Source organism: Lysinibacillus phoenicis (assembly GCF_047238325.1).
GTDB classification, from domain to species: domain Bacteria; phylum Bacillota; class Bacilli; order Bacillales_A; family Planococcaceae; genus Lysinibacillus; species Lysinibacillus irui.
In genome coordinates this window covers 2071045-2128715 of record NZ_JBDFMP010000002.1, presented here as the reverse complement: position 1 = coordinate 2128715, position 57671 = coordinate 2071045, and the positions used below count along the sequence as shown (strand labels likewise).

Below are 57671 nucleotides of genomic sequence, written 5' to 3'. Positions count from 1 at the left end.
TTCTAAAATGGAATCACAAGATCAATTCCTTTCTAAAGTAGTTCGTTTTGATAAAGAAGTAGAAGGTGCAAATCGTTTATTTATCGAAGGTGAATCGAAAACAGGTGCTGTATTAGTACGCTATACAACAACAGACGAACAACAAATTTAACAACAGAAGCATTTGGGCTATCTTAAAGGCCTGAATGCTTTTTTAAATCAAACAGGATTCGACGCTAAAGGAAGTCGATTTCTGTTTTTATTTTGTGTCATTTTCTTAAAAATAATGGCAAGGAAAGAACGAAATTGAAGGAACTACCACGGATTGAAATGAAACTGTAATAAAAAAACAGAAATAGAGTGCTATAATAGTAAAAGAAATACCTCTTACATAGATGAGAGTTTTAGGTGGTTTAATCATGATAGAAATGAAAAATGTGACAAAGAAGTACCCAAATGGTGTTGTTGCGACAAATGGTATTTCCGTTAATATAAAGCAAGGCGAATTTGTGTATGTAGTTGGTCCAAGTGGGGCAGGTAAATCTACATTTATTAAATTGATGTACCGTGAAGAAAAGGCAACATCAGGGCAAATCATTGTCAATGGTATTGATTTAGCAACATTAAAGAATAAAAAGGTCCCTTTTTTGCGCCGTCAACTTGGCGTTGTTTTCCAAGATTTCAAATTGCTACCTCGTTTGAATGTTTATGAGAACGTAGCTTTTGCGCTTGAAGTAATTGAGGAAAAGCCAGATGAAATAAGACGTCGTGTTATGGAAGTATTAGAACTTGTAGGATTAAAGCATAAAGCAAGAATGTTCCCTAATGAGCTGTCAGGGGGAGAACAGCAACGAGTTTCGATAGCACGTTCGATTGTCAATGTTCCTAAAGTGGTGATTGCAGATGAACCTACTGGGAACCTTGATCCTGAAACATCATGGGAAATTATGAATTTATTTGAGGAAATTAATGCACGAGGAACAACGATTGTGATGGCAACCCACAACCGTGAAATTGTTAACACGATTCGTCGTCGTGTAATAGCAATTGAGGGCGGATTAATTGTCCGTGATGAACACGGAGGTGAATACGGCTATGAAATTTAATACAGTTCAACGTCACTTCCGTGAAAGTGTCAAATCACTTGGCCGAAATAGCTGGATGACCATTGCATCTGTTAGTGCCGTAACAGTTACACTCATACTAGTAGGCGTTTTTGCGCTTATTATGATGAATTTAAATAAAGTAGCAACCGATTTAGAAAACGATGTCGAAATTAAAGTTTTAATTGATGAGACGGCGGATGAAGCTGCTGAAAAAGCACTCATTGAAAAAGTCAAAAAATTGCCTGGTGTCTCTGAGATGAACTATTCCACAAAAGAAGATGAGTTAACCAAGCTAGTCAAAGATTTTGGTGATGATTTTAAGCTATTTGAACAAAGTAACCCATTACGTAATGTAATTTATGTAAAGGCTGCTGACCCGCAGCAAACAGCAAAAGTTGCTAAAGCAATCGATAAATATGAGTATACATATGACGTTATGTATGGCGAAGGAAAAGTTGAAAAACTATTTAACTTCTTAAATATTAGTCGTAATGTAGGAATCGTGCTTATTTTAGGGTTATTATTTACAGCAATTTTCTTAATTTCGAATACGATTCGTATTACGATTATTGCACGTCGAGATGAAATTGAAATTATGAAACTTGTAGGGGCTACAAATTCATTTGTACGTATCCCATTCCTATTGGAAGGTATGTGGCTCGGGATTTTAGGTTCCATCATTCCGATTGCGGTTGTCACAACCCTTTACCACAATGTATATAAAATTATTGCACCACGTTTACAAGGTGAGCTTATTCAAGTACTTGATTTTTCTCCACTTGTGTATCAGGTGAGCGGTCTTCTGTTACTCATAGGGGTACTTATCGGTATTTGGGGAAGCTTTATGTCAGTACGCAAGTTCTTAAAAATTTAGTCACAACGGATATTTGTGAGGTAGAACAAGAATAGTCGAAGGGGAGTTCAATCGGTGAAAAGTAAGGCGAAAAACACATTGAAAACACTTGCAGCAGCATCTGCTCTAATTCTTTTTATCCAAACTCCATCAGCATATGCAACAAGTTTGTCGGATTTAAAAGAAGAAAAGAAACAAGTTGAAACAAAGAAAAATGAATTAAACTCTTCGATTAGTAATAAGTCAAATGCCATTACTGCTAATCAAGAAAAGCAACAAAAAATCTTAGATCAAATTCAAGCATTGAACGCTGAAATCGACAAAACCAATAGTAATATTAAAAATGTACAAGCTGATATTCATGCCACAAATGAAGAAATTAAAAAATTAGAAGCGTCTATTAAGGAACTTCTGCATAAAATCGAAGAGCGTGATTTATTGTTACAAGAGCGTGCTCGTGCCATTCAAGCGGGTGGATCAGTAAGCTATTTAGACGTATTGCTTGGTTCTAATAGTTTTGTAGACTTCATCGATCGTTTCTCTGCAGTCAATGCATTATTAGAAGCAGATCGTCAAATTATTCAAGATCAAAAAGAAGATAAACAAAAATTAGAAGAGCAAAAGCAAGCAGTTGAAGAAAAGCGAAAAAAATTGGAAGGTAAAAAAGCTGAGCTTGAACGATTAAAAGCATCATTAGATGGTCAAAAAGCTGAGAAAAACAAATTAGTCGACCAATTAGAAAAAGAGCAAGAAAAGCTAAAATCAGAGAAAGTATTACTTGAAAAAGAATACTCTGAAGCATTAGAAGTAAGCCAAGAATTACAAGATCAAATTATTGCTGAACAAAAGCGTTTAGCTGAAATTGCTCGTCAACAAGAAGCAAAACGTAAAGCAGCCGCGGCAGCTGCGGCGGCAGCTGCTAACAAAGGTGGTGGCGGTTCATCTGGTGGAACAGTCAATGCGCCTCAATCAAATGGTACATGGATTAAACCAACGAATGGTCGCTTAACGTCACCATATGGCTGGAGAAATCTTGGGGCAGGCCCTGAATTCCATTACGGTGTCGACCTTGCGAATGCAACGGGTACACCAATTTGGGCAGCATCGGATGGCGTAGTTTCTTATGCAGCACCACTTAGTTCATATGGTAATGTTGTCATCCTCACACACTCCATTGATGGACAAATTTATACAACTGTCTATGCGCATTTAAGTGCATTCAATGTTAGTGTAGGACAGGAAGTAACACAAGGTCAGCAAATTGCAGCGATGGGCAGTACTGGTCGCTCCACTGGTCCACATTTACACTTTGAAGTGCATAATGGCCCTTGGAGAGGACAAGCAGTCGGCAGTGTAAACCCACTAAAATATATTCCATTGTAAAAAATAAGCTATACATTAGAGTTTTCTAGTGTATAGCTTTTTGTATGTCTACTATTGTTTCCCTCAAAGCCTTCGTTCCATACTTTTTGTAAAATATGTTATGATGAACATATACATAGTGGGGTATTTTTACGACCCTGATTTCTTAAGAATTTCTGAAAACGTAGGAAATATTCTTATTTTAAAAAGGTTCTATGCTATGCTGTATGTATCTTTTGGAGGAGGGTTTGTTGGAGTGATTAATACGGAGTGGTACTCCATTCGAGCATTAACTTTACCAGCAACTGCTATCGCTTTACTTGCTACATTTTTTATTGTGTGGCTTATATTGCGTATACAATTTTCAAAAAAGTGGTCGGATGTATATAGTGACGCCGTTTTCACATTTATCATTGTGTGGAAATTAAGCCTGTTAGTAACTGATTTCAAGTCCGTTGTATCTTATCCAATTTCTTTGCTTTATTTTAATGGCGGAACCATTGGTGTTTATGTTGGCGTCATTGTAACATCTTTGCAAATATGGAGAAAGCGTTACAAACAGGGGTTTGATAAACGGGATATGATACCTTGTAGCTGGGCAATTATTTTAACGCAATCAATTTATCAAATGCTTGTCGTACTGCTCAATGACAACACCACACCGAGTGAAGTTATTACATTAGTTGTGCTAAGTCTATTAACACTCCTCATATTATGGAAACTAGCAGCAATGAAACAAGCTTTATTACTCTATACAGTTGGCTATATACTTGTTGCCTTCTTTCAGCCACTAGGTGTATCGCAAACGGCTGTGGGAGTCTGTCTAGTATTACTTTGTATGGGAATAGTCATTCAACGTGAGCGAAACATTGTGGGAGGTAAGGAATGAAAAAAAATATTGGACTACTGATTGTCGTGCTTTTAGTAGTTGCGATGATTGGTACATATGTAAAGCAGCAAATTGACGAAGAACGTGCAATTGAAAAATCGGCCCTCGGTAAGGATATGGAGGAGCGTGAAGTAGGCTTAGGAAATGGGGATACACCACCTGATTTCACGTTAACAAGCTTAGATGGGGAAGACATTACGCTAAGTGATCTTCGAGGAAAAAAGGTTGTTTTGAATTTCTGGGCAACATGGTGTCCACCATGTAAGGCGGAAATGCCACATATGCAAAGCTTCTATGATGAGTATGCAAAAGAGAAAAATGTTGAAATCTTAGCTGTTAATTTAACAACGGCAGAGCGTGATGTGACAGATGACGCGAAAGTGGACACAGTCATGACCTTTAGAGATAGCTTCGAGCTAACATTCCCAATTCTATTGGACCAAGATAATTCGGTAGGATTGGATTATCAAATTATTCCCATTCCAACAACTTATTTTATTGATTCCAACGGCTATATTCAACGTGCCATTAAAGGACCTATGGACGTGGACATGTTAAAGGAATATGTAGATGCATTAGATTAATTCATAAAAAATCTGTTCGTTTTCTATAGTAGAAACGAGCAGATTTTTTTATTTATAAACAAGAGTGAAATGAAATACTCGCGGGGCAAGGGTGAATACCCGCGGGCAAGGTGAATACCCGCGGAGCGAGGAGGAATACCCGCGGAACGAGAGCGAACACCCGCGGAACGAGAGTGAATACCCGCGGAACGAGAGTGAATACCCGCGGAACGAGAGTGAATACCCGCGGAACGAGAGTGAATACCCGCGGAACGAGAGTGAATACCCGCGGAACGAGAGTGAATACCCGCGGAGCAAGGCGAAATACCCGCGGAACGAGAGCGAACACCCGCGGAGCAAGGCGAAATACCCGCGGAACGAGAGTGAATACCCGCGGAGCAAGGTGAAACCCTTAGGGAAAGTGAAATATTCTCCCTTCATAAATTTGAAAGGTAATCTTGTATGTTTGAAAAAATAGAGTCATACAGTAAAAGAGACGGAGGAGGGAAGATTTGCGCAAATTAACGGCTGGTGTCGGAGTCCTACTTAGTAGTTTAGTGGTAGGTAGTGGTATTTACTTTGATTGGTTCAATATTGGCGATAAAAAGGAGCCTGTTACGGAGGTTGATACAATTGGTGAAGCCATGACACTCATCGAAGAGAAATCTGTATACAGTACGAAAAAGGATGCCTTGGTGGAGGGGGCTCTTCGTGGTATGGCTGATGCCATTAAGGACCCTTACAGTACGTATTATTCCAAGGAAGAGGCAGAGCAACATCGGCAAATGCTGGCCGAGGAAAGAGTGGGCATAGGGATTGAACTAACAGAAAATAAAGGGAAATTTATTGTTGTGTCTCCAGTCCGTTCATCACCAGCAGAGAAGGCAGGTATGCGCTCGCTCGATGAAATTGTACAAGTTGATGGGGTTCGGGTTGATGGGAAAACGATGAGTGAGTTAATGCATTTAATTCAAGGTGAGAAAGGAACGAAGGTAACCATTGTTGTTTATCGTCCTAGTGAGGATAAACATATTAAGATGACAATGGAACGCGCTGCCATCTCTAATAAAACCGTATCAAGTGAAGTTGTAATGGTTGAAGATACAGCCATTGGTTATGTGGTTATTTCATTATTTGGTGAAAAGACAGCGAATGAATGGGTTGCTGAAACGAGTAAATTGCTTCGTAAAGATGTTGAAGGAATCGTAATTGATGTACGTGATAATCCAGGTGGTTATTTACATAGCGTCGCAGCGCTACTGAGCACGGTATTAGACAATGGCAAAGTATTTGCATATATGCAAAATGCGGAAGGGGCTATGGAACCATTAAAAACACAAACAAAGGGCTTTGATGAAAAATATTTAGAAACGATGAACAAAATTCCAATCGTTGTTTTACAAAATCAAGGTAGTGCTTCTGCTAGTGAGGTGTTGAGCGGTGCTTTAAAAGGATGGGGGCGTGCTTCACTTGTGGGTGTTAAAAGCTTTGGGAAAGGAACTGTGCAGGAATCTTGGGAGCTTTCAAATGGTGGCGAGTTAAAATTATCAACCAATAAATGGCTAACACCAAAACGCGAATGGATTCATGGGCAGGGTATTGAAGCAAGTTTAGTAATTGAGCAAAATGAATTATTTGCTTTTCAACTCCATCCTCTAACAGGTAAGTTTAAAGTGGGTGATATGAGTGAGGAAATTTCGTATTCACAAAATGCCTTACAGAAACTAGGCTATCAAATTGATCGTTTAGATGGCTATATGGACGAGACAACGGCAGAGGCGGTTAATCTTTATCGTAAACAGAAAAAATTAAAACTTGCAGAAGATGAATTTTACATGGATACAACGTTCTTTAATAGTTTAAATGAGACGTTAAAGGATTTTAAAGCCGATCGTCAAAATGATCAGCAATTCCAAATGGCCACTAGCTTTTTACTACATGCAATTGAACAATAACATCTGCTAAAAGAATAAAATGACCATTATACAAAGCTTTCTATGAGTTTGTACTACGCAAGAGTGTAGTCGTTTGATACAATAAATTCATAGTATTCATGATAGAAATGGCGGGTGTTCGTATGGTTAGTGAGATATTAATAGAAATTGTAACAGCGATTGGCCGCTTTTTACTCAACCCATTACTGTATATAGTCATAATATTTGCTATTTTATTAGGTTATCGTCGTGTAAAACAGGAGCGAAAATATTTTAATAGACGCATTATTTGGGGCTGGACGGAGCTAATCGGACAATGGAAAGATGGGTGGCTTTATGCATTACTCATTTCTCTTATCAGTATGATAGCAGGGCTTACTGTACCGAAAGAATTTTTAATTATTTTAATAGCAGTTTCTATAGTAGCACTTATCTTGTATTTCATTAATGCATTGTCACCCATTTTCACAATGGGTATTGCAACATTAGCGATATGGGCTATGTCCTATTACCATTGGTCTTTCTCTTGGTGGAAAATTTCCTTTGAGGATGTCAATTTAGATGATGGAGCAGTCGTTACGATTACCATTCTTGCGGGTCTTTGTGTCATTGCGGAAGGACTATTGATTCGACGTGCAGCAATGAAGGTTACTACGCCTAGTATTGAAAAAACGAAGCGGGGTATGCAGGCTATTGTGTATCGTTCAAGGAATGTTTGGGTGCTTCCGATTTTCTTTGTTATGCCTGGTGATGCTATTTCTGCCGTGTTGCCGTATTGGCCATTGTTTACGATAGGAGATAGTCAATTTGCATTTGTATTGATTCCGATTGTTATAGGCTTTGCCAAGCTGCTAAGAAAGGAATTACCAGCATTAAAGCTGCCTAAAATAGGGCGATCTGTTTTATTACTAGGACAGCTTATTTTAATAGGCGGTTTAGCTGCTTATTTTGAGCCAATGATCGGTTTCCTGACGCTTGGTATTGGAGCGCTAATCCGTATCATTATGTCTATTTACTTTGCTCAACAAGATAAAACAGATCATTATGCGGTAGCACCAAGTACAAAGGGTGCGATTATTGCAGCCGTACTTCCTGATTCACCAGCTGAAAAAATGGGCTTACTGGCAGGGGAATGTATTCGCAAGGTAAATGGTGTGACTATTTTTACTGAAAATGAACTGTACGAAGCGCTACAATTAAATGCAGCCCATTGTCGTCTAGAAGTGTTAGATCGAAATAATGAAATTCGTCTCACACAGCATGTTATATATAGTAATGATCATTACCGCATCGGATTACTGCTTGCTGAGCCGAGGGATGTATAATGGACGTTTTTGGAAAAATGATGTTAGCATTATTTATACCTGCTTTATTGGTGTTATTGTTTACAAGAATTACGTATAATCGCTATGTTGCATTAGTATTAGCGATTGCACTTATTGCTGCCTCTGTCTATGCAGGTTATACATCTCCATCAATTATTTTTGTCATTGATGCCTTTTCATTAACAGTCGGTTTTTGGCTAGCAAGTAAACTGAAGAAATAAAAGAAGGTCAGTCCTAGCGAAGGGACTGACCTTTTTACATGAAAAATCGTACAGCTGCCATAATGATAACACCAGCAATAACTGTAATGGACAAACTTTTTGTAATAAGTGCAATAATTAGTGTTGGCACAAATGTAACAAAAACGGGCCAATCCAATGTCACCAATTTGCCACTGTCAGTATCTAATAAGTTTTCGATGACAAGAGCACTTAAAATACAAACAGGAATAAAACTGAGCCATTTAAGCACCACATCGGGGAGTGTTACACTACGTACGAACATAAAGGGAATAACACGCGGTAGCCATGTAACAAGGGCACAGCCGATAATGAGCCAGACCATATATGTAGTTGTCGTCACTTATCCGTCACCACCCCAATTGTTGCGACAATGATTGTTGCTAGCAGCACAGCCACATGCGAAGGTACTATATAAGAAAGACCATACATAATGACCACCATATAGCCGATTAATTTAATATAATGCATGATTTTACTTTTGCCAACGCTGCTCAATTGTAGAACTAATAGCGCAACAAACATGGCAATTAACGCAAAATCTAAGCCCCATTTTTCAGGATTGGCGACCCACTGCCCTAAAAAGGCACCAGTAACACAGGAAAGAATCCAGAAAGAGTAGGCAGTAATGTTTAGTCCATCCATCCATTTGCCGTATAATTTGCCTGTTTGCATTTGCTTTGTTACGGCTACGCCAAATGTTTCATCTGTTAATAATGTACCGAAGCCAACATTTCTTAGCATGGAATAGCGCGTAAAATGAGGTGCTAATGTTAAACTCATTAATAAATGGCGTAGATTAACGACAAAAATGGTTACAATAATAGCAGAAGCAGGACTACTTGTTAAGAGAAGCGCACAAAAAATAAATTGTGCAGATCCAGCATAAACAAGGATCGTTAAAAGTGCGATTTCAAGGACAGATAAACCAGAAGCGGAACCTACAACACCGAATGCAAGTCCTATACTAATATAACCGAGTAATGTTGGTACACAATCTTTCACACCTTGTAAAAAGCTATCGTTGGAAGAGCTTGTTGTATTCCGATGAAGCTCTGTTGTACTTGTCATAAATAGGTCATCCTTTCTTGATAATTTCCATGTATACTATTGATGGAATTGTTTGATAGTTCTTGATGTTTATTAAAGTATACATATGTCTGATAAAATAAACAATAGAAAATGGTGAGTAAAAGTGGAACAAATGAGCCGGAATTTAGCATTTCAATTAAAAAAAATTAGACAGCAGCGTCATTTAAGCCTAGATGATGTAGCAAAAGAAACAGGCGTTAGTAAAGCGCAGCTTGCCCAAATTGAAAAAGGAGAGGCCAACCCAACTGTGTCGACGATTTGGAAAATTGCTGCAGGGATGCGTATTTCATTTTCTTCTTTATTGCAGCCACCAACAGCCCATTTCACACGTTATAGCAGTAAAGATGTGCCACATGTCGATGAGGACGAGGGGCGCTATCGAGTGTATTCTATCATTCCGTATAACCCGGAGCGGGGGTGGGAATTCTATAAGGTTGAAATGGAGCCAGGAGCCGTTAGCAGGAGTGAAGCTCATACAGAAGGGGTAGAAGAAACTATAATGGTCATCAAGGGACAAGCAGTTATTTCTGCTGGAGATATGCATGAATTACTGGAAGAAGGGGATACACTAGTATTCTCAGGGCATCAGCCCCATGAATATCGAAATACGTCAGATGAGCTAACAATTTTTCATTTAATTTTACAGTATAAATAGAGGTGTCGATGTTGAGTGAATGGTTTACTGTAGAAAATATTGAACAGATTGCGGCACAGTATCGAACACTTGGTCCAATCATTGGTTTACTGTTACCATTTTTAGAAGCGTTTTTACCATTTCTTCCTTTAGTCGTGTTCGTTGTTGCCAATGCAAGTGCATTTGGCTTATGGTTAGGGTTTTTATTATCTTGGTTAGGCTCCGTAGCTGGCTCCTATGCAGTATTTTTGCTTGTCCGCCATTTTGGTAAGCATCCAAAGCTACAATTTTTAACAGGCAGTAAAAAAGTTCAGAAGCTAATAAAATGGGTGGATATGAATGGTATTAGTCCTCTATTTGTCCTCCTATGCTTTCCCTTTACACCATCTGTTATAGTGAATATTGTAGCGGGGTTATCCCATATTCATAAAAAGTTTTACTTAGTTGTTTTACTGGCTGGAAAGTTTGTCATGATTTTAGGGATGAGTGTACTAGGCTATGATCTTCAATCCTTATTGACAAGCCCCATAAGATTAGTGATTGCTGCAGTTGCAATTGTTATTTTATGGTGGGTAGGCAAGCTAATTGAGAAGCGATTGAACGCTCGTGTAGAAAGAGATTTAAAGCAAGCGCGAAATTTGACGAAAAACCGTGATCACCATGCCAGTTAACTATTTACTATAGCCTCTTTCTTTATCTGAAGAGGCTGTTTTTTTATGTAAACATATCCTTCTTTTTTATTGTCAGGTGAAGGTTGATAAATAGTATTTACTAGTTTTTTTCGATAGAATTTAAGGTAGACTAGTAAAGTTGATTTTAAATGTAGAAGGGTTCACCCAAAGAGAAAAGGAACCCGTTAATAATAGATGATTCCACAGCTAAAGCACGCTCTCGATTTGGTGAGGTGTTTACTAGAAGAAAAGAAAACCATCTAAAGAGGGGGAAAGGATATGACATTACGTATTGTTTCAGGACGATCGGGAACAGGGAAATCGGCATTTATTCATCAGGAAATTGTTGAACAACTTAAGACGGACCCATTAGGGCATCCAATTTTCATCATTGTTCCTGACCAGATGTCCTATTCTACCGAATATGAATTGACGAATAAGCATGGTTTACAAGGTTTGATTCGAGCACAGGTGATGACATTTAAGCGTTTAGCGTGGTTAGTCTTACAGGAGACAGGTGGTATCGCACGTAAAGAAGTAAATGGCTATGGTTACCGAATGCTCATTCGTAAACTTTTAGAGGAACAGAAAAGCGAGTTTTCTTTATTTCGACAAGCAGCAGGAAAACGAGGATTTACAGAGGAAATAGAAACCCTTCTAAAAGAATTTAGTCGCTATAGCGTCAATAGTTCAGTCTTGGCAGAAGTAACGGAATCTTTGAAGGCACTTGATGCTCCCAACACCTTACAAGCAAAAACGAATGATTTACATGTCGTTTTGCAGGCATTGGAGGAACGACTTGGTACAACATATGTCGACAGTGAGGGCTATTATCCAATTTTAACAGAACAATTAAAGTACGCTGAAACGATGAAGCAAGCGACAATCTATATTGATGGTTTTACGGCCTTCACTGTACGAGAATTGGAATTGGTTCGAGAGTTATTAAAGGTAACGAAGCAAGTAACCGTTGTTCTTCCATTTGACCATATAGATGAGGCTTTTGATGAGCAGGCACTATTTCATGAAGCAGCTTTAACAAATCAACGACTCCATGATATCGCCAATGAAGAGGGCATTGATGTTGATTTTCCATTACATTTTTATCATGCTAGAAGATTTCATTCTGAAGATTTACAGCATGTGGAGGCTAATTTTGCAAATTTAATGCCTAAAACGAAAGAAACCTCAGGAGATGTCATGGTACTTGAAGCATCAAATCGTCGAGCGGAGGTACATGCGATTGCCCGGGAAATAACTAAATTGACAAAAGAAGACGGATATCGCTATCAGGATATTGTACTTTTATATAGACAAGCAGATCTCTATGATCCACTTATCGCAAGTATTTTCCAACAATATGATATTCCTATTTTCACAAATACTAAAAAAACGATGCTACACCATCCATTAATAGAGTTAAGTCGGTCTGCATTAGAGATCATGACGTCTAATTGGAAATATGAACCTGTCTTTCGCAGTGTGAAAACCGATTTGTTTTTCCCGCTCCAAGCTGAACTAACAATTTGGCGAGAACGAGCGGATCGATTGGAAAACTATTGTTTGGCACAGGGGATCTATGGCGAACGTTGGTTTGAGGAGGCTCGTTGGTTTTATAAAAAGTATCGAGGACTAGAATTCCATTCGCGTGTACAAACAGATGAAGAGCGTGCAATGCAGGCAGAAATCGAGGCTATTCGAGATGAAATTCGCCAACCATTAAAAAATTTACAGGACAAGCTTGAAGCTGCACAAACTGGTAGGGAAATTGCCACTGCCTTATTTGAACTTGTGGAGGCATTACAGGTTTATGACAAGCTTCAGATGATGAAAGACCGTGAGCTTGATCGAGGCGACGCTTTAGCAGCGAGTGAGCACGACCAAGCTTGGAATGAATGGATTGCAGTCCTCGATCAATTCGTCTATATGTTTGGTGAGCAGGAGATGACTGTGGAGGAAGCAGCCAAAATACTTGATGAAGGTTTTGATACATTAGAATTTTCTCGAATCCCACCAACCCTAGATGAGGTCATGGTTGCGACTGTTGATTTGGCTCGTCTTTCTAATATAAAGGTTGCCTTTGTTGTAGGGATGAATGATGGAATTTATCCAACACGAATGGAATATGAGGGCTTATTGTCAGATTCAGAGCGTGAATGGTTTAGTCAAATTGGCTATGAGCTTGCACCAACCTCTACCAATCGTTTATTACAGGAAAATTTCTTAATCTATCGTGCAGTTACGACACCTTCTAATAAGCTTTATGTGACATATCCAACAGCAGATGAAGAGGGCAAGGCACTGCTACCTTCTTTATATATCAAGAAAATAGTTGGTAATGACAAGGCGCCAGGTCTATTAAGTGATGTTGCTATAGAGCGAGTAGTTATTGATCCGATTGAATTACTGGATGGAGATGTTTTACCTTATTTACGCCATCCACGTACCGCATTAGCCCACCTTATGATACAGCTACGTCAAGCAGAGCATAGTCGTGAATTAGCACCTGAATGGCTAGCATTACAAAAATTTTATAAACAAGATCCTTATTGGACACTTATTTTTGAGCGTGTACGCTATCCGATTACACATAAAAATGAGGCTGAGCCACTTGAAACCTATATCACACAGGAGTTATACGGACAAAAGCTTACATCAAGTGTGTCACGAATAGAGAAATATTTTAGATGTCCATTTTCTCATTTCACTACGTATGGTCTACGTTTAGAAGAGCGTGCAGAGTATCGCTTGGAAACTTTTGCAATGGGTGATTTATTCCATGAGGCGTTAAAGTGGATTACAGAGGAAACACATAGACAACAGCTTTCATGGATACGTTTGACGAAGCAGCAAATTAAACAATTAGCACGGCAAGCAGTCGAGCAAATTGTACCTGTTTTTTCACATCAAATCTTATTATCTAGTGCCCGCTATCGCTATATTCAGCGGAAGCTTATTCGTATTGTTGAACGCACGATGACGGCATTGACACAGCATGCTAATGTATCTCATTTTAAACCTATTGCCATTGAGGCATCGTTTGGCCCAGGGCAACATGAACAGCTACCACCACTTGAAATTGATTTGACTGGTGGGAAGAAAATGTTTATGCGAGGACGTATCGATAGAGTGGATAGTGCAACGATAGATGATCGCTCTTATTTGCGGATTGTTGATTATAAATCTTCAGCCCGTGATTTAGATTTAAACGAGGTTTATTATGGATTATCTTTACAGGTCCTTACTTATTTAGATGTGGCGATGGAAAATAGCTCTTATTGGTTACCAGGTCAAACAGAGCCAGCAGGGGTACTGTATGTGCATGTGCATAATCCAATGCTAAAACTAGATAAGGATTTAACGGATAGTGAAATAGAAGAAGATCGTTTAAAGCAATACAAAATGAAGGGCCTACTTTCAGAAAATGCTGAGGCCATTTTATCGATGGACGAGCAACTAGAAGAAAGTAGCGGCCACTCTAAAATCATTCCTGTTTATATGAAAAAAGATGGGACACCATCTGAATCACAATCACGTATTGTCCCAGTAAATGATATGAAAAAGCTACAGCATTTCGTTCGTCGTAAACATCAGGAGGCAGGCAATGGTATTTTGTCTGGTGATACAGCTATCAGCCCCTATAAATTAAAGGCAAAAACAGCATGTGATTATTGTCAATTTGCTGCAGTTTGTCAATTTGATCCGTCTGATGGTAAACAAAGCTATCGTCAATTGATGCAAGCGAAACCGAATGACATTGTTGATAAAATTCGGAAGGAGGTAGAATAGCATGGTACAAACAATTCCAGCAAAGCCGGCAGATGTCACATGGACAGATGATCAGTGGAAGGCGATTTATGCAAGTGGTCAAGATACGCTTGTATCTGCTGCAGCAGGTTCTGGGAAAACGGCCGTACTAATTAATCGTATGATTGAAAAGGTCATTGCTACTGAAAATCCCATCAATGTAGATGAACTATTGGTAGTGACCTTTACGAATGCTTCAGCTGCTGAAATGCGCCATCGTATGTCAGAGGCATTAGAAAAGGCTATAGCAGAAAACCCGACATCCAATCATTTAAGACGGCAGCTCAGTCTGGTCAATAAAGCGCAAATCTCCACACTGCATTCCTTCTGTTTAGCCATTGTGAAGCAATACGCCTACTTGCTTGATATTGATCCAGGCTTCCGTATCGCCAATGAAGCGGAAATTGCTTTATTAAGAGATGATATTTTAGCGGATGTTTTAGAGGATGCTTACGATTCAGAGGACGAAGCTCAAGTGCAGGCAATCTATCGTCTTGTCGATAGCTTTACGTCGGATCGTGATGATCAAGCCATCGAAACGTTGATTAGTAAACTTTATGATACTTCTCGTGTACATGCGGAGCCTTTAAAGTGGTTGCTAAGTCTACCGAAAGCCTATGATTTAGCAGATGATGTGACCATTGATGATTTAGAGTTATCTCATTATGTCAAATTAACCGTTCGACATAGCTTGGAAGAAGCTTTTGTTTTAATTTCAGAAATGCGAGCGATAACCTTACAGCCGGATGGACCTGCCCCCTATGCTGAAACGGCAGAAATTGATTTTGCTATGATTCAAGAGGGGATACGTATTAGTCAAGAAGGGACATGGCAGGAGCTGTTTGATTATTTTGCAACGGTCAAATGGTCCACATTGAAACGAGTATCTAAGGATGCTTTAGTAGATGTAGATTTACAAGAGCTTGCCAAGAAAAAACGTGAAGCAGCCAAAAAAATAATGAATAGAATGAAAGAAACATATTTTGTTCGTACACCTGCACGCTTGCTTGAGGAAATAAGATTAATGGCACCAACAATTACCACATTAGTGGAGCTGACTGCTGCGTTTAGTGAACAATTCCGACAAGCTAAGTTAGAACGGGGTATCATTGATTTTTCAGATTTAGAGCATTATGCCCTGCAAATTTTAACGGTCGAAGTAGAAGGCGAGCTTCAGCCATCTCCAGTTGCGCTAGATATGAAAAAACGTTTTAAAGAAGTTCTTGTGGATGAATATCAAGATACAAATATGCTACAGGAAACAATTTTACAGCTTGTCAAAACAGGTGAGGAGCAGAATGGCAACTTATTTATGGTTGGTGACGTGAAACAAAGTATTTATCGCTTCCGTTTAGCTGAACCAAAACTCTTCATGCGAAAATATAGTGATTTTTTAGAGACGCCTGAAATGACAGGAATGCGAATTGATTTAAATGCTAACTTCCGAAGTCGTAAAGAAGTGTTGACTGCTACGAACTATATATTTGCACAAATAATGGGCGAGCGTGTGGGTGAGATTCTTTATGATGACAATGCATCATTAAAGCCAGCTGCTCCTTATGATGAGAAAGAAATGCCCGTAGAACTTGTCGTGATGCATCCGCCACAGGAAGAGGAAACAACAGAAGAGCTAGAGGAAATGAGCAATGAAGCCACAGAGCTAGAGGAATTGAAAAAATCACAATATGAGGCGCGCTTTATTATTGATCGTATTCGACAGATGATGGAGGATGGCACAACTGTTTATGATACGAAAACAAAGACAGAACGGCCCCTACAATATCGTGATATTGTAATTCTAATGCGCTCTATGACATGGTCAACAGATTTAGTGGAGGAATTTAAGTTAGCAGGGATTCCATTATATGCAGAATCCTCTAAAGGGTATTTTGATGCTCTTGAAGTGATGATAATGTTAAATGTCTTGAAGGTTGTTGATAATCCCTATCAGGATATTCCATTAGCTTCTGTACTACGTGCACCATTTGTTGGTTTAACGGAAAATGAGCTGGCGAAAATACGGTTAGCCGATCAAAAGGTACCTTTCTATGACGCTTTACGCCAATTTATTCGTAGTGAAGGACATGGAGTGCAAACCACTACGTTTGAGAAGCTGCAACGCTTTATGCTAGCCTTTGAAAATTGGCGAGATTTAGCACGTCGTGGATCATTGTCAGATTTAATTTGGAAGATTTATTTAGATACACACTATTATGAAATGGTTGGGGCAATGCCAAATGGTAAGCAGCGTCAGGCCAATCTACGTATCTTACATGATCGTGCACTAATGTATGAGCAGACTGCGTTTCGTGGATTATTCCGCTTTTTACGCTTTATTGATCGGATGCGAACGCGTGGGGATGATTTAGGCACTGCCAAATCCATTGGTGAAAAGGATGATGTGGTACGCCTTGTGACGATTCACTCTTCAAAAGGATTGGAATATCCTGTAGTCTTTGTCGCAGGTATGGGACGTCCGTTTAACAAAATGGATTTCCATCAACCTTATTTATTCGACCAAGACTTTGGCCTTGCGGTAAAGGCCATTGACCCGGAAAATCGTATCACGTACACATCGTTACCGTTTTTAGCATTGAAGGAAAAAAAGGAGCTGGAAATGCGTGCAGAGGAAATGCGAGTTTTATATGTAGCTATGACGCGTGCAAAGGAGCGACTGATTTTAGTGGGCTCTGTAAAGAGTTGGGAGAAAACGCTTGATTACTGGCAGGATGCGCAAAATTTACCGACAGATGCACCGCTTCAGGAATATTTACGTGCCAGAGCTAATAGTTATTTGGACTGGATAGGCCCAGCGGTAGCAAGGCATGCAGATTTTGCGGCTGTTGCAACTACTTCGTATAAAGAAATGGATGACCCTTCTCGTTGGTCGGTACAAGCTATCAATACGAGCCATTATTCGTATGAAATACAAGCATTGGCTGATGAGGTACAACAGGCACTTGAGATGCCTGAGGATGAGGCATTGTTGGCAGAAATAACGGAACGTTTCCAAGCACAGTATGCCTATCAAAAATCCACAAGAAAACGCTCCAAAACATCGGTAAGTGAAATTAAGCGTTTAGAAAATCTACAGCGCCAGGAGGAACCGGAATATTACTTTGCGACTCCAGCCAAGCAAACAGGCTCTACTATTGCGCCTCGACCAGCTTTTTTACAGGAGCAACAGCTAACGAGTGCTGAAGTTGGAACAGCTGTACACACAGTGATGCAGCATGTCCCACAGTTTGGCTTTCATGATATGAACGAAGTAAAGGTGTTTGTAAAAGATTTAGTAGCAAGACAGCTTTTAACAGAGGCGGAAGGAAAAGTGGTTCCACTAGCGAAAATTTATCATTTCTTTACTACAGAAATCGGACAACGCTTCAAAAAAGCAAAGCAGATACGTAGGGAAATGCCCTTTACCATTAGTCGAGTAGATGACGATGGCGATGCACAAATTGTGCAGGGGATTATCGACTGTTTATTTGAGGATGAGTATGGTAATTGGGTATTGCTAGATTATAAAACAGATCGTATTCTGCCGCATTTTGCACAGGAGCCGGCTTTGTCAAAGGAAATACTAGGTCGTTATGCGGTTCAGCTTCGTGTTTATAGTGAGGCAATTGAATCCATTCTACACATTAAAGTAAGCGATAAAGTGTTATATTTATTCGATAATGAACAGACCATTCATGCTTAAAGAATTAGTTATGGTCAAAGCAGAGCAAAGAAAATTTTAGCTTGCTCTGCTCCCACCATAACTGCTATTCAAGAGGAGGCTATTTTGTGGAGCTAAAACCAACAATGTTGCAAGAACGAATCGCAACATTAGATATTTTACGAGGGATTAGTTTAGTGGGCATTTTACTCGTAAATATGTATACATTTTATTTGCCAATGCCACATATTGATTTGGCATCATGGTTTACAACGCCATCCGATATTGTTTGGCAGCAAAATATTGATATTTATGTACAAGGAAGCTTTTACCCACTATTTGCAATGCTATTTGGTTATGGCCTTGCCATACAGTGGCAAAAGGCTCAAAGCCGTGAACAAAATTTTTATACGCTAGGACTTCGTAGACTTTCTGTATTGTTTGTTTTCGGTTTTATTCATGCCGTGCTGATTTGGTGGGGCGATATACTCATGATGTATGCATTTTGTGGCATATTTTTACTGCTTTTACTACGTTTAAGTCCCTTGTGGTTATTAGTCAGTGCTGTAATCATTAACGGTTTAATGCAGGTTTTTATGTTATTTTTAGTAGGCATTATTAATTTTAATACGAAGGTTGATGATTATTTAGATATTGTTTCGGTAGAGAAGGCAATTACTGCTTATGGTACAGGAAACTGGGTCGATGCCTTTATGCAACGCTTAACAGATCTCTCTACACAGGCAGGGATAGGGATGTGGTTTGCAGCTTTATTCACTATTTTACCGTATATGCTAATTGGTGCAGCGGCTTCTAAATGGCATTTAGTGGAGCGAGCTAAAGAATTAAAGTGGCTCTGGCTGACATTGGCGATAGCTGGATTGGTCATTGGGATTGCTATTAAAAGTTTACCTATTATGTTTACGAGAACATATTTATTAGATTATTTAAAGACATACATAGGCGGTCCAGTCTTATCAGTAGGCTATATTGGCATCATTGTATTGCTTTTTTTATTGCCAATTGCACCAAAACTGCTCAGTCCATTTGCAAAATTAGGCCGAATGACATTAACGATGTACATTATGCAATCCATTATTGGAACTTGTCTATTCTATCAATTTGGCTTTGGCTGGTACGGTAAAGTAAGTGTTGAGACAGGGGTATTAATTGCCATTGGAATCATTGTAGTGCAAATGATCATTGCAGAAATTTGGCTATCTAAATGGAGACAAGGACCGTTAGAGGCATTATGGCGTAAAATAACTTATAAGAAAAAAGTGGGAACACGATAATATTTTCCTCTTGAAATGCATATTCTATGAAGATCTAGTAACTTATAAAATTATTGTCGCAAAAGTAAGGCAATTTCTATCATATTGTTGTATTATGTAGAAAAAAGAAGGAGCTCTTAAAATCATGAAAATTTTATCATTCAAATTAGGTGGACATGTTAGCTTTGGACCAAAAGTAAAAAAAGAAGAAGCGGTATGGGATGTACTCGCTATTCAAAATGAACTTCAAGTTCTCCCTTCTTTTTCAAGTTCAATCGTGGATGGCATAGCTTTAGGCTTTGATTTTGTTGAACAGATTCGTAAATTAGTAGAAGCAGCAGAAAAATCAGATCGTGCTGATAGCTTTAAACGTGAATTTACAGAGATCGAGTGGCTTTCACCAATTCCCCGTACACCCAAAAATATTATGTGTATTGGTAAAAACTATGATGAACATGCCAAAGAAATGGGTGCCGAGGCAGCACCTACAGATTTAATGGTCTTTACAAAATCTCCAACTGCTATTGCTGCGGATGGACAAACGATTTCCATTCATGCGGATCTTTCTTCAAAAATGGACTATGAAGGCGAGCTAGCTGTCGTTATTGGAAAACGTGGTAAAAATATTCCTAAAAACCTAGCATATGATTATGTATTTGGCTATACAATTGCTAATGATCTAACAGCTCGTGATTTACAAGATAAACATAAACAATTCTTCTTAGGTAAAAGCTTAGATGGTACTTGCCCTCTTGGACCATACCTAGTAACAAAGGATGAAATTCCTAACCCACAAGATTTAACAGTTGTAACAAAGGTCAATGATGAAGTACGCCAAAACGGTTCTACGAAGGATATGATGTTCTCTGTAGAAACTTTAGTATCTATCCTATCTCAGCATGTTACTTTAGAGCCGGGAGATGTTATTTTAACAGGTACGCCAGCAGGAGTTGGTAAAGGCATGAACCCGCCGCAATACTTAAAGGCTGGAGATACAGTCAAAGTTTCTATTCAAGGCATCGGTACTTTAGTCAACCATTTTGAATAATATTGATTGTCATCCGCGAGAGTTACTACTCGCGGATTTTTTAGCTTCTTCAGCATTGGATTTACGTTCAATTGATGTAAATTATGTGAACACTATTGTAATATTTGAAACCCTTTCCATCGCATGGTAGGATAGAGTTTGATAGAAAAAGAATGAGGTGGGACAAACATGAGTTTTTTAACTAGCCAAACGCATTTGCATATTACTACGTGGGTAGTTGCTATTGTTATCTTTTTAATTGCGGCACTAATGGGCAAGCAATCCAAAGGTTTACATATGGCATTACGTCTTTTCTACGTACTAATTATCATCACAGGTGGAGCATTATTCTTTAAATATCAGGCTGGTGATCCAATGATGTACGGTCTGAAATTCTTATTTGGTATTTTAGTAATCGGTATGATGGAAATGGTATTGGTACGCCAAAAGAAAAATAAACCAACTGGAATGTTTTGGATTTTATTTGCTGTATTCTTATTCATTACGATGTTCATAGGCTTTAAGCTTCCAATGGGTATACCCCTTTTCTAGCTTAAAATTTGGTAAAAGTCGTGAAGTGTTTGCTTCACGGCTTTTATTTTGTCAAAAAAGCAAATAGGAGGGAACTGACACCTTTTTGCCGTAATTCATTTCGCATTTTCGTAAAATCTTTTGAAAAGATAGCGACGTGACAGTGTTATTTGGTAAAATGACGATGGATTGGTTTGAAAGAGAGGGAATTACAGTGAAATTTAAGAAGTGGATAAGTGCGACGGCTGCATCACTTTTATTAGCAACTTCCTTCGTCAGTACTACACCAGTAGCACATGCGGACGAAGCTGCGTCAACATCAATTGCAGAAGAGAGCATCTATGATTTACTCGTTGACCGTTTCTTTAATGGCTCAGGTACAAACGATTTTGATACAAACACGCAAGATCCTTCTAAATTTGCAGGAGGCGATTTTACAGGTCTGCAAGATAAATTAAAATTTATCGGTGAGATGGGCTATACAATTGTTTCCATTGGACCTATTTTTTCAACAGAGAAATATGATGGCTCAATGCTAACAAGCTACACGACAATCGAACGTCACTTTGGAACTACAGAAGAATTTCAAAGTGTTGTAGAGGCCTATAAAGCTAAAAATATGTCCATTATGGTGGATTTCCCACTCAACAATGTAAGTCCAAATCATGAATGGGTAAAGGATACATCAAAAGCAGACTGGATTGCTTCAACAAATAATGGACAAGTACAGTGGGATTTATCGAACAAAGCTGTGCAAGAGGCACTTATTCAGTCAGCAACTGATTTTGTTTCTACATATGATGTCGGAGGTATTCGTTTAACTAATATTGCAGAGGCAGATACAGAGTTTGTTAATTCGATGATCGCAGCATTAAAAGAAACAAAAGAATCTCTATACGTGATTGCTAATGAAGAAAGTGATGCTAATTTTGATGCGACGTTTTCACCAGCAACAGCTGATATCTATCGTAATATATTTAAAAACGTTGATATGGATTCATCTAAATTAATGGAGCCTTTTACAGGCGAGAAGCCAACACAAATAATGGTGGATTCGCTGGAAACTCATCGTTTTACATTCGACTCTGCTAATGAAAATATGTTTCCACCTACACGCTTAAAAATGGCAATGGGTGCTTTATTTATGCTACCTGGAATTCCTGTTGTACAGTATGGTACAGAAATTGCTATGAATGGGGAAGCAAAACCAGATACACACCAGCTTTACAACTTTAAAACAGACGAAGAATTGATTGATTATATTAAAAATGTTCAATCTTTACGTAATAAATCAGCTACTTTACGTAATGGTGATTTTGAAGTCATTACAAATGAAAACGGCCTACTCGTCTTTACACGTTCTTCAGACGAAGAAAAGTGGGTAATCATGGTCAATAATACAGGAAAAACACAACGTGTGGACTTAACACCTGAACAACTTGGTGAAGGGAAAATGCTGAACGGTATTTTACATGAGGAAAAAGTTCGCATAAACGAAAAAGAAGTTTATCCTGTTATTTTAGACCGAGAAATGGTAGAAATTTATCAAGTTCGAAATGATGAAGGCTTAAACATGCCGTATATGATTGCACTAGGCTTAGTGTGGGTCATCTTTATTGGCTTTGTTGTCATCATCATTAAACGAGGAAAAGTTCGACGTCAAGAACAAGACGTACAACAATAATAGAACAATAAAAATAGCATGCTAGGAGTTATCCTAACATGCTATTTTTTGTTGAAGCGATTATATCGAGGGTATTGCTTAGCCTTGATAGCTTTTATTCGTAAAGAAAATAGCAATCGTACCAGGTCCAACGTGTGAACCGATTGCTGAGCCAATCATGGTGATTTGAACAGCTTGCGGTGAAAAACGCTCCTGTATAGATGCTTTTACTTCATTTGCAAATGCCGCATCATCACTATGACTAATACCAACGATTTTATTTGTAAAAGTTCCACCACGTTCTTGCATTAAATCTAACATACGATTAAGTGCTTTTTTTCGACCACGTGATTTTTCAATTGGCACAAGCTTGCCATCTTCTACATTTAAAATAGGTTTAATGCTTAGCAGCCCACCTAAAAATGCACTTGCTTTGGATACACGTCCACCTTTGGCAAGATAATCTAAATCTTCTACTGTAAACAAATGCTCCATTTGAGGTGCGATGGAGCCAATTTTATTGGCCATATCTTCTAAGGATACACCCATATTTCGGAGTCGAACTGCTTCCTCTACGACAAGACCATGTCCTAATGAGGCACATTTAGAGTCGATAATGACTAATTTTAAAGATGGATATTGTTCTAATACTTGATTGCGAATCATCTGAGCAGTACTATATGTGCCCGATAATTCTGATGAGAAGGCGATGTAAATACCTTCTTCGTCATTTTTAGCTAGTTCCTCAAAGTGCTTTAAAAACAGCTCAGGTGACACTTGAGATGTTTTTGGCTGAGCCCCTTGGCGTATAGCATCGTATATTTCTTTGGAATCAATTGAAATCACATCTTCATATTCTTTGTTGTTCAATTGCACTCGTAAAGGGAGTAGCACGACATCATGTTCTTCGTAATAAGACTTCGGTAGATCACATCCACTATCCGTAAAAATCTTCATTCTCTTGTCCCCCTAATTTCAACTTACTGTTTAACTTTATTCAGTTAATACTCACTAACTTTAAAGGGGTACCACTGAATAAAGTTAAACTGGTAAAAATGGAATGTTAACTTGAACTTACTACTTAACTATGATAATTTCAAGCGTTCGATGAGTATTTTTGCGATTCCATCCTCATTATTTGTTGATGTAATTTCATTGGCAATGTTTTTAAGACTTGGAATACCATTCCCCATTGCTACACCAAGTCCGGCATATTCAATCATTTCTAAATCATTGTCTTCATCACCAAATGCGATGATGCGCTCACGTGGGATACCTAAATCTTTAGCCACATGCGCAATACCTACCGCTTTATTTAAGCCGCGGCGCACAATTTCAATAATATGAAGAGGTGCACCCCATCGACGATGCTCAATAACTTCTGCGTGCACCGCTTGTAAATGGTCACGTATAATAACCGAATTCGCTTCGTTGGCTTGTATCAATAAACTTGTAGGATTTTCTAAGAGGTGTGTATATAAATCCCCAAGTGTAATTTTGGGATTGCCCATATTAAAGATATTTAAGATACGATCGTCCTCTGTATGAACATAAACCTCATCTTTTACCTCAGCAATAATATTTTCGTATTCGTAACCTTTGATGGAATCAACGACATCATGTACGACACTTAAATCAATCGGAGTATGCATATGTTGCCAAGAGGCATTTTTAGGGTGATGCACATAAGCTCCATTAAAATTGACAATGGGTGTAGTCAGTCCTAGTTCCTGATAATAAATTGTACTTGCTCGGTAAGGACGTCCTGTCGCAATCATGACTTGATGACCTTGTTCCTTAGCCTGCAATAATGTTTTTTTCGTTTTTGCTGAAATTTGTTGTTGGTCTGTTAATAAAGTACCGTCTAAGTCTAATACGATTAAATGCGGTTTCATAGCTCGTTGCCCCTTTCCTATAGTTTGAATAGTATCTCTTTGTCTTTCATTCGTCAAAATTTTGTCACAGTGAAAAAAGTTTGCTAACATAAAGATGAGACAAGAGTTGGGAGTGACAAAAATGTTTGTAGAAAAAGAAGTGTGGGGAAATATTCCTTTATTACATATACATTCAGACAATATGAATGAAGAAACCCCGGTAGTGATTTTTTTACACGGCTTTATGAGTGCAAAAGAACATAACTTACACTATGCATATCAATTGGTGCATAAAGGGGTGCGTGTCCTATTACCAGATGCAAAATTCCATGGTGATCGTAGTGAAGGCCTATCAGAGATGCAAATGAACTTAAAATTTTGGGACATTGTCTTAAATTCTATTCATGAAGTGCAACAAATATATGATGAGTTAAACAATAAAAATTTATTAGCTAATCATAATATTGGCATAGCAGGCACTTCTATGGGCGGCATTGTCACATCAGGCTGTCTTAAACTGTATGATTGGATACAAACAGCTGCAATATGTATGGGTGCGCCTAATTTTGTTAAATTGGGTGAGTATCAGTTACAGCAATTCGCAAAAAATGGTGTGAATTTACCGATGTCAGAGGAAGAAGTAGAAAAAATAAATGAGCACCTAGCAAAATACGATGTCAGTCTAACACCAGAAAAGTTCGCAGGTCGCCCTGTCTTCTTTTGGCATGGAGAATTAGATAAAACGGTACCTTTCCGCGAAACGTATAAATTTTATGAGACATTACGGGAATACTATCAAGCAAACCCTGAACATTTAAAGTTCATGGTAAATAAAAAGGCTGGACATGCTGTACCACGTGACGGTATGCTAGCAGCAACTGACTGGCTTGCACAGCATTTGGCATAATATGATGCATCTGCTATGATAAGGTTAACACTATGATGGAAGGAGAAATACGAATGGATCAGGATATGAAAGACAGCATGTTAGGTGCATTAGAAAACGTAATTGACCCTGAGCTTGGAATTGATATTGTCAACTTAGGTTTAGTATATGATGTAGATTTAGATGATGAAGGGGTAGCGACTGTAACAATGACGTTAACATCTATGGGTTGCCCACTTGGACCGGTCATTGTGGACCAAGTAAACACAGCATTAGGGGAGCTTCCAGAAGTGAAAAGTACAAATGTTAACATTGTATGGAACCCACCTTGGTCAAAAGATAAAATGTCTCGCTATGCAAAAATGGCACTAGGCGTACGTTAATCTGAAACAGAAGAAAATCCCTGCTTATTTTAATAGGCAGGGATTTTGCATGTAACGAAATTAATCGATACGGCATATTTGTAATGGACAATTTTCACAAGCAATTTCATTTTTTAAAAACTGTAAATCATGAATTGTAATAAAACCTTTATCGAAAGTGACAATGTCGTGTTTTTTTAGATCATTTAACATCCGATTAATCATCTCACGACTGGTCGCACACAAATTCGCTATTTCAGTATTTGTTAGCTGGAAATCAATATAAATAGAGCCATTTTCTAATGATTTACCATACGTATTAGAAAGTCGAATGAGCGTTGAAAATAAAGCACCTTTTTTACCATTTAACACTAAATCACGCAAACGGCTTTGATGCTTCAAGTTTTCTGTTTGTAACCACTTCATATATTCCACCATGACAGTAGGCTGTTCTTCTAATAAATGCTCCAAAGATTTGCGACTTAAAACATACAGCGTAGAAGGTTCTAAAACTTTTGCAGTCATGGAATTATAGACGAGATTACAAAACAACGATCCCTCTCCAATTATACTGTCAGGACCACAAATACGGATGGTTAACTCCTTGCCAGTCTCCGTTTCTTGGCTAATCGAAATTACACCTGATTTGATGTAATAAATTTCTTTTGCCCGTTCACCCTCTAGAAAAATTTTATTCCCTTTATTCACCTTGATAAAGACACCGTGCTTTTGAAAAAGATCCTTAATTTTTTCAGACATATTATCCAATAAAACCATATCTCCAACACATCGCTTTCTTTTTGTAATAAATGTCGATTATTACAAAAGGATAGTGGATTTTTCGATACTAAAACATAGAAACATACCTACTATTATAACGTAAATTTCCATTTTTAAGTGATAAATTTTAGAGCTATTTCTTTGCTTAGAATTGTCGAGTGATGTAAAATAAAGTTAGTCAAAAAAGGTCAAACTTTTCGAAAGAACAAGAATGGGTATAGAAATTATGCGAAACATTAAGGTAAAGGAGTGCTAGCTATGCAATTTCAACAAACTGATAATAAAAAACCATTAGAGCAATTTGGACGAAATTTAATTGAAGAAGTAAAAAATGGCAAAATGGATCCCGTTATTGGACGTGATGAGGAAATTAGAAATGTCATTCGTATTTTAACACGCAAAACGAAAAATAATCCTGTATTAATTGGTGAGCCCGGTGTTGGTAAAACAGCTATAGTCGAGGGTTTAGCACAGCGTATAGTGAAAGGCGATGTGCCAGAGGGCTTGAAAGAATGTGTCCTATATGAGCTAGATATGAGTGCTTTAATCGCGGGTGCAAGTTACCGTGGTCAATTTGAAGAACGCTTAAAAGGTGTCTTAAAAGAGGTAAAAGATTCGGAAGGGCAAATTATTTTATTTATTGATGAAATCCATACCATTGTTGGTGCCGGTAAAACAGACGGCGCTATGGATGCAGGAAATATGTTAAAGCCTATGCTGGCGCGTGGTGAATTACACTGTATAGGGGCTACGACATTAGACGAATATCGTATGTATATTGAAAAAGATCCTGCATTAGAACGTCGATTCCAGCAAGTACTCGTGCGTGAGCCTTCTATTGAAGATACAGTGTCTATTTTACGTGGCTTAAAAGAACGTTTTGAGTTACATCATGCTGTACGTATTCATGACAGAGCCATTGTTGCGGCAGCAGAACTATCTAATCGGTATATTACAGAGCGATTTTTACCAGATAAGGCGATCGATTTGATTGATGAGGCGTGTGCAATGATTCGTACGGAAATCGATTCCATGCCACAGGAATTAGATGCTGTGACCCGTCGTATCATGCAGCTAGAAATTGAGGAACAGGCATTACGTAAGGAAAAGGACGAAGCAAGTAAAAAACGCCTTGAGCAATTGACTGAGGAATTAACAAAGTTAAAAGAATCCTCTGAAGGAATGCGAAAACAATGGGAAGCTGAGAAGGAAATGCTGCATGACATTCAGAAAAAACGAGAAACATTAGATAAATACCGTCGAGATTTAGATGAAGCGGAAAGTAAATATGATTTAAATAAAGCTGCTGAATTACGTCATGGCAAAATTCCAACTCTTGAAAAAGACATTCAGGCATTAGAAAAACAATTAGAAAATGGCGCAGAGTCTCGTATTTTACGAGAAGAAGTGACGGCTGATGAAATTGCTTCAATTGTTTCACGTTGGACTGGCATCCCTGTGACAAAATTAGTGGAGGGTGAGCGTGAAAAACTTTTACGTTTAAAGGATACATTGCATGAACGTGTAGTTGGGCAAGATACGGCGGTTCAACTAGTGACAGAAGCTGTGTGGCGTGCACGTGCAGGCATTAAAGATCCACATCGCCCGATTGGAAGCTTTTTATTTTTAGGTCCAACAGGTGTTGGTAAAACAGAGCTTGCCAAAGCCCTTGCTGCTCAATTATTTGATTCTGAGGAACATTTTATCCGAATTGATATGAGTGAATATATGGAGAAGCATAGTGTATCTCGTCTAGTTGGTGCCCCTCCAGGCTATGTCGGATATGAGGAAGGGGGACAATTAACCGAAGCCGTTCGCCGCAACCCTTATTCTGTCGTCCTACTTGACGAAATTGAAAAAGCTCACCCAGATGTGGCTAATATTTTATTGCAAATTTTAGATGATGGGCGTATCACTGATAGTCAAGGTCGTATGGTTAATTTTACAAATACAGTAGTTATTTTAACATCGAATATTGGGTCTAATTATTTAATGGAGGCAAAAGAAGACGATGCCTCTGTTGAGGACTTAGTTATGACTGCGCTTAGACAACATTTTAAACCAGAGCTGTTAAATCGAATGGATGATATTATTTTCTTCCATGCACTATCGACTAAGCATTTTACAGCAATCGCTTGGAAGTACGTTGAGCAACTGATTAAACGTGTGGCAGAGCAAGAAATTACATTATCTGTTGAGCAAGAAGTGATTAATTGGGTAGTACAGCAAGGTGCCGATGCTCAATTTGGCGCAAGACCACTAAAACGCTTTGTCCAACGACATATTGAAACAGCAGTGGCAAGAGAACTCCTACGTGGTGAGGTTTTACCGGGGGAAACATTGCATGTAAAAATGTGTGATGGTCAATGTGTGGTGGAAAAATAACAGAAAAAACCTGTTCGGCATGATGCTGAACAGGTTTTTTCTAGCTGAATTAATGATGGTCTGCAGCTTCTGGTGTAGGATTGTTTGGAATGATTGCTCCAATAATAAAGATAAGAATAGAGAATACAACTGAAACGATTGCCCCTGTTTTAAAATCAAATGGTACACCAAGTACAGAGCTGACTACATAGTTTAACATAGAAACTAGTAGGAATGACCATATGAACGTTACGATATATTGCATTAATTTCACCTCAACCGAACTTTTTTCATCATAAGATTTTACTCATATTCATTATCATATCATAACATAAATCGAAAAAAAATGAATCATTTATGTGAAACATGGCGAATTTGTCACAACAACTACGAGGTTTTGTATTTTAGTTTTTGATGTTTTTATGAGGCCTAAGAATTGGTAATAGATTTAGGAGACTCGCTCCAAAGCTAGCTGAACCCGCTCCAAAATGGTGTGGAAGCGCTCCAAAATAGGATGAGTCCGCTCGAAAAAGGTGTGGAAGCGCTCCAAAGTAGGTTGAGCCCGCTCGAAAATGGTGGAGAAGTGCTCCAAAGCAGGTTGCCCCGCTTGAAAAAGGTGGAGAAGTCTCCAAAGTAGGGTGTCCCCACTCGAAAATGGTGGAGAAGCGCTCCAAAGTAGGGTGTCCCCGCTCGAAAATGGGTGAGAAGTGCTCCGAAGTAGGGTGTCCCCGCTCGAAAAAGGTGTGGAAGCGCTCCAAAGTAGGATGTCCCCGCTCCAAAATCGTGTGGAAGCGCTCCAAAATAGGATGAGTCCGCTCGAAAAAGGTGTGGAAGCGCTCCAAAATAGGTTGAGCCCGCTCGAAAATGGAGGAGAAGCGCTCCAAAATAGGTTGAGCCCGCTCGAAAATGGTGAAAGCGCTCCAAAATAGGTTGAGCCCGCTCGAAAATGGGTGAGAAGTGCTCCAAAGTAGGGTGTCTCCACTCGAAAATGGTGGAAAGGCGCTCCAAAGTAGGCAGAACCCGCTCGAAAATGGTGGAGAAGCGCTCCAAAATAGACAGGACCCGCTCCAAAAAGGTGTGGAAGCGCTCCAAAGTAGGATATCCCCGCTCGAAAATGGTGGAAAGGCGCTCCAAAGCAGGTTGCCCCGCTCGAAAATGGTGGAGAAGTCTCCAAAGTAGGGTGTCTCCACTCGAAAATGGTGGAGAAGCGCTCCAAAGTAGGGTGTCCCCGCTCGAAAATGGGTGAGAAGTGCTCCAAAGTAGGGTGTCCCCGCTCGAAAAAGGTGTGGAAGCGCTCCAAAGTAGGATGTCCCCGCTCCAAAATCGTGTGGAAGCGCTCCAAAATAGGATGAGTCCGCTCGAAAAAGGTGTGGAAGCGCTCCAAAATAGGTTGAGCCCGCTCGAAAATGGAGGAGAAGCGCTCCAAAATAGGTTGAGCCCGCTCGAAAATGGAGGAGAAGTGCTCCAAAGTAGGGTGTTCCCGCTCGAAAATGGGTGAGAAGTGCTCCAAAATAGGGTGTCTCCACTCGAAAATGGTGGAGAAGCGCTCCAAAGTAGGGTGTCCCCGCTCGAAAATGGTGGAGAAGTGCTCCAAAATAGACAGAACCCGCTCCAAAAAGGTGTGGAAGTGCTCAAAAGCATGACCAACCCGCTCGAAAACAGGTGAAAACCGCTCCAAACCCCGACAACCCTGTCGAATTGAACAAACAAAAGCCTCTCTAAAACACATTAATTTTAATTCATCTTGCGTCCTTCCTTTTGTATGCGTTATAATTATGACCAGTTACTAATAATTGATAGTAAGAAAGCTGAGGGGTTGCTATATGAACGCAGGTATTATAGGAATAGGCAAATATGTTCCTGAGAAGGTCGTTACAAATTTTGATTTGGAAAAAATAATGGATACTTCGGATGAATGGATTCGTACTCGAACAGGCATTGAAGAACGTCATTTTGCGGCAGATGATCAGGAAACTTCAGATTTAGCAGTAGCTGCTGCAAAAGAAGCTATTGCAAAAGCGGGTATTACGCCTGATGAAATTGGTTTAATACTTGTAGCAACTGTAACACAGGATCAAACTTTTCCAAGTGTAGCATGTATGGTTCAGGAACAACTCGGAGCAGTGAACGCTGCGGCGATGGATCAAGCTGCAGCATGTGCAGGATTTATATATAGCTTAGTGACAGCGAAGCACTTTGTAGAGGCAAATGCTTATAAATATGTCTTAGTAGTAGGTGTTGAAAAGCTGTCGAAAGTCATTGACTGGAACGATCGCAATACGGCTGTATTATTCGGTGATGGTGCGAGTGCAGCTATTGTTGGACCAGTATCTGAAGGCAGAGGTATTTTATCATTTGAACTTGGTGCTGATGGTACAGGCGGCAAGAATCTTTATTTAACAAAGCAAGACACGATTGCGATGAACGGTCGTGAAGTGTTTAAATTTGCTGTTCGTCAAATGGGTGAATCAGCGGTTAATGTGTTAGATAAAGCAGGATTAACAAAAGAAGACGTTGATTTTTTAGTGCCGCATCAGGCAAATATACGTATTATGGAATCTGCTCGTGAGCGATTAGAGCTACCACCAGAAAAAATGTCAAAAACGATTCATAAATACGGAAATACTTCCGCAGCTTCTATTGGTATTTCCTTGGTAGATGAGCTCGAAGCAGGTAAGATAAAAGAGGATGATTTATTAGTCCTTGTTGGTTTTGGTGGCGGCTTAACTTGGGGTGCCGTAGCCATGAGATGGGGAAAATAAGAAGGAAAAATGCTTGAGGGGAGTAAGACAATGAGTAAACGACGAGTAGTAATTACAGGAATTGGCGCAGTTACACCATTAGGAAATAGCATTGAAGAAACATGGGCAAACATTAAAGCTGGTAAATCTGGTATTGGTGAGCTAACACGTTTAAATAAAGATCTTTTTGCAGCAAAAATTGCAGCAGAAGTGAAAGATTTTGATATTGAAAAATATATTGATCGTAAAGAAGCTCGTAAAATGGATCGTTTTACGCACTACGCGTTAGCGGCTTCAATTATGGCAATGGAAGATGCACAGCTAACAATTGATGAAGAGCTAGCTCCTCGTGCAGGTGTATGGATTGGCTCTGGAATCGGTGGTATGGAAACTTATGAACAGCAGTTTTTAACGTTCCAAGAGCGTGGCGCTAGACGTGTTAGTCCATTCTTCATTCCAATGATGATTCCTGATATGGCTTCAGGTCAAGTATCCATCCACTTTGGTGCGAAAGGTATTAACTCTTGTTCTGTAACGGCATGTGCTTCAGGAACAAACTCAATTGGTGATGCTTTCAAAGTAATCGAACGTGGAGATGCAGATGTTATGATTTCAGGTGGTGCTGAATCACCAATCGTAACAATGGCAGTAGCAGGCTTCTGTGCCAATACTGCTTTATCATTAAATCAAGATCCACAGGCTGCATGCCGTCCATTTGATAAAAACCGTGATGGTTTTATTATTGGAGAAGGTGCCGGTATTGTCATTTTAGAAGAATATGAACATGCAAAAGCTCGTGGTGCTAAAATCTATGCTGAAGTTTTAGGTTATGGTGCAACAGGAGATGCTCACCATATTACAGCTCCTGCTCCAGAGGGCGAGGGCGCAGCACGTGCGATGATGCAAGCATTGGAAGATGGTGGAGTAGAGCCATCACAAGTTGATTATATTAATGCGCATGGCACAAGTACGCCATACAATGACTTATTTGAAACGCAAGCCGTTAAAACTGCTTTTGGTGAGCATGCTTATAAGCTAGCGATGAGCTCAACAAAATCTATGACAGGTCACTTATTAGGTGCAGCTGGTGGTGTGGAAGCTATTTTCACAGCATTAGCCCTTAAAGAAGGTATCTTACCGCCAACAATCAATTTAACGGATCCAGATCCTGAATGTGATTTAGATTATGTTCCAAATGAAGCGAGAGAAGCAACGATTCAATATGCAATGAGTAATTCTCTTGGTTTTGGTGGTCACAATGCAAGTCTTCTATTCAAAAAATATGAAGCATAATATCTAAACTAGAAAAAACGTCAGCCAAATTTAAACGGCTGACGTCTTTTTTTATAGTTTTGTGAATACATGATAAGTAAGAAGAAATAGAAAGGATGCCTCTACTTATGTTTCGTCTCTTTTTATTTTTAGTAAGCTATGGCTTAATGATCCTCTCTGTAGGGAATCTCATATTGTATTTAAATTACCGTACGCTAGGTTATTCCTGGAAGGTTGTTTTTAAATTTATTTTTCAAACAACGGAATTTTATATGGCGATAGGGGCCTGCATCATCATATGCGCTGTCGTTCTTGATTTAGGCTTTGATCGTTCCACTGATAAGCTTTAAATTGTTAGCGACGCGCACGGCCTAAGCCCATTGCTTCTTCCATACGTTTTAAAGTGGCACTTGCAATGGCATTTGCTTTTGCTGCACCTTCATCTAGAATGGCATCTAATTCAGATGACTCTACTAAATGATAGAACTTTTCTTGAATAGGAGTTAGGTGTTCAATAACCGCTGTTGCAACACCTTGCTTGAATCCACCATAACCAATGCCTTCATATTTTTTCACTAAGTCATCAATAGATACACCTGAAATAGCTGATTCGATTGTCAATAAATTTGAAACACCTGGTTTATTTTCCACATCAAATGCTACAACACCGTCTGAATCCGTAACAGCTGATTTGATTTTTTTCTCAATTTCTTTCGCTGTATCAAGTAAGCGGATTGTTGCCTTTGTATTTGGATCCGATTTACTCATCTTTTTTGTTGGCTCTTGTAGTGATTTAATACGAGCACCTGCTTTTGGTAATTGAATTTCTGGAATCGTTAGGACATCCCCGTAACGTTTGTTAAAGCGTTCTGCTAGGTCACGTGTTAATTCAATATGTTGTTTCTGGTCATCGCCGACAGGAACAATGTTTGTATTATAAAGTAGAATGTCTGCAGCCATTAACGGTGGGTATGTTAAAAGAGCGGCAGAGACGCTTTCCTTACCGTGTGACTTATCTTTAAATTGTGTCATACGTTCAAGCTCCCCAATTGAAGCCACACATTGTAACATCCATCCTGCCTGAGCGTGTGCAGGTACCTCTGATTGAATGAATAATGTAGATTTTTTAGGATCAATGCCAGTAGCGATATAGGTAGCTGCTAGCTTGCGAATGCTTTCGCGTAATTCCTTTGGATCTTGTGCCACAGTAATTGCATGCTGGTCAACGATGCAATAAATAGCGTTTCCTTCATCTTGTAATGCAGGGAATTGCTTAAATGCCCCTAAATAGTTCCCTAATGTTACGATTCCTGTAGGCTGTACGCCAGAAAAAATAGTTGTCATGAAAATTTCCTCCTCGAATTCAAGTTCCGCGGCTTTTAGCCAGCGGCGTAACTTTCATCATTAAACCGATTGATGAAAATAAAAAAACATCATGCGTCCTCATTAGATTTTTTCTAAAGAAGGGACGAATGATGTTTGAATCCGCGGTACCACCCAGCTTGCCTAAAAAGGCCACTCTGCTTCGTAACGTGAAGTGACGAGCTTTGCTAGTTGCTCAAGTAGCGTTCACAAAGCTAACTCGGAAGTCCATTCCACATGCCTCCACGATCTGTTTGCAGCGACCACAGACTCTCTAAACGTGAAATATGCATATGTACTACTCTTCGTCAGCGTTTTTCTCAATTCAAATTGTTTAAATTGATTTTATTGCAATGAATTATATTATAAAGATTCCATTGTGTAAAGTCAGACTTTTGACTGTGTTTTTTTTCATAAAAAAATTATATGCTTTTTCTGTTGTGTAATAATGTTATAAATTTATACTTTTTTATTAAAAATATGTTTCGCTGTACACACCAAATTGACAATTTTCTCGTTTAATTTTTATAAATGAGAACAACTAAGATCCAAGCCTAGATGTTTAAAATGCATTGAAAGTGGGAATGTTAATAGTAGCACATAAGATAGTAGAAAATACGCTACATTAAAAGATGTATAAAAAGAAAGAATATTTAGTTGTGGGTTCAGTCTTTTTTTATTGGAACTATATTCAAATACAGCGGAGTACTGTATAATGGTACTGTGTATTTTACTTTACATTAATTCTAATTTAACACTCTGGTTCTGGTTTTAGATAATAATTTCGAAATGAAAGGATGTGTCAGAATGATCGTAACCCTATTTACATCACCAAGTTGTACCTCTTGTCGTAAAGCGAAAGCTTGGTTAGAGGAGCACGAAATTCCATATACAGAACGTAATATATTTTCTGAGCCACTAAGTATTAGTGAAATTAAAAAAATTTTACGTATGACTGAAGACGGGACAGATGAAATTATTTCTACTCGTTCAAAAATATTCCAAAAATTAAATGTAGATGTTGAAAGTTTACCACTACAACGTTTATATGAATTAATTCAGGAGTATCCTGGTTTATTACGCCGACCAATCATTTTGGATGAAAAACGTCTCCAAGTTGGCTATAATGAAGATGAAATTCGTCGCTTCCTACCTCGTAAAGTTCGAGCATATCAGCTTCAAGAAGCGCAGCGAATGGTGAATTAAAATTACCCATTTTGAATAATATATGTAGTAGATGTTACAAATGTGGAATGCATGTTGTGACATCTATTTTTTTATGTTTTACTTATGTAAAACCTTCTATATGAAGTATAATAATTAATAGGAAAAGTCATATATTTCCGTTAAAGTATGTTAAACTTGATTTAAGTTAAATAGTTTACTACAATTTCAATAATTCAAATATCTTCTGTGAAACGGTGTATATCCTTTTCATTTTATGACAGAACAGCATACAATAGAGTTAGAGACAACTGTGAACAAAATAATCGATGTTTACGGTGTACTCGATGGTTTAACTGTAGTGTGGTCAAAGGTTGAAAAACAAATGCGGTATGAAGGTTAAAAACAAAGAATAAAAGCATACTAATGAAACAAAACTGTTTTTCGACATATGACAGTGAAGGGAGATGAGGTCTAGTGGACATCGAACGTGTAAATGAAAATACACTCAAGCTCTTTATTACGTACAATGATATAGAGGATCGCGGCTATAGTCGTGAAGAGATTTGGTACAATCGAGCAAAGGGTGAACAACTTTTTTGGGATATGATTGATGAAGTAAACACGGAGGATTATTTTGATGTAGAGGGTCCGATTTGGATTCATATCAATGCATCTGAAGTTGGCTTAGAAATCATTGTCACACGTGCACATATTTTAAAAGACGGTGAAACATTAGATGGTCATTCGAATTTTGATGAACACAAAGATATGTTTGCACCATTCGATGAAGTTGGGGAAGATCTTCTTAGCCAGCTAACTCAATTTGGTGACATGGATGAGTCAGAATTATTTATGGATACAGACATTTATGTTTATAAATTTAAAGATATTGATGAGTTAATCCCTGTCGCAAAACGAATGACAGACGAATTAGTGGATTCCTCATTATTCAAATATGAAGATTGGTTCTATTTAGTTGTTGATTTTGGTAACGCAGATGAGGAGTTAAATCGTCATGATAGAAATGCGGTCATCAAAGAATTTTTAACACCATCCAATTTCACAATTCATCGTCTAGAGGAGTACGGTGAAAAGATAATGGAATTTAATTGCTTTGAAACAATCCGAAAATATTTTGTTTAAGCATTGGATTACCTGATTTGTTAGACTGCAGTGAAACTCGTTCATGATCGAGTTTCACTGCAGTCCTTTTTTTATCCTTATAAATTTTTAGACCGCATTTCTTTAATTTCAAGAAAAACAGCTTATTTCTTTGTGATAGCCATTCCTCTCTACTATAGTTGGCTAAAAAGGAGCTGATTTGATGCTTATTGCTTATAACAATCAACAGCAGCTATTTCTCCCATATCAATATACGAGGAAAGCTTTACAGCGATATAGGCGACAGATGAAATTTTTTTGTCCACAGTGTCTTGAACCTGTTCAATTGAAAATAGGTCACTCTAAAATTCCACATTTTGCCCACCTCTCAAATAATAAATGTTCACAATTATTTTCAGAAGGGGAATCTAAGTTACATCTACAAGGTAAAATTCAAATATATGAATGGTTAAAAAAGCTTAAATATAAAGTGAAACTGGAGCCATTTTTAAATAAGCTTTCTCAGCGTCCAGATATACTTGTTACAATGGATGACAAGCATTTTGCTTTTGAATATCAATGTAGTACAATCCCCCACGAAATATGGGACCGACGAACAGAGGGTTATGAAAAAAATGGCATACAAGCAATTTGGCTTTTTCAAACTCCTCAAAGCAAAGATACTTTAAGTGGTATATGCAAAATTAAAATTCCTCCTTTGCTGCAAAAAGCGTTTATCTTGGACGCAGAAGAATTACCTTATTTAATAACCTATAACGCTAAGACAGCACATTTTATTTATTGGACGAATCTTCTTCCTATTCATGGGCATACTTTCATAGGCAAAGTACAAGTAATTCCAATCGATCAACAGCTCTTCCCTTTTTATCTACCCAAGCGTATTACCCAAGCAGAATTTCAACAATATTGGCAGTTGTATAAACATGCTTGTAGACAGTTTGCATACGGACGCCTTTTACATAGCAAAAAGGGTACGCAAGATTCGTTTTTACGGACCTGCTATGAGTTAAAGCTTTCTTTAACTGCTATGCCTTCTTACATTGGAATACCAGTAAAAGAAGGAGCAGCAATCTCTTTGTTTACAAGTGAATGGCAGACGATGCTGTTGCACTTTAGTAAACGACTAGGCATGCAGTCATATGAATTAGATAGGGACCTTATTCAGCAATTTTTAAGGGAGCACCAAATAGAAAGGACGGAACAGGCAATTAACGCTGTTCAGCATTACGGCCACTTCCTAAAAAACATAAAGCAAGGAAATCATTCGCAAGATATTTATAAGCAAGTGTATGCACATTTATTTGCAATTGTCGCAATATATTGAGAAAATATGAGAGTAAAAGGAAAAAAGCACATATTAAGGGGGCTGGCATACTTGGCTAGTAATAGTAATAAAGTTTTGGTAAGAAATGAAGTACCAGAAGAATTAACTTGGCGTTTAGAGGACATCTTTGCAACTGATGCAGCTTGGGAAGAGGAGTTTAAGGAGGTTGCAGAGCTTGCTAAACAAGCATCTAGCTATGCAGGTACTTTAAACAATGGAGCAGAGGCATTATTAGCGGCTTTACAGTATCACGATCATCTTTATGGACGTGCCATGAAGCTCTACACATATGCTCACATGCGTTACGATCAGGATACGGCAAATGGCTTTTATCAAGATATGAATAGCCGTATTCAAACATTGGCAACTAGTATCTCAGCTGGCCTAGCGTTTTTAACACCAGAGATTCTGTCTTTAAGTGAAGAAACAATTGAAAGCTACCTAGCAGAAAATCAAGATTTACAATTATATAAGCAATCTTTAAAAGAAATTACCATGGCACGTCCACATGTACTACCAGCTGAACAAGAGGCATTGCTAGCTCAAATGTCTGAGGTTACTGGTACAGCTTCCAATGCATTCGGCATGTTAAATAATGCCGATATGGTTTTCCCTCATGTGAAAAATGAAGAGGGCGAAGAGGTACAGCTTACACATGGTAACTATATCAAGTTTTTGGAGAGCAAGGATCGCTCTGTACGTGAGGGTGCGTTTAAAGCCATGTACGAAACTTATGGTAAATTTAAAAATACGTTTTCAGCCACATTAACTGGTAATGTAAAGAAGCATAATGTAAACGCTCGTATTCGTCATTATGATTCTGCTCGCCATGCAGCGATGTCTAATAATTTCATTCCACAAAATGTTTATGATCAGTTAATTGAAACGATTCATAAGCATTTACCAGCAATGCAACGTTATATTTCATTGCGTAAGAAGTTATTAGGTGTGGATGAATTGCATATGTGGGATTTATTTGCTCCTCTTGTTAAAGAAGTGGAAATGAAGGTTACTTATGATGAGGCGAAAGATATTTTAGTGAAAGCATTAGCACCATTAGGTGAGGAATATCAAAGCATCGTCCAAAACGGCTTGGATAATCGTTGGGTAGATGTTTTAGAGAATAAAGGTAAACGAAGTGGAGCCTATTCATCAGGTGCATATGGTACGAATCCGTATATTTTAATGAATTGGCAAGACAATGTAAATAATCTATTTACATTAGCACATGAATTTGGCCATAGTGTTCATAGTTATTATTCACGAAACAATCAGCCATTTGTATATGGAGACTATTCAATCTTTGTGGCAGAGGTTGCTTCTACATGTAATGAGGAGCTATTGAATGACTATTTACTGAAAACAATTGATGATCCTCAACAAAAGATATACTTACTAAATCATTGGTTAGATGGTTTTAGAAGTACGGTATTCAGACAAACAATGTTTGCGGAGTTCGAACATCTTATTCACCAAATGGATAAAAATGGTGAGTCATTAACGGCAGATCGTTTAACTGAAGTTTATTATGAATTAAACAAAAAGTACTTTGGTGATGATATTGTTGTGGATGAGGAAATTGGTTTAGAGTGGGCACGTATTCCACACTTCTACTATAATTACTATGTATATCAATATGCGACGGGTAAATCAGCCGCTACAGCGTTAAGTAAACAAATTTTAGAGGAGGGTCAACCAGCTGTAGAACGTTATATTAATAACTTCTTAAAAGCAGGATGCTCTGATTTCCCAATTGAAGTACTAAAGGCTGCAGGTGTAGATATGAACGTTGCTAAGCCAATTGACGATGCATGTAAGGTTTTTGAAGAGCGTTTAACTGAATTGGAAAAATTATTGTTAAATAATTAATTAAAAGGACTGTAGGAATATTCCTATAGTCCTTTTTTAGTTATTGTCATTGTAATTTGAAATAAAAGAATAATGATTTTTTTTGATTTATAAACAGTTTAAAATTGTGCATGTTGGATAAATACTGTTTGTAATCGCTTTCTATTTGACAAATTTGTGAATCTACTATTAGTTTCATTGCTAAATATATTATTCCATGATAGAGTAATTCTTGTGAAATAAATCACAAAACAAACATACACCCCTTTGTTTGAACGTGAACATTTCTCCCATCCCCTTTGTGAAAAAGAAGCGTCTCTATCGGTCGAGGATAGAGGCGCTTCTTTGTTTTTTGAGTAATTAAAAGCAACAGGGACCCCATTATAAATTAGTGGAGTCCCTTCCTTGTTGCTTATTGTATTATTTAAGACGCCATAACGTAGCGTGAGTTGTCTGAATTCGTTCAAGTTTTTGTTGTAGCATGCGTTTCTTTAGTTCACGCTCTGCTGCTTGCTCTGTTAATGAATAGATAAAAGCTATTTCATTTGTAGAAAGAGTATGGAATTTAGAAAATAAGTCCTCTATTGATGGTAATGGCTGGCGTACAAGTTGTTCGCTCAGCATTTCTTGTAAAATATGTTCATAAACTTCATAGGAATAGCTGCCACTAACTTTAAGCCCCTCATCTTCAATACATTCATTGAAAAATACGATGCTTGGCACTTCGTCAACTTCCATTTCACGTTTAATATATAAATCGCATTGGAAGGCTCGTGCTGCTTCCTTTGAGCCAAAGTCTACAGTGAACTCATTCATATCAAGCTGAACATCCTCTGCAATTTTTAAAAGAGTAGCATAGGAGTTTACATCTTGATGGCTTAATAAAACATATTCTTGTAGTTTCGATAAATAGCGTGCACCTGCACGTTTTCCCTGTAATTCAGCTGCTTTAATCGCAATAGAAGGTAACACAGGGTGATTAATATCAAGTTCGATTCCTGAAATACAACCTTTGACACGCTTACTTAAGCAGTTTAATGAAGTAAGCTCTGTGCTTAAAACATAGCGCCATGTAAAATAATGGTTGTATTCAAGCTGTAATTTACGAAGAGTCGCTTGCATACTGAAAGCTTCAGGGCAAAGTGGATCTACGAAAATATACAATTCAATTGGCTTATTAGCAGTAGAAATCGTTGGCGTCGGATCTTGTAGCATTTGAATATTATTCACGTAACAATTCCCCCTCATCGTCATTAGGCGTATTAACCATGTGATGAGCTGTTAATACTAAACGTTGATAATAAGTTTCACGGAACTTCCCTTCCAAACCTACCTCATCCATTGCTTCTGACATACACTCTAGCCAAGCTTGAGCGCGGTCAGGTGTTATCGGAAAATTCATGTGACGTGCACGCATCATTGGATGTCCATGTTCTTCAGTAAAAAGATTGGGTCCACCTAAATACTGTGTTTGAAATTGAATTTGCTTACGGGCTGTCTCTGTCAAATCCTTTGGAAAGATTGGAATAAGATCAGGATGCTGAGCAACTCTTTTATAGAACGCATGAATAAGTTCTTCCAGTTTTTCAGCTCCCAGCTCCTCATAAGGAACAGTGTATTTTCGACTCATAAGTTATATGCTCCTTTAATTCTTTATATCGTAAAGTATCATTTTTTCTGATCCAACAAATGTTTTTGTACCTAATGCGAAGCGTCAGGCACAGAAGACTATGAATGCTTGTTTTATCAGCGAGGCAAATTGATATACTTCGTCATCAGTAAAATGTGAATTTCTTGTGACTACCTTCATTCTATCAACGTCTTTTCGTTAACACAAACAAAGAGCTCTTTCGAATTGTTGTTCGCTAAAAAAGCACAAATTTCACCACAGAGGGTGAAATTTGTTGGAAAAGGCATAGAGAACAGGGAATATGCGGTTTACACCGTAAAGTAATTCATCACTTTTTTGACATAATTCTGTGTTTCCTTGAAAGGAGGGATACCTCCATATTTTGTAACACGTGATGCGCCAGCATTGTAGGCAGCTAATGCAAGTGTAGGATCATTATTAAATTTATCTAGCATTTGACGCAAATATTTCGCTCCAGCCATAATATTTTGTTCTGGGTCAAAAGCGTTTGTCACGCCTAAATATTGAGCAGTTGTAGGCATTAATTGCATTAAGCCTTGTGCTCCCGCATGGCTTACTACGGTTGGATTAAAATTAGATTCTTGTTTTATAACAGCTGCAATAAGCTTTGCAGGTACTTGATAAGTAGCAGCTGCTTTTTCAATAATAGCGGCATACTGATTAGCTCCTGCTAGTGAATTGGCATAAGCGGTAGAGCCTATTACATCATCCGAAACATAGGAATCAAGCTTTTTACTAGTAGATGTGTTAGCTAATGCATGTTTGACAGATTCAGGGATAAAAACAGCATTAGAGCCTTGGTAAAGCAATGATTCCAATGGACTTGATTCGGACGTATTTGCTAGCATTGCCAGCTGATTGACGAAATCTGAATTATTAGCTGTCCCTGTTGCAAGCAAGCTAGATAATTTGGCATTGCTTGCAGTCGAGGCATCTCCTAATAACTCATTGATCATGTCAGAAAAAATAGAATTATTGTCAGTCAGGTTGTTTGGTGATGAATTTTCAGCAGCGCCAAGTGTTTGCAATGCTTGAATTTCTAGTAAAGATTTTAGTGATTGAATATCCAAGGAGTTAGTCACCTTCCGTTATATTTATACTATTATGAATTTTGTGCTTGTAGGGCCTTCATAAAGCGCGCTATTTTTTTATCTGTAGCTTGTTTTTTAATTCCGTATTGTTGTAAAAATTCGTCGAAAATTGTATTTCCTTTTATTGCATCTTTTGCTTCATATTCTACCTCATAATCATCACACTGCAAATAGTAAGAATGGTCAAAAACGAGAAGTCCCTCTTTATAAGGAATTTCGACACGATCCGTAGTGAGAGAACCAAAAATCTGCAATTGTTCCAAAGGAATTTGATAGAAGTCCAATCTTTTAGCTACCTCTATGGCATAAAACCCTTTACCATCTAGCATTTGCTGTGCTTGTGCTGCTGTAAGTTCATCCGTCGTTTCAAGATGAGCGTGCTCGGCATTTTTCTCTTTGAGGGTACATTCATAATAATCACCAATTTGTCTAATACGCAGTCCACTCTGTAGTTTGCGAATAGCCTGAGTAGGTGTGTCAAAATAATGATTTGTTTGTCGATGAATAGCATTTTGACTTATGTGGAAGTCTTCTAATAACTGCTCATATTGTTGTTTTGTTAATAGATTTTTAAATTCAATTTCAATCTCTTGTGTCATTTATATTCACCTATTTATTTTTTTATTTTTCATTCGTTGTTTCGCTTGAATTAATATTTACACACTGCAACTATTTACCCTGTGTGATAAAATAAGAGGAAGAGTACAACGAAAAGGGGAACCGCAGTGCGTAAAATTTATACAATAGAAACATCGAATTTTGAACAAGATCAACTTCATTTTAGTTTAAACGACAATGAAGTAAATTTACAGTTAAAACCTGCTGGACAACTCATTGCAGATTCAGATGACTTTGCATTTATTTATTTACTTGATGCAGGTGAAGACTATCATTACTTGCGTTTTCCGCCGAGTAGTTGGGAGAATCTTGTACATATTTTACAAAAAAAGAAAAATCCAATACTACGAATAGGGAAAGAAACGATTGAACTGACAAATTTTTACGAAGAATTGGAAATGCTCGTGTATAATATTGAAGGAAATTTCAATTACGGGGCAGAATTTGTCCAAGCGGTGGAACAACACTTCAAGACAATTCTCGCTGAATAGAAAGACAAAACGAACAGACGGTGATGTTCGACCGAATGTCGGGAGGTTTTTACAATGGGACAATGGGAAATATTTTTAAGTCCTTATAAACAAGCAGTAGACGAATTAAAAGTAAAATTAAAGGGCATGCGTTCTCAATTTGGAATTGTGAATGCCAATTCTCCAATTGAATTTGTAACTGGACGTGTAAAGCCCTTAGCAAGTATATATGATAAAACGTTAGAAAAAGGATTAGCTTTTGAACCTTCTAAACAACTTGGTGATGAACTTGGCGATATTGCTGGCCTTCGTATTATGTGTCAATTCGTTGATGATATTGCAACGGTAACAGAGCTTATTCGTCAGAGGAAAGATATGCGTGTAGTAGAAGAACGTGATTATATTACACATAATAAACCAAGTGGGTATCGCTCTTATCATATGATTGTTGAATACCCGGTTGAAACGATTCAAGGGAAAAAAGTAGTATTAGCTGAAATTCAAATACGAACATTGGCCATGAATTTCTGGGCATCTATTGAGCATTCTTTAAATTATAAATATAAGGGCATGTTCCCAGAGGAAATTAAAAACCGCCTGCAAAGTGCAGCAGAGGCAGCATTTCGATTGGATGAGGAAATGTCATCAATTCGTAGTGAAATTCAAGAGGCACAGGCTTACTTTAGTGAATACAAAGAGGCATCGAATCCTAATTTACTATCGGAGAAGGAGCGTGACGCACAATGAAGTTTTCGATACAATCACGTAGAGATGCACAATCCAATGAGTTAATGGAGCTAGCTAAAACCTATTTACAGGACTTTGGCTTAACATATGATGAGGAAACACCAGAAATCGTAGTTTCTATTGGAGGAGACGGTACGCTGTTGCATGCCTTTCATCGATATTCTCATTTATTAGATCAGGTAGCCTTTGTAGGTATTCATACGGGTCATTTAGGGTTTTATGCGGATTGGAAGCCATCAGAGTTAGAAAAGTTAGTTTTGTCCATTGCTAAAAAAGACTTTAATGTTGTAGAGTATCCACTGCTAGAAGTAAAGGTAGAGCATCATAATGCTGAATCCAACACGTATCTTGCTTTAAATGAAGCAACAGTCAAATCGCCAGATGTAACACTTGTTATGGATGTCGAACTCAACGGTAATCAGTTTGAGCGTTTCCGTGGAGATGGTCTTTGTGTGTCAACTCCTTCTGGTAGTACAGCTTATAATAAAGCGCTCGGTGGGGCGATTATCCATCCTACGTTAGCGGCACTGCAGATCACAGAAATTGCGTCGATTAATAATCGTGTATTTCGGACTGTTGGTTCACCATTAATTTTACCAGCGCATCATCATTGTGTCTTACGTCCAGTAAATGATCAGAATTTTAATATGACCGTTGATCATTTACAAATTACACAAGGTGATGTGAAGGCCATTGTATTTAATGTAGCAAATGAAAGAGTACGCTTTGCTCGTTTCCGCCCCTTCCCATTTTGGGAACGTGTGCATGAGTCCTTCGTCGCGAATGAGTAAGATGGATACAAGATTTAAACTACGCTTTATTGCTAACAAAAAGGGCCAATTATTACGAGAAGCTCTTCAGGAATGGCGTATTTCTAAGCGAGCTTTAACCGCCATTAAATTTGATGGCGGCTTGTTGACTGTGAATGGTGTTGAACGTAATGTAAGACATGTTCTTGATATTGGTGATTGTGTGGAAGTGACCTTTCCCCCTGAGGAAAGAAGTGACGGGCTTGCTATTGAAAATGGTGATTTGACCATCGTATATGAGGATGACGCAATCCTCGTCCTTGATAAACCAGCTCATCAAAGTACGATACCCTCACGAGAGCATCCAACCAATAGCATTGCAAATGTAGTTTGTGGTTATTTTCAGCAACAAGGATTAGCTTCCACAGCTCATATTGTCACAAGGTTAGACCGAGATACATCAGGCTTACTCTGTATTGCCAAGCATGCACATATTCATCATTTAACGGGACTTGCTCAACGTCATGGTCAAATTTCAAGACAATATGAAGCCATTGTGCATGGACATGTTGTACAAGATGTCCAATCAATTGTGGCCCCTATTGGACGCAAAGAAACCAGTATTATTGAGCGAGAGGTACGTCAAGATGGGCAATATGCACATACTGATGTAACGGTGTTAAAAAGGTTTTATTTTAATAATGAACCAATGACACATATAAAGCTTCGACTCCATACAGGACGTACGCATCAAATTCGTGTTCATATGTCTTATTTAGGATATCCACTTATTGGAGATGAACTTTATGGAGGAAATCGCCAATATATTGGCCGCCAAGCATTGCATTGTGTGTCTTTAGATATGGAGCATCCTTTAACAAATCAAACATTAAAGTTCTCAAGTTTGCTCACTGAAGATATGCAAAGATTGCTAAATGAATCTTCCGCTTAAATTAATGACATAAGGAGATGTTCGCACAACGGGCATCTCCTTCATTTTTGCTATAGAATTAGGATGGAGAGATTTTCTTTACATCTTTTTCATAAATAAATGACAAATATAAGGTATAGTAATATAGAAATCTTCACTTTTTTAGGGGCAATATCCAATTTCAAGGAAGTTCATGAAAATACGCATTGAAAAGATATAAAAAAGGGTTTGCAGAAAGGGTATAATACCCTCTATTATATAGAAGGTAGATTTACGGCATTGCCCGTAAAATGATTGAAAGCTCGGAAGGAGGGGACAAGCATGATAGAGGAAAGAAATGAAAAGGATGATGTGCAATTTGATGAGGCACATCTACGAGAAATGCTCGAAGCACATAATATTGACGCATTCCGTGATGAGTTTTTAGAACTTCATCCATATGATCAGGCAACGTTTTACGAAAAGGTGGAACCTGATATAAGGAAGATTATCTATTCGTTCTTGTCTCCGACGGAAATGGCTGATATTTTTGAGGCAATCGATATCGAAGATGATGAGTATAAAGCATATCTTGCTGAAATGGATCCTTCATATGGTGCAGAAATGCTTTCTCATATGTATGCTGATGATGCGGCTGATGTCTTGAATGAACTGGATATGGCCCAACGCGAAAGTTATTTAGAAATGATGGATGAGGAAACGGCTGAAGAAATTAATGAGCTACTAAGCTATGATGAATATACAGCTGGTTCTATCATGACCACTGAATATGTCGCTATACCAGAAAATTCAACCGTACGTTCAGCGATGGCCATTTTACGTAAAGAGGCACCAGATGCAGAAACTGTTTATTATATTTTTGTAGTAGATGAAGAACACCGTTTGACAGGTGTTATCTCATTACGTGATTTAATCATTGCTGATGAGGATACACTTATTCGTTCCATTATGAACGAACGTGTTGTCATGGTACATGTAGGTGATGACCAAGAAGAGGTTGCACAAATTATGAAGGATTATAATTTCTTAGCAACACCGGTTATTGACGATAAAGGTGAACTTCTTGGTATTATCACAGTTGATGATATTATTGATGTTATTGATGAAGAAGCGTCGGAGGATTACTCAAAATTAGCCGGTATTTCGGATATGGATAAGTTTGATGTAACTCCATTCCAAGCAGCTAGAAAACGTCTGCCTTGGTTAGTGGTACTACTGTTTTTAGGTATGCTTACGGCCAATTTAATGGGCCAATTTGAGGATACTTTAGATAAAGTAGCTTTATTAGCTGTCTTTATTCCGCTAATTTCAGGGACTTCCGGAAATAGTGGAACACAAGCATTAGCTGTAGCGATCCGAGGTATTGCCACAGGAGACGTGGAGGAACATAGTAAATTTAAGTTACTACTTCGTGAAGCGGGTACAGGCTTAATGTCTGGTATTGTTTGTGGATTAATTGTTATTGGTATCGTTTATTTTTGGAAACATGAACTCGTTCTAGGAATGCTAGTAGGAGCAGCCCTTTGTGGATCCATTTTAGTAGCGACATTAGCAGGCTCATTTATACCGTTGTTAATGCATCGTTTGAAAATAGATCCAGCGGTAGCATCAGGGCCGTTTATTACAACTTTAAATGATATTACAAGTATTTTGATTTACTTAGGGCTAGCGACAGTTTTCTTAAGTCAAATAGGCTAAGAACCAATTTGCTTACTTCCGCATATTGTATGGAAAAAGGGAAGTGAGTAAAGTGGATCGAGAACCACGATTGTTTATAAAATCACCATCATATTTTTTAAATATTTCTAAGGTGTTACATGAACTTGATTTGGATGAAAGTACATCTGTATATGTAAAGGATCACATTTTCGAAGAGGAAACAGTTGAAGAAAAAGTAGATGTAGTAGAAGATGTACAAATTGATCCGTATTTACTGAAACAACTCCAATTTTTAGAAAAGCCATTTCGTCAGAGAGCCTACCAGCCATTATTAGTTTGTTTAAAGGATGGTAGAAAATTAACTGGTACTGCTTCAGATGTACAGAGTGATTCTTTAATGCTGACGTCATTAGAATTAAAATCACAGGAAATCATTTATTTTGAAGATATACAACAAATACTTTGGCGTGGAAGAAAGTTGCCAACATTATAAAAAAAGTGTACAGCAGAGGATGCTGTACACTTTTTTTATGTGTGTGTGTCAAAGGTGAAAGAATTAGTCACAAATCCCTAAGTCAACATCAGCGATACATTGTACAGCGCAGAAGCAAGATAAATCTACAGTAATACAGCTATCTGTTGAGTTCCAGTCATCTACTTTACAGATTTTCTTCATGTTTACGCAACAGCCGTCACGACTTAATAAGTCTACTGTACTTTCACTAGAGTCAAATGTACATAATGGCTCTAAAACACGTAAAGTCGCACAGCACTCATCAAACATATCTTCTACGCGGAAGAATACGGATGTACAGATACAAGGATCTGCTGTTGGTGAATTAAAGAATGCTTTGAAAGGAGTACCATCTTTTGTAATTAACATGAATACACGTGTATCTGCTTGTGAGCGTGCAGGACTAACAATCCCGCCTAGTGGTTCTAAGAAACAGTTAGCTGTACATGGAGAACACTCATCTCGCACCGCTTGATTTTGAATATCTAAAATAGCGCGAACTACGTCACAAACGCAGCCTGCTGAATGGATTGGTCCAATAGGATTTGTTGGCTTACCACAACCCATATTGTCACCTCCTTTCCTCGTTACTACTTCTACAATATGTACTTTTGAAAATTGGACTCGGGCTTTCGTATATATCTTCGTATGAATAGTTTTTTTATGTGTGGAGAAACTGTAAAGAAAAGGAGGGTAAAACTTGAGGCTACTAAGAATGTCGTTACCTCTTTTAGTCGTTTTATCACTATTAAATGGTTGTGCTGAAAAAGAAAAATTTATGGTCTATGGATTGCTACAAAATGAAAGTGAAGTCGAAGCCCTTATTAAAGAGGAAGACTATGTCGATCGTTCAACAGTTATCCAATATGACGATAGTATGCTTGTAGCAGTACAAATTAAACCATGGGAAAAGTGGAAAAAGACTAAGTTAGAGAAAAAGCTACAAAAGAAGTTTGATGAGAAATATCCAAACAAAGAGGTGTTTGTCTCAGCTGATTATAAAATTTTTTATGAAGCCAATAAAATAAAAAAGGATCAGATTGAAGATAATAAATTGAGCGATAAAATTACAGAACTTAAGGAGCTTGCAAAGGAGGAGACCTAAATGGAAAAAGAGCAATATCAACAGTTAGAGCAAAATGTTACGCCAAAGCCTCCCTATTTAAAGAATGTTGCAAAGGCATTCTTTGTTGGTGGTTTTATATGTGTAATTGGTCAAGCTGTGTCCCTTTTTTATATTATTTTCTTCAATTTTACAGAAGCGACAGCAGGAAATCCAACTGTTGCAACAATGGTGTTTTTTGCCATGATTTTAACAGGTCTTGGCCTTTATAAAAAAATTGGTCAATTTGCTGGGGCTGGAACGGCTGTACCTGTCACGGGCTTTGGTAATGCCGTTATCTCGGCAGCTATCGAACATCGATCAGAAGGGCTCGTCCTAGGAGTAGGCGGAAATTTATTTAAATTAGCAGGGTCAGTCGTATTATTTGGGGTAGTATCTGCTTTTTTCGTAGCCCTCATTAAATATATCCTTGTGACGATAGGAGTGGTTTCATGGTAATCGTTTTTCAATCGAAGCCATCTCTATTAGCTGGTGGTGTTGTAGCTGGTCCTTTAGAGAACCGGAGTATTTTTAGTCAGTATTTCGACTCCGTCTATGATGATGAACGCTGGGATATGAAAACTAATGAACAAGGTCATCGCAAAATGATCGAAGAGGCCTGTGAATTTGCTATGAAGAAGATTGGTGTACAAAAAGGAGAAATCGATTATTTCATGGGTGGAGATTTGGTCAATCAAATGACGCCAACCAATTTTGCAGCAAGAGATTTAGAAATCCCTTTTATTGGATTGTTTTCTGCCTGTGCCACATCCGTATCTTCAGTGATTATTGCGTGTCTGTTAACAGAGATGGGAGCTGCTAATTTTTCACTAGCGGGTGCCTCTAGTCAGCATAATTCAATTGAACGTCAATTCCGCTATCCTATCAATTATGGTGCACAAAAGCCAAAAACTGCTCAATGGACTGTAACAGCTGCTGGCTATGCGCTAATCGGTAAGCATCGTGAGGAGTATCCTACAATAGAAGCAGCAACGATTGGAAAATCAGTAGACTATGGTATGGATGATCCTTTTCATATGGGCGCAGCAATGGCACCAGCTGCCTTCCAAACTATTCAATCTCACCTACAGCAAAGAAACCAAAAAATTTATCATTATGATTTAATTTTAACCGGTGATTTGGGTCAGCTTGGTTTAAAACTATTGAAGGGAATGCTTGTTGAAAACGGTGTGAAGAATGAAGAGCTAACGTTATTACGTGATGCAGGTGCCGAATTTTATGGACAAGATGAGGCATTCCAATCTGGTGCAAGTGGGGCAGGCTGTTCAGCAGCTGTTTTTTTTAGTTATGTTATTCAACAACTGCGTGCAGGCAGCTATAAGCGAGTATTACTTGTCGCAACAGGAGCATTATTATCTCCATTATCGTATCAGCAAGGTGAAACCATCCCCTGTACAGCACATGCGATAGAAATTACGATGAAATGAGGCAAAAACTATGGTAATGACATTTGTATTTGCATTTATTGTTGGAGGCATTATTTGCGTCATTGGCCAATTATTAATGGATGTTGGCAAATTAACCCCAGGGCATACACTCAGCACATTAGTTGTTGTTGGGGCCATATTAGATGGTATGGGCCTATATGAGCCATTGATCAATTTTGCTGGTGCAGGTGCGACAGTGCCTATTACTTCCTTTGGTAATTCTTTAACACATGGGGCATTAGCTGAGGCAGAAAAACATGGACTGGTGGGTGTATTAACAGGAATGTTTGAAGTAACAAGCTCGGGAATCAGCGCAGCTATTGTTTTTGGCTTTATTGGTGCATTAATTTTTAAACCAAAAGGAAATATTGACTAGACGAATACCCCTCCCATTTTTACAACCGAAACATATTATAGGTTGTAGAAGGGAGGGGTGCTTTTATGGGATATCAAGGCTGGTGCTCACAACCGTATGGAAATAATGTTGGTGGCTGGAATAATAGCTATTGTGGGGGTTACTCTGGAGGCGGAGGCAACAACTATGGCTATGGTTCTACATTCGTTCTAATTGTTGTCCTATTTATTCTATTAATTATTGTTGGCGCTACTTATATCTAATTTGATAAACATATAGTTAAGGCTTTAACTTTTATTTAGTGGGAGCTTAAAACTAAATAAAGTTAAGGCCTCCACCATTTGTGAAATGTTTCGTGCAAGATGCAAGGTCAATTTGAGTTTAATGATAGGAGGGAAAACATGCATCGCTCGTTTTTTAATTCGATTGAGCAAAAAACAGGTGTATCGATGGATGAAATCTTCGCATTAGCCAATGCCATTCAACATGCGGATTTTACCAATGAAAAGCAAGTAAGAAAAATTGTACGACGTGTTGCTAAAATATCTAATAGATCCATTACTCAAGAGTTAGAAGATAAATTAGTGCAATCTATTATTCAAGATGGTGGATCACTAGATTTCGATAAAATCACTAGAATGATGAAGTAGCGCATGGCATATCTACTTGGCAAAGCAGCTTGTTACGATAGAGTAGATAAATGGTGGCAAGCGAATTCGTCTCTTTATAAAAAATGGTGTTACGATAAATGCAAAAGTGCATATCGTAACACCATTTCAACTTGCTAGGTACTAAAAAAAGCAGGATGGCACCTCTGGCCGATTGTAACCGAGAGATTGATTAAATTAATTTCTCCATTGCACGATGTGGAATGCCTGCATCCATAAATTCAGGAGAGGTTACCGTATAGCCAAGCTTTTCGTAGAAGGGAATCGCATAGCTTTGGGCATGAAGCTTTAAAGTTTTTTTATTAATGGAAATGGCATGTTTCTCCATTTCATTCATAATTAATGCTCCTAATTTTTTGCCGCGCTGAGATTGTAAAATACAAACACGTTCAATTTTAGCTGTAGTATTGTCAATACTACGTAAACGTGCTGCTCCGACTGGTTCATCATGATTATACATAATGAAATGTGTTGCTGTTGCATCCTCTGCATCACATTCTAGATGAAGCGGAACACCCTGCTCCTCAACAAAAACTTTTTTACGAATAGCGAAGGCATCATCGTATTCGTGCTTTGTTTCAACAATTTTAACGTTATACAATCATCACTCAGCTCCAGACAAACGGAATGTTTCGTATGTTGTCCATGAACCATCTTCTAATTGGTATAAAAGATGAATGCGATCAATTGTATCCTTTTCATCAACGCCAGTCATGCGTAATTGTCCGAAGATGTCGTCATGCTCGGAGTCTGACATTTTTTGAGCGATTGTAATATGAGGAACAAATACATGTTTCGTTTCCCCATAAGGGATTTTCTCTTGCAGAGCATGTTGGAATGCTGCTAATTGTTCAGTTGGTTCAATGCGGAAGTAAATTGCATTGGTTGTAGGGAAAAACGAACTTATGCGAGATGCATGAATGTTTAATGGTGCATATTTAGCAGCAAGTTCATCTAATTGCTTGACGATGGTTTGAATCTCTTCTTCAGACGCATCGAAGCTATCCTTTAACGTTATATGCGGTGTAATCTTCGCATAGTGTGGATCATATCGTTTGCGATAAGTGTTCGCTAAATCTTGCAATTTTTTTGATGGAAATGCCACAATACCGTACTTCATAGTCCATTACCTCCCGAAAATAAACAATTTTTCTATTTAAGTATAACAGAAATTTCAGTTTTCGTAATTTTAATCACCCAATATTAATTGAAATTTTCAATTAATGCACGGCGAAGGTCTGGTTTCCAGTATTTCCATGTATGATTGCCATCGAACTCATCATAAAATGTAGTAAACCCTTTCCGAATCATTAGCTCATGCAATTGACGATTAGGTGTTAAAAAGTCTTTGATCGTTTTATCCATTGTTACAACCTGATCTTCACCTTTACCTACGATATGGTAGATAGAAATAGAGCCTGGATCTTTAAAATTTTCTACAGCCTTTAATACATCTTCGTCCACATATGGTGATTGTAGTATGACTTTGCCGAAGATACTTGGGTATTTTAGGGCAGCCATTAAGGAAGCCGTAGCGGCCATAGAATCACCAATTACACCACGACTCATACCCATCTGGTAAGTAGCATATTCACTGTCTAAATAGGGTACTAGCTCATGCGCTAAAAAGCGTAGATAGGCTTCGTGTTGCACACCGCTTGGAATATATTTATGACGTCGATCTTTAATATCTTTGTAAGGAACAAAAGCTATAATTAAATTTTCGATTTCATAGTCATCAATCAGTTCATCAGCTAGCTTTGTAATGCCGCCAAGTTGGAAATAATCTTTACCATCTGATGCGATTAAAATATTGTATTTATAAAGTGGAGAATAATTTGCAGGAACATAAATATAGAGCTGTAATTCTTCCTGTAATGCTTCACTATAAAATGTTAAATCCTGTACTGTTCCCTTATCCAATGATGACACTCCTTCTTATGTTTGTAACAAAATTGTACCATATTACGAAAGTAAAGGTATAATAGGTTGGGCTAGCGTTATACTAGCAATAAAATCGAAATGAGGGTTAATTATGCATAATAAAAGTATACGTGTGCACTCTGACGAAGTAGCGAAGGCAGCTCAAGCCGCGTTAATTCGTAGAGGTGTAGCGATAGAGGATATCGCACAAATTGTTTACGAAATGCAAAAAACCTATAATGAAGGTTTAACATTGGAGCATTGTGTTCATTCTGTTGAGCGTGTATTACGTAAACGAGAAGTGCAACATGCTTTACTAGTAGGAATTGAATTAGATGAACTAGCAGAAAAGAAATTATTATCTTCACCACTACAACAAATTATAGAATCAGATGAAGGGTTATTTGGTGTAGACGAAACAATTGCCCTAGGATCCGTTTTTACATATGGCAGCATTGCAGTTACCACTTTCGGCCATTTAGACAAGCAAAAAGTAGGGATTATCAAAAAACTCGATACAGAACCTGGGCATCACGTTAATACATTTTTAGATGATTTAGTTGGCAGTATAGCAGCATCAGCGGCTTCTCGAATTGCGCACCGTATGCGTGACTTAGAAGAAGAGGGCGAAACATTTGCTGATATCGAGCCGGAAGAGCTAGGTCCAAAACCAAAATCACATAACGAAATATAAAAGAGTTTCTTCTATAATAAAAGGAGCCTTCTCACATTTTGAGAAGGCTCCTTTAGTATGTGATATTGACTTACTTTTTATCGTTATACGCTTTTACAAATTCTTTTACTTTTTCACTATCCGCTTCAAGTTTCAAGCCAGTATCAATTAATGGAGAAACTGTAGATACAGCTGGTTTTTTATTGCCTTGGTAATAGCTAATGAATTCATCTTGGTTAATGGAGTATAGAATCGCTTTACGTAAATCTGCTGAATCAGAAACTGCACGTCCAGAAGTATTCATTTGTAAGTAAGCTACTGCATTACTATCTGCTGTATTTAATGTTAATTTAGCGTCTGATTTAACAATATCCAGTTTTGTTTCTGGTACTGTTTGAAGAACATGAATTTCACCATTGCGTAATGCAGATAGAGCACTATCAACATCAGAAATAAAACGGACATTGATTTTAGCAATTTTTGGCTCATATTCACTGCCAGCACGGTAAGCAGGGTTTTTCACAAATTGTGCTTCATAATCGTTTTTCTTTACTAAAATATATGGTCCACTTGCATATAGCTGGTTGTTGAATGTTGCTGAACCTTCCGTGACAGTAGCTTGATCACCATAGGCAATGTCTTTGTCAGGGTCGTAGCTAGCCACATCGTACGTATTAATACTTGTTACTTGTTTTTCAGATACAATACCACCAGATTGGTGTGCTAAATAATTTAACACTTGAGGGAATGGTGTTGGTGTTGTAATTTTGACAACTTGATATGCACCTGCCGCATTATTTACAGCCCCTTTATCCTTTGCTAACTGGGCAACAGAAGCAGGTAAGTTTTGAGATAATGCTTCTAAAACGGATTGCTCAGAGCCTGCTACCTTTTTATTTTGTAATTCAGTTAAATCAGAAACGATTTCAACTGTTTCAATGTTTTCGTGAATGCTATAAGTACGATGATCTGGTACTGAGTTTGCATCTTTTGCACGGTTTAATGAGAAGACCACATCTTCAGCCGACACTAATTCGCCCGTATCAACTGCTGCACCTTCCTTGACAGCTGCAAAATTAATATCATCGCGTAAAATAAAGTAATATTCTTGATTACCTTCAGCCATTACATGGTTATACGATAATGAACCATCTGAAACAACTTCATCAGTGTCTGTTAAGTTAACTAAACGAACATACATATTTGTATTTAATGTGTTGATGGAACCATCATTCCCTTTAATTGGATCAAGTGAAGTTAGAGAATTAATTGTTTGGTGTAAAATTAAAGGTTCTGTCGCATTTTTAGATGTATCATTAAATTCGATTTGTTCCCATACTTGTGCACGAGATTTTGGTAAATGAACCGTTTTAGGATTTACTAGTTCAGAGTAAATACCTTGATACTTATTGGAAATATATAAAGGTGCAATATAAGCTTGATCGAAAACTAATAATTGCTCTAAATCTTTATATTTAGCTGCTGCTTCCTCGCCTGTTAAAGTGCTCGCTTCATCGATTAAAGCATCTAATTTGGAGTCGGCTACAACACTGTAATCCCCACCAGTTTTAAATAAACCACGAACAGCATAGTCAGGGTTCCCAGTAACTGTCGTCCAGCTTGAGAGTGCCAGATCATAGTTCCCAGCTTCTTTTTGAGCTGAGAATGAGCCGTAGTCTGGTTGAATATTTAGTTTCACATCAAAGCCATTTTTAACTAATTGGTCGCGGACAATATTCATATCTTCTTCAGAGGCTGCCATTCCTAATACTTCAATAGCAACCTTGCCATTGCTCTTGTCACTATCTTTTGAATCTTTACTGCCTTCTACGTCAGTTTTTGTTTGTACGCAGCCAGCTAAAGCTAGTACTGCAACGAATAAAAATACAAGTAATTTCTTCATAGTTACCTCCAATTAATTTGTTTTTGGATCTAAAGCATCTCGTAAACCGTCTCCTAAGAAGTTAAAGGAGAGAACAAGAAGCATAATACAAAGACCTGGGAAAATTGCGACATATGAATGTGTCTCCAGGTACGTACTACCAACTTTTAAAATGTTGCCCCATTCAGGAATATGTGGCTCAATACCAAGTCCTAAGAAACTTAAGCTACTTGTTGAAATAACAGCTCCACCGATTGTTAATGTTGCTTTTACAATCATCGGGGCTAATGAATTGGGAACGATGTGCTTGAAAATAATCGCAGCATCAGATGCCCCTAAAGCTCTAGCGGATTCCACAAATTCAAAATTAGCGAGCTGCATCACATTGGCCCGCATTGTACGAGCATAGGTTGGAATGGCTCCAACACTAAGTGCGATAATAAGATTTACCGTATTAGCACCAAATGCAGCGATAATAGCAATAGCTAATAAAATACCAGGAATGGCATATAAAATATCAAGACTTCGCATGATGATATTGTCAGTTGATTTACCGTAATAGCCAGAAAATGCTCCTAATGCGCCTCCAACAATTGCTGGTATAATTGTTGAGAAAAATCCGACGATTAATGATATTTGGGCCCCAAATACAATACGTGAAAATAAATCTCGTCCGTAATTATCTGTGCCTAGCGGATAATCTAAAGATGGAGTTTGCAGTAATGCACCATAGTTATTTTCTGTTGCGAAGTCATAATCAAAAGTCCAAGAGCTTGTAATGGACAATGAAAACATAAAAATAATGAAGAATAAACCGAATACCGCCATCGTATTACGTAAGATTTTTTCCCAGATTTTTTGCCACTTTTCTATAGAAGATGGGTTTGCCTTTCGAGCCTTTTGAATAAGACTATAGCCTAGTAATGTTGCAAATAGATTGCCAGTAAAAGTAGCTAATAGCAGAATAATACCTGGGATGAGCATCCATTTTGGTGCCTCAGTCGGCGTGACATATTTTGTACATACAAGAGCCATCACGATATAAAAAAGTGCAAGTACTAAGAAAAGACCCATAGCAAGTAAAAAGGTATCTGTTACATAGGGTTTAAATAAATTCAACGCTGCAATACCAATGATGAATAATTGTGTAATAAAGGCATAGGCAGCAAAAGTATATTCTGCAGTCTTTCTTTTCGACACAAGCATAAATGCAAAAGATGTCGAAAAAATATTGCCTGACAGAATAGTTACTAACAGTGGATAGCCAAGTAGACGGGTGCTTTTTTGAATGTCTCCATGCTTTGCCAAATCCTTTTTAATTCGTAAATTGACGATGGCAACATATGCCGTTGTAATAGCGTAAATAATAAAAAAGAGCAGAACTACCTGTCGCCAGCTATTGGTTGAAAAATTATAGCTATAAGCTAGAAACAATAAAGAAAACAGTAAGGAAAAGACAAAAGTAAAATGAGAATTGACAT

General features: G+C 38.1%; 60 protein-coding genes and 1 other annotated feature (2 of these 61 only partly in view). Of the genes, 43 read left to right on the top strand and 17 right to left on the bottom strand.

Features of this window, described 5'->3' with window-relative positions:
• The 9 genes from ABC382_RS12220 to ABC382_RS12180 all read left to right on the top strand — a co-directional run.
• On the top strand, positions 1-151 hold the end of the coding sequence (locus ABC382_RS12220; RefSeq protein WP_412926847.1) for a DUF4097 family beta strand repeat-containing protein. It extends 1037 nt beyond the left edge of the window; only the last 151 of its 1188 coding nucleotides appear in the window; the start codon falls outside the window, past its left edge; its stop codon occupies positions 149-151.
• Between the two features lie 247 nt (positions 152-398).
• Positions 399-1085, top strand: a complete 687-nt coding sequence (gene ftsE, locus ABC382_RS12215) for a cell division ATP-binding protein FtsE (RefSeq protein ID WP_016991524.1) — start codon at positions 399-401, stop codon at positions 1083-1085.
• Entirely contained in the window at positions 1075-1959 is an 885-nt protein-coding gene (gene ftsX / locus ABC382_RS12210; RefSeq protein WP_274795665.1) for a permease-like cell division protein FtsX, read from the top strand. Before ftsE ends, ftsX begins: the two co-directional genes overlap by 11 nt.
• 54 nt (positions 1960-2013) lie before the next feature.
• On the top strand, positions 2014-3321 hold the full coding sequence (locus ABC382_RS12205) for a murein hydrolase activator EnvC family protein (RefSeq protein ID WP_274795666.1): 1308 nt from the start codon (positions 2014-2016) through the stop codon (positions 3319-3321).
• 235 nt (positions 3322-3556) lie between these two features.
• Positions 3557-4189: a hypothetical protein gene (locus tag ABC382_RS12200; RefSeq protein WP_412926846.1), complete on the top strand. Its 633-nt coding sequence runs from the start codon at positions 3557-3559 to the stop codon at positions 4187-4189.
• Positions 4186-4773 (top strand): redoxin domain-containing protein, encoded by a 588-nt coding sequence (locus ABC382_RS12195; RefSeq protein ID WP_274795668.1) that lies wholly within the window; start codon positions 4186-4188, stop codon positions 4771-4773. Before ABC382_RS12200 ends, ABC382_RS12195 begins: the two co-directional genes overlap by 4 nt.
• A gap of 491 nt (positions 4774-5264) precedes the next feature.
• The gene (locus ABC382_RS12190) at positions 5265-6707 is read left to right on the top strand and encodes a S41 family peptidase (RefSeq protein ID WP_274795669.1); all 1443 of its coding nucleotides are present in this window, start codon (positions 5265-5267) and stop codon (positions 6705-6707) included.
• Positions 6708-6829: 122 nt separating this feature from the next.
• Complete coding sequence (locus ABC382_RS12185; protein ID WP_312504860.1) at positions 6830-8011, top strand: PDZ domain-containing protein; 1182 nt, start codon at positions 6830-6832, stop codon at positions 8009-8011.
• Positions 8011-8232 (top strand): CsbA family protein, encoded by a 222-nt coding sequence (locus ABC382_RS12180; RefSeq protein ID WP_274795671.1) that lies wholly within the window; start codon positions 8011-8013, stop codon positions 8230-8232. Before ABC382_RS12185 ends, ABC382_RS12180 begins: the two co-directional genes overlap by 1 nt.
• A 34-nt stretch (positions 8233-8266) precedes the next feature.
• Here ABC382_RS12180 and ABC382_RS12175 read toward each other — a convergent pair whose 3' ends face one another.
• Positions 8267-8593, bottom strand: a complete 327-nt coding sequence (locus tag ABC382_RS12175; protein ID WP_274795672.1) for an AzlD domain-containing protein — start codon at positions 8591-8593, stop codon at positions 8267-8269.
• Positions 8590-9321, bottom strand: coding sequence for an AzlC family ABC transporter permease (locus ABC382_RS12170; RefSeq protein ID WP_312504857.1), 732 nt, complete (start codon positions 9319-9321; stop codon positions 8590-8592). Before ABC382_RS12170 ends, ABC382_RS12175 begins: the two co-directional genes overlap by 4 nt.
• A 124-nt stretch (positions 9322-9445) precedes the next feature.
• On the opposite strand from ABC382_RS12170, the gene ABC382_RS12165 reads away from it, so the two are divergent.
• The 8 genes from ABC382_RS12165 to ABC382_RS12130 all read left to right on the top strand — a co-directional run bounded on the left by ABC382_RS12165 (position 9446) and on the right by ABC382_RS12130 (position 22628).
• Positions 9446-9997 (top strand): helix-turn-helix domain-containing protein, encoded by a 552-nt coding sequence (locus tag ABC382_RS12165; RefSeq protein ID WP_312504855.1) that lies wholly within the window; start codon positions 9446-9448, stop codon positions 9995-9997.
• A gap of 11 nt (positions 9998-10008) precedes the next feature.
• Entirely contained in the window at positions 10009-10647 is a 639-nt protein-coding gene (locus ABC382_RS12160; protein WP_312505137.1) for a TVP38/TMEM64 family protein, read from the top strand.
• 279 nt (positions 10648-10926) lie between these two features.
• On the top strand, positions 10927-14436 hold the full coding sequence (gene addB, locus ABC382_RS12155) for a helicase-exonuclease AddAB subunit AddB (RefSeq protein WP_407132891.1): 3510 nt from the start codon (positions 10927-10929) through the stop codon (positions 14434-14436).
• A gap of 1 nt (position 14437) precedes the next feature.
• Positions 14438-18154 carry a helicase-exonuclease AddAB subunit AddA gene (gene addA, locus ABC382_RS12150; protein ID WP_412926845.1) on the top strand — a complete coding sequence of 1239 codons (3717 nt, stop codon included), beginning with the start codon at positions 14438-14440 and terminating at the stop codon, positions 18152-18154.
• An 86-nt stretch (positions 18155-18240) separates the two neighbouring features.
• Positions 18241-19407, top strand: coding sequence for a DUF418 domain-containing protein (locus tag ABC382_RS12145; RefSeq protein ID WP_412926844.1), 1167 nt, complete (start codon positions 18241-18243; stop codon positions 19405-19407).
• 124 nt (positions 19408-19531) lie between these two features.
• Entirely contained in the window at positions 19532-20434 is a 903-nt protein-coding gene (locus ABC382_RS12140) for a fumarylacetoacetate hydrolase family protein (protein WP_341385619.1), read from the top strand.
• A gap of 168 nt (positions 20435-20602) precedes the next feature.
• The gene (locus ABC382_RS12135; protein WP_322611323.1) at positions 20603-20965 is read left to right on the top strand and encodes a YisL family protein; all 363 of its coding nucleotides are present in this window, start codon (positions 20603-20605) and stop codon (positions 20963-20965) included.
• A 136-nt stretch (positions 20966-21101) separates the two neighbouring features.
• Positions 21102-22628 (top strand): alpha-amylase family glycosyl hydrolase, encoded by a 1527-nt coding sequence (locus ABC382_RS12130; RefSeq protein ID WP_274795682.1) that lies wholly within the window; start codon positions 21102-21104, stop codon positions 22626-22628.
• 78 nt (positions 22629-22706) lie between these two features.
• Here ABC382_RS12130 and ABC382_RS12125 read toward each other — a convergent pair whose 3' ends face one another.
• Complete coding sequence (locus tag ABC382_RS12125; RefSeq protein WP_322611324.1) at positions 22707-23564, bottom strand: DegV family protein; 858 nt, start codon at positions 23562-23564, stop codon at positions 22707-22709.
• 128 nt (positions 23565-23692) lie between these two features.
• Entirely contained in the window at positions 23693-24502 is an 810-nt protein-coding gene (locus tag ABC382_RS12120) for a Cof-type HAD-IIB family hydrolase (RefSeq protein WP_274795684.1), read from the bottom strand.
• 121 nt (positions 24503-24623) lie between these two features.
• Between ABC382_RS12120 and ABC382_RS12115 the strand changes: the two genes are divergently transcribed.
• Together ABC382_RS12115 and ABC382_RS12110 are read left to right on the top strand one after the other, a co-directional pair.
• On the top strand, positions 24624-25388 hold the full coding sequence (locus ABC382_RS12115; RefSeq protein WP_312504849.1) for a prolyl oligopeptidase family serine peptidase: 765 nt from the start codon (positions 24624-24626) through the stop codon (positions 25386-25388).
• A gap of 53 nt (positions 25389-25441) precedes the next feature.
• Positions 25442-25750 carry a metal-sulfur cluster assembly factor gene (locus tag ABC382_RS12110; RefSeq protein WP_103117491.1) on the top strand — a complete coding sequence of 103 codons (309 nt, stop codon included), beginning with the start codon at positions 25442-25444 and terminating at the stop codon, positions 25748-25750.
• Between the two features lie 60 nt (positions 25751-25810).
• Here ABC382_RS12110 and ABC382_RS12105 read toward each other — a convergent pair whose 3' ends face one another.
• Entirely contained in the window at positions 25811-26497 is a 687-nt protein-coding gene (locus ABC382_RS12105; RefSeq protein WP_312504847.1) for a Crp/Fnr family transcriptional regulator, read from the bottom strand.
• A gap of 270 nt (positions 26498-26767) precedes the next feature.
• Here ABC382_RS12105 and ABC382_RS12100 point away from each other — a divergent pair, with 270 nt between their 5' ends.
• A complete protein-coding gene (locus ABC382_RS12100) occupies positions 26768-28894 on the top strand; it encodes an ATP-dependent Clp protease ATP-binding subunit (RefSeq protein ID WP_412926843.1) in 2127 nt (708 codons plus the stop codon).
• A gap of 49 nt (positions 28895-28943) precedes the next feature.
• Here the strand turns inward: ABC382_RS12100 and ABC382_RS12095 are convergent, their stop codons facing one another.
• On the bottom strand, positions 28944-29138 hold the full coding sequence (locus ABC382_RS12095; protein WP_412926842.1) for a YjzD family protein: 195 nt from the start codon (positions 29136-29138) through the stop codon (positions 28944-28946).
• 442 nt (positions 29139-29580) lie between these two features.
• Between ABC382_RS12095 and ABC382_RS12090 the strand changes: the two genes are divergently transcribed.
• The 6 genes from ABC382_RS12090 (at position 29581) to ABC382_RS12065 (ending at position 33236) form a co-directional block, all read left to right on the top strand.
• The gene (locus ABC382_RS12090; RefSeq protein ID WP_412926841.1) at positions 29581-29802 is read left to right on the top strand and encodes a hypothetical protein; all 222 of its coding nucleotides are present in this window, start codon (positions 29581-29583) and stop codon (positions 29800-29802) included.
• Between the two features lie 43 nt (positions 29803-29845).
• Positions 29846-30052, top strand: coding sequence for a hypothetical protein (locus ABC382_RS12085; RefSeq protein ID WP_412926840.1), 207 nt, complete (start codon positions 29846-29848; stop codon positions 30050-30052).
• A gap of 70 nt (positions 30053-30122) precedes the next feature.
• Entirely contained in the window at positions 30123-30371 is a 249-nt protein-coding gene (locus ABC382_RS12080; RefSeq protein WP_412926838.1) for a hypothetical protein, read from the top strand.
• Positions 30372-30696: 325 nt separating this feature from the next.
• The gene (locus ABC382_RS12075) at positions 30697-31635 is read left to right on the top strand and encodes a beta-ketoacyl-ACP synthase III (protein ID WP_274795690.1); all 939 of its coding nucleotides are present in this window, start codon (positions 30697-30699) and stop codon (positions 31633-31635) included.
• A gap of 30 nt (positions 31636-31665) precedes the next feature.
• Entirely contained in the window at positions 31666-32907 is a 1242-nt protein-coding gene (gene fabF / locus ABC382_RS12070) for a beta-ketoacyl-ACP synthase II (RefSeq protein ID WP_274795691.1), read from the top strand.
• Positions 32908-33014: 107 nt separating this feature from the next.
• Positions 33015-33236 (top strand): YuzI family membrane protein, encoded by a 222-nt coding sequence (locus ABC382_RS12065; protein WP_274795692.1) that lies wholly within the window; start codon positions 33015-33017, stop codon positions 33234-33236.
• A 4-nt stretch (positions 33237-33240) separates the two neighbouring features.
• Here the strand turns inward: ABC382_RS12065 and trpS are convergent, their stop codons facing one another.
• Positions 33241-34230, bottom strand: a complete 990-nt coding sequence (trpS, locus tag ABC382_RS12060; protein WP_274795693.1) for a tryptophan--tRNA ligase — start codon at positions 34228-34230, stop codon at positions 33241-33243.
• A gap of 117 nt (positions 34231-34347) precedes the next feature.
• Positions 34348-34569: a binding site (T-box leader), on the bottom strand.
• Between the two features lie 489 nt (positions 34570-35058).
• Between trpS and spxA the strand changes: the two genes are divergently transcribed.
• The 4 genes from spxA (at position 35059) to pepF (ending at position 39730) form a co-directional block, all read left to right on the top strand.
• A complete protein-coding gene (spxA, locus tag ABC382_RS12055) occupies positions 35059-35454 on the top strand; it encodes a transcriptional regulator SpxA (protein WP_025116803.1) in 396 nt (131 codons plus the stop codon).
• A 435-nt stretch (positions 35455-35889) separates the two neighbouring features.
• A complete protein-coding gene (mecA, locus tag ABC382_RS12050) occupies positions 35890-36558 on the top strand; it encodes an adaptor protein MecA (RefSeq protein ID WP_412926837.1) in 669 nt (222 codons plus the stop codon).
• Positions 36559-36739: 181 nt separating this feature from the next.
• Positions 36740-37861 (top strand): competence protein CoiA, encoded by a 1122-nt coding sequence (locus ABC382_RS12045; protein WP_412926836.1) that lies wholly within the window; start codon positions 36740-36742, stop codon positions 37859-37861.
• Positions 37862-37912: 51 nt separating this feature from the next.
• Complete coding sequence (pepF, locus tag ABC382_RS12040; protein WP_341385626.1) at positions 37913-39730, top strand: oligoendopeptidase F; 1818 nt, start codon at positions 37913-37915, stop codon at positions 39728-39730.
• Between the two features lie 399 nt (positions 39731-40129).
• Here pepF and ABC382_RS12035 read toward each other — a convergent pair whose 3' ends face one another.
• The 4 genes from ABC382_RS12035 to ABC382_RS12020 form a co-directional block, all read right to left on the bottom strand.
• Positions 40130-40939, bottom strand: coding sequence for a DsbA family protein (locus ABC382_RS12035; RefSeq protein ID WP_312504833.1), 810 nt, complete (start codon positions 40937-40939; stop codon positions 40130-40132).
• On the bottom strand, positions 40932-41339 hold the full coding sequence (locus ABC382_RS12030; RefSeq protein ID WP_012292959.1) for a globin domain-containing protein: 408 nt from the start codon (positions 41337-41339) through the stop codon (positions 40932-40934). Before ABC382_RS12030 ends, ABC382_RS12035 begins: the two co-directional genes overlap by 8 nt.
• A 308-nt stretch (positions 41340-41647) precedes the next feature.
• A complete protein-coding gene (locus tag ABC382_RS12025) occupies positions 41648-42430 on the bottom strand; it encodes a lytic transglycosylase domain-containing protein (protein WP_312504830.1) in 783 nt (260 codons plus the stop codon).
• Between the two features lie 32 nt (positions 42431-42462).
• Entirely contained in the window at positions 42463-43050 is a 588-nt protein-coding gene (locus tag ABC382_RS12020) for a CYTH domain-containing protein (protein ID WP_412926835.1), read from the bottom strand.
• A gap of 126 nt (positions 43051-43176) precedes the next feature.
• Here ABC382_RS12020 and ABC382_RS12015 point away from each other — a divergent pair, with 126 nt between their 5' ends.
• The 6 genes from ABC382_RS12015 (at position 43177) to ABC382_RS11990 (ending at position 48118) form a co-directional block, all read left to right on the top strand.
• On the top strand, positions 43177-43560 hold the full coding sequence (locus tag ABC382_RS12015) for a UPF0738 family protein (protein WP_274795700.1): 384 nt from the start codon (positions 43177-43179) through the stop codon (positions 43558-43560).
• A gap of 54 nt (positions 43561-43614) precedes the next feature.
• Positions 43615-44286, top strand: coding sequence for a GTP diphosphokinase (yjbM, locus tag ABC382_RS12010; protein WP_274795701.1), 672 nt, complete (start codon positions 43615-43617; stop codon positions 44284-44286).
• Entirely contained in the window at positions 44283-45077 is a 795-nt protein-coding gene (locus ABC382_RS12005; protein ID WP_274795702.1) for an NAD kinase, read from the top strand. Before yjbM ends, ABC382_RS12005 begins: the two co-directional genes overlap by 4 nt.
• A gap of 1 nt (position 45078) precedes the next feature.
• Positions 45079-45987: an RluA family pseudouridine synthase gene (locus ABC382_RS12000; protein ID WP_312505135.1), complete on the top strand. Its 909-nt coding sequence runs from the start codon at positions 45079-45081 to the stop codon at positions 45985-45987.
• Positions 45988-46287: 300 nt separating this feature from the next.
• Positions 46288-47664 (top strand): magnesium transporter, encoded by a 1377-nt coding sequence (gene mgtE / locus ABC382_RS11995; RefSeq protein ID WP_312504826.1) that lies wholly within the window; start codon positions 46288-46290, stop codon positions 47662-47664.
• A 52-nt stretch (positions 47665-47716) separates the two neighbouring features.
• A complete protein-coding gene (locus ABC382_RS11990; protein ID WP_407132903.1) occupies positions 47717-48118 on the top strand; it encodes a hypothetical protein in 402 nt (133 codons plus the stop codon).
• A 63-nt stretch (positions 48119-48181) separates the two neighbouring features.
• Here ABC382_RS11990 and ABC382_RS11985 read toward each other — a convergent pair whose 3' ends face one another.
• Complete coding sequence (locus ABC382_RS11985) at positions 48182-48706, bottom strand: CotY/CotZ family spore coat protein (RefSeq protein WP_008174263.1); 525 nt, start codon at positions 48704-48706, stop codon at positions 48182-48184.
• Between the two features lie 133 nt (positions 48707-48839).
• On the opposite strand from ABC382_RS11985, the gene ABC382_RS11980 reads away from it, so the two are divergent.
• The 6 genes from ABC382_RS11980 to ABC382_RS11955 all read left to right on the top strand — a co-directional run bounded on the left by ABC382_RS11980 (position 48840) and on the right by ABC382_RS11955 (position 51694).
• Positions 48840-49244 carry a YhcN/YlaJ family sporulation lipoprotein gene (locus ABC382_RS11980; RefSeq protein ID WP_412926834.1) on the top strand — a complete coding sequence of 135 codons (405 nt, stop codon included), beginning with the start codon at positions 48840-48842 and terminating at the stop codon, positions 49242-49244.
• The gene (gene spoVAC / locus ABC382_RS11975) at positions 49245-49700 is read left to right on the top strand and encodes a stage V sporulation protein AC (RefSeq protein ID WP_274795707.1); all 456 of its coding nucleotides are present in this window, start codon (positions 49245-49247) and stop codon (positions 49698-49700) included. It abuts the gene before it with no gap.
• The gene (locus ABC382_RS11970; RefSeq protein ID WP_274795708.1) at positions 49694-50689 is read left to right on the top strand and encodes a stage V sporulation protein AD; all 996 of its coding nucleotides are present in this window, start codon (positions 49694-49696) and stop codon (positions 50687-50689) included. The genes spoVAC and ABC382_RS11970 overlap by 7 nt, the downstream gene beginning before the upstream one ends.
• A 16-nt stretch (positions 50690-50705) precedes the next feature.
• Complete coding sequence (gene spoVAE / locus ABC382_RS11965) at positions 50706-51065, top strand: stage V sporulation protein AE (protein ID WP_274797271.1); 360 nt, start codon at positions 50706-50708, stop codon at positions 51063-51065.
• 65 nt (positions 51066-51130) lie between these two features.
• On the top strand, positions 51131-51307 hold the full coding sequence (locus ABC382_RS11960) for a YjcZ family sporulation protein (RefSeq protein ID WP_274795709.1): 177 nt from the start codon (positions 51131-51133) through the stop codon (positions 51305-51307).
• Positions 51308-51445: 138 nt separating this feature from the next.
• Positions 51446-51694 (top strand): stage VI sporulation protein F, encoded by a 249-nt coding sequence (locus ABC382_RS11955; protein ID WP_274795710.1) that lies wholly within the window; start codon positions 51446-51448, stop codon positions 51692-51694.
• A 190-nt stretch (positions 51695-51884) separates the two neighbouring features.
• Here the strand turns inward: ABC382_RS11955 and ABC382_RS11950 are convergent, their stop codons facing one another.
• The 3 genes from ABC382_RS11950 to ABC382_RS11940 all read right to left on the bottom strand — a co-directional run bounded on the left by ABC382_RS11950 (position 51885) and on the right by ABC382_RS11940 (position 53635).
• Positions 51885-52313: a GNAT family N-acetyltransferase gene (locus ABC382_RS11950; protein ID WP_274795711.1), complete on the bottom strand. Its 429-nt coding sequence runs from the start codon at positions 52311-52313 to the stop codon at positions 51885-51887.
• A 3-nt stretch (positions 52314-52316) separates the two neighbouring features.
• Positions 52317-52832: a YjcG family protein gene (locus ABC382_RS11945; RefSeq protein WP_274795712.1), complete on the bottom strand. Its 516-nt coding sequence runs from the start codon at positions 52830-52832 to the stop codon at positions 52317-52319.
• An 83-nt stretch (positions 52833-52915) separates the two neighbouring features.
• Positions 52916-53635 carry an alpha/beta hydrolase gene (locus ABC382_RS11940; RefSeq protein WP_274795713.1) on the bottom strand — a complete coding sequence of 240 codons (720 nt, stop codon included), beginning with the start codon at positions 53633-53635 and terminating at the stop codon, positions 52916-52918.
• A 112-nt stretch (positions 53636-53747) separates the two neighbouring features.
• Between ABC382_RS11940 and ABC382_RS11935 the strand changes: the two genes are divergently transcribed.
• Positions 53748-54329: a phosphatidylglycerophosphatase A family protein gene (locus ABC382_RS11935; RefSeq protein WP_274795714.1), complete on the top strand. Its 582-nt coding sequence runs from the start codon at positions 53748-53750 to the stop codon at positions 54327-54329.
• A 70-nt stretch (positions 54330-54399) separates the two neighbouring features.
• Here the strand turns inward: ABC382_RS11935 and ABC382_RS11930 are convergent, their stop codons facing one another.
• Both ABC382_RS11930 and ABC382_RS11925 read right to left on the bottom strand, forming a co-directional pair.
• Positions 54400-56211 carry an ABC transporter substrate-binding protein gene (locus ABC382_RS11930; protein WP_322611329.1) on the bottom strand — a complete coding sequence of 604 codons (1812 nt, stop codon included), beginning with the start codon at positions 56209-56211 and terminating at the stop codon, positions 54400-54402.
• Between the two features lie 12 nt (positions 56212-56223).
• Positions 56224-57671, bottom strand: partial view of an ABC transporter permease gene (locus ABC382_RS11925; protein ID WP_274795716.1) — the 3' portion only. The gene runs 49 nt beyond the window's last position; 1448 of the gene's 1497 nt are visible here — the last part of the coding sequence; its start codon lies beyond the right edge, outside the window — the gene reads right to left on this strand; it ends in the stop codon at positions 56224-56226.

Excerpts from the sequence above, each read along its gene's own strand:
- mgtE (WP_312504826.1), top strand. The coding sequence starts at position 46,288 with ATGATAGAGGAAAGAAATGAAAAGGATGATGTGCAATTTGATGAGGCA.
- ABC382_RS11985 (WP_008174263.1), bottom strand. The coding sequence starts at position 48,706 with ATGGGTTGTGGTAAGCCAACAAATCCTATTGGACCAATCCATTCAGCA.
- ABC382_RS12075 (WP_274795690.1), top strand. The coding sequence starts at position 30,697 with ATGAACGCAGGTATTATAGGAATAGGCAAATATGTTCCTGAGAAGGTC.
- ABC382_RS12120 (WP_274795684.1), bottom strand. The coding sequence starts at position 24,502 with ATGAAACCGCATTTAATCGTATTAGACTTAGACGGTACTTTATTAACA.
- ABC382_RS12170 (WP_312504857.1), bottom strand. The coding sequence starts at position 9,321 with ATGACAAGTACAACAGAGCTTCATCGGAATACAACAAGCTCTTCCAAC.
- ABC382_RS12125 (WP_322611324.1), bottom strand. The coding sequence starts at position 23,564 with ATGAAGATTTTTACGGATAGTGGATGTGATCTACCGAAGTCTTATTAC.
- ABC382_RS12185 (WP_312504860.1), top strand. The coding sequence starts at position 6,830 with ATGGTTAGTGAGATATTAATAGAAATTGTAACAGCGATTGGCCGCTTT.
- fabF (WP_274795691.1), top strand. The coding sequence starts at position 31,666 with ATGAGTAAACGACGAGTAGTAATTACAGGAATTGGCGCAGTTACACCA.
- ABC382_RS12095 (WP_412926842.1), bottom strand. The coding sequence starts at position 29,138 with ATGCAATATATCGTAACGTTCATATGGTCATTCCTACTAGTTTCTATG.
- ABC382_RS11960 (WP_274795709.1), top strand. The coding sequence starts at position 51,131 with ATGGGATATCAAGGCTGGTGCTCACAACCGTATGGAAATAATGTTGGT.
- ABC382_RS12140 (WP_341385619.1), top strand. The coding sequence starts at position 19,532 with ATGAAAATTTTATCATTCAAATTAGGTGGACATGTTAGCTTTGGACCA.
- ABC382_RS12100 (WP_412926843.1), top strand. The coding sequence starts at position 26,768 with ATGCAATTTCAACAAACTGATAATAAAAAACCATTAGAGCAATTTGGA.
- yjbM (WP_274795701.1), top strand. The coding sequence starts at position 43,615 with ATGGGACAATGGGAAATATTTTTAAGTCCTTATAAACAAGCAGTAGAC.
- trpS (WP_274795693.1), bottom strand. The coding sequence starts at position 34,230 with ATGACAACTATTTTTTCTGGCGTACAGCCTACAGGAATCGTAACATTA.
- ABC382_RS12005 (WP_274795702.1), top strand. The coding sequence starts at position 44,283 with ATGAAGTTTTCGATACAATCACGTAGAGATGCACAATCCAATGAGTTA.
- ABC382_RS12135 (WP_322611323.1), top strand. The coding sequence starts at position 20,603 with ATGAGTTTTTTAACTAGCCAAACGCATTTGCATATTACTACGTGGGTA.
- addA (WP_412926845.1), top strand. The coding sequence starts at position 14,438 with ATGGTACAAACAATTCCAGCAAAGCCGGCAGATGTCACATGGACAGAT.
- spoVAC (WP_274795707.1), top strand. The coding sequence starts at position 49,245 with ATGGAAAAAGAGCAATATCAACAGTTAGAGCAAAATGTTACGCCAAAG.
- ABC382_RS12195 (WP_274795668.1), top strand. The coding sequence starts at position 4,186 with ATGAAAAAAAATATTGGACTACTGATTGTCGTGCTTTTAGTAGTTGCG.
- ABC382_RS11930 (WP_322611329.1), bottom strand. The coding sequence starts at position 56,211 with ATGAAGAAATTACTTGTATTTTTATTCGTTGCAGTACTAGCTTTAGCT.
- ABC382_RS12020 (WP_412926835.1), bottom strand. The coding sequence starts at position 43,050 with ATGACACAAGAGATTGAAATTGAATTTAAAAATCTATTAACAAAACAA.
- ABC382_RS12065 (WP_274795692.1), top strand. The coding sequence starts at position 33,015 with ATGTTTCGTCTCTTTTTATTTTTAGTAAGCTATGGCTTAATGATCCTC.
- ABC382_RS12110 (WP_103117491.1), top strand. The coding sequence starts at position 25,442 with ATGGATCAGGATATGAAAGACAGCATGTTAGGTGCATTAGAAAACGTA.
- ABC382_RS11945 (WP_274795712.1), bottom strand. The coding sequence starts at position 52,832 with ATGAAGTACGGTATTGTGGCATTTCCATCAAAAAAATTGCAAGATTTA.
- spoVAE (WP_274797271.1), top strand. The coding sequence starts at position 50,706 with ATGACATTTGTATTTGCATTTATTGTTGGAGGCATTATTTGCGTCATT.
- ABC382_RS12045 (WP_412926836.1), top strand. The coding sequence starts at position 36,740 with ATGCTTATTGCTTATAACAATCAACAGCAGCTATTTCTCCCATATCAA.
- ABC382_RS12030 (WP_012292959.1), bottom strand. The coding sequence starts at position 41,339 with ATGAGTCGAAAATACACTGTTCCTTATGAGGAGCTGGGAGCTGAAAAA.
- ftsE (WP_016991524.1), top strand. The coding sequence starts at position 399 with ATGATAGAAATGAAAAATGTGACAAAGAAGTACCCAAATGGTGTTGTT.
- ftsX (WP_274795665.1), top strand. The coding sequence starts at position 1,075 with ATGAAATTTAATACAGTTCAACGTCACTTCCGTGAAAGTGTCAAATCA.
- ABC382_RS12000 (WP_312505135.1), top strand. The coding sequence starts at position 45,079 with ATGGATACAAGATTTAAACTACGCTTTATTGCTAACAAAAAGGGCCAA.
- ABC382_RS11970 (WP_274795708.1), top strand. The coding sequence starts at position 49,694 with ATGGTAATCGTTTTTCAATCGAAGCCATCTCTATTAGCTGGTGGTGTT.
- ABC382_RS12180 (WP_274795671.1), top strand. The coding sequence starts at position 8,011 with ATGGACGTTTTTGGAAAAATGATGTTAGCATTATTTATACCTGCTTTA.
- ABC382_RS12115 (WP_312504849.1), top strand. The coding sequence starts at position 24,624 with ATGTTTGTAGAAAAAGAAGTGTGGGGAAATATTCCTTTATTACATATA.
- ABC382_RS11935 (WP_274795714.1), top strand. The coding sequence starts at position 53,748 with ATGCATAATAAAAGTATACGTGTGCACTCTGACGAAGTAGCGAAGGCA.
- ABC382_RS11955 (WP_274795710.1), top strand. The coding sequence starts at position 51,446 with ATGCATCGCTCGTTTTTTAATTCGATTGAGCAAAAAACAGGTGTATCG.
- addB (WP_407132891.1), top strand. The coding sequence starts at position 10,927 with ATGACATTACGTATTGTTTCAGGACGATCGGGAACAGGGAAATCGGCA.